The organism is Paenibacillus sp. alder61 (genome assembly GCF_020179875.1).
Taxonomy (GTDB): domain Bacteria; phylum Bacillota; class Bacilli; order Paenibacillales; family Paenibacillaceae; genus Fontibacillus; species Fontibacillus faecis.
Window position 1 is genome coordinate 1 of record NZ_JAIUDG010000007.1, and the last position, 57,671, is coordinate 57,671.

Here is a 57,671-nt window from a genome sequence, read left to right on the forward strand (position 1 = left end):
GCTTGCGATAGACCGGTTGAACCGTTCTCTTCGAACGACTGTAAAGACTATCTGATTTTTTAAAATTGACGATTTTGTTTTTGGTGTCATCTTGCCTATGGCGACAATTTAATTATGAAATTAACTTTATTTGCATCTTTTGGAGTTGGAGGCACACCAGGGCACCTTGATCGCAGTGGGCATAATACGGATTCGGATGTCTCATGGGGGTATGGGCAGCGGTGGAGAGCATTCTTTTCACATTCTTCACCGGCAGCTCATTGAATTAAAAGGAATTCCTCCCGTTAATTTGGTGCATATGCTCCTGGAGAGGCGAATTAGCTGGAGAACCTCCCGCTAATTCGCCCGAAATTTTGTATATTGGCAATAAGGCCGCGAAATAGATGGAGTTCTTCCAGCTAAATCCGATAGAATCGCCAAGATCGGTACATTAACGGGAAATTTTCCCGTTAATGATGTAAACTCCGATATATCTACAATTGTGGATGTCGGTGACGTATCTCCGAAACCATTTCACATCCTTCCCCAACACCAATTCTATAGTTCACCCTATATAGCGATAACGTATCTTTATGTTCCCGGAAAATTGTGCTAAACTTATAATCAAAGAGTTAGTTATCTGTATAACTTAAAAAAAAGGAGGCATTCGAACCTTGGCCAGACCCAATATGGTCACAAAACAGGACCTTATTCTTTCCGCCGAACGGGTCATTCAGGAAAAAGGGCTGGATAAACTCACTTTCAAAGCGGTCGCCGAAGGGGCTCATGTCACTCAAGGGACGGTGTATTATCACTTTAAAACGAAAGAACAGCTGCTGTTCGAGGTCGTTCAATCCCTTTGCGACCGCTCTTGGGAGAACACCAAGCAGCTGCAGTTAAAGCAGGAGCACCCCAAAGAATCGGTGGACCGGCTTTTGGAGGAGGCGCTTCAACGCTGCACGCCCGATTCCATGTACCACACTTTATTCTACTCTCTTGTTGTCCATAGCCTGCAAAACCCGCCGATGCGGGAGCGCTTGGGTGAACTTCTTCAAGCCGAGAACGCCCATGTCGCCGCATTGCTGGAGCTGCTTCTGCCGGCATCCGGCCTCCCGGGCAAATCCCTGGAGTACAGGGCGGTCATGATCAATGCGCTGATCGACGGTTTGGCGCTCCAAGCCTTGGTCGATCCGCAGTTTCCGGCTCGGGAGGTATATGGCGAGCTGTCTCAAGTTCTCCTCGCCATATTCCCCGAAGCTTCCGATAAAAACAAAACGAACGAGTAGGAGGTAGGCTTAATGCGCTTCTATCCTTTTTGCGGGTTTCTGCTGTGGCTGGCCGCCACGCTCCTGTTCCGGTACTGGGGAGGCGAACTCATTCAGCCCGGTACGATCCTGATTTGGTTGTCTTTTGGCCTCATTGTACCCGGCATTCCTTGGCTTATGCTGGCTCTTTTCCGGTTCCGGGGCACGGCTCCCCAGGACCGGCCCAAGGCCGCCCTGCTGGTCGCCGTACCGGGAATGCTGCTCGATTTGCTGACGCTCTCGTTCCACCGTTTCGTGTTTCCCGGCATCTCCGACGCGAATTTCCATCTCTTTTTTGTCTGGCTGATGTGGGCCTACGCCCTGATCCTGCTAGCCGGATTGTATTACTCCCGGCGGACGGCCAAACCGGTTTAGGTTAGCTGCCCCCAGTCAGAACGATATCTTTCCTCCGCCGCGGCATATCCCGGTTCGGCGATGACTTCATCCTCCAGCATCAAGCTTGCAATCGCCCGAAAGTCCGCGGCTTCAATTTCGAGATGACCGAAACGGAGCGCATACCCCCAACGCGGGTTTCCGGCCGTAAAACTTAACCGGTGCAGCAGCCCCGAAATCGGCACCTCCCGGCAAGGATAATAATGAATATCACGCCGGAAGGGAACGAACGAATCCGACATCGGATATTCGTATACCCGGTCGCCAACCACTCGCCCTATGGCGGTGAACGCCTGCAGCTTCTCCCCCTTCCCCAACTCCGTCCGCGGCGAGTAATAAATCAGCCAGTCGCCGGGACGCATGCGGCGCAGCGGGGCGGCCTTGCCGTGACAGAGCTGGGCGAAGCCGCCTTCAACGCCTATTTTGACGTGAGCGGCGGAAACAACTCCGATCCAGTAGCGGCAGTTCTCTTCCGGCTCGATCCTAAGCATGGAAGGCCATCTCCTGCTTTAAGCGGTCCAACTGCCGTAGATGGTGCCGGTAATGCATAGGGACAAGGAGAAACCACTCCTCGGCGTTCAAGACGCCAAACCGGGGATGCGCGATTCCCAGCCGCAAGGATGCGTTCGCGAGCGTCGGCTCCAATTCCTCCATGCGGGCGACCACCCGCTTCAGGCCCTGAATCAAAGCCTCCTTGCTCTCCGGCTCCGCCGGGGTATACTGCGGGGACGGCGGCACTTGGATGCGGATCGGCGGGAACTCGCCTTGTGCGTACACCGCGTTTCCCGCTTCCGTTTTGCCGGCGGGTGCCAGGGCGGGGTCCGAAGAATCCTGCAGACATTTTGCGGCATTGGCCAATTGCATATAGAGCGCCGATTGAATCAAATGCTGATACATCTGCCCGATTGACCACCCGCCATCCCCCGGCTTTTGATGCAATTGCTCCATCGTCAAACCGTCCAGTTCACGAATATAATCGTCGACCAAGGCTTCAAAACGCGGCAGGATTTCTTTTGTGGGTTTTCTATTCAAGTTCATGGGGAAAGCAGCTCCTTTTATTGAGATAGTCCCACTATACAAAAACGCTACTGACAGCAGTATGTCAGTAGCGTTTAAACAGATTTTCGGCCTCCTCGCGCATCCGCTTCCGCAGGGATTCCGGTTCCAGCACGACGATATCGGCTCCAAAGCCAAGCAGCCAATGCAGCATTTCTTCGGGTTGGCGGACCCGGAAGGTCACGTAAAGACCCTCCGGCCGTTCCTCTTCCGCTTCCCAGTAAAAATTCCGGAACTCCCTCACCCTGTCGGCCGCCTCGGGATTCACCCGGATTTCGATCCGTAAATTCCGGTCGTCGGGCGGAGCGTAGACCTGCAGATTAAAATCGGAAGGCTTCTGAAAAAAGTCCGGCAGCACGGTTAGCCCGCTCATCCGGGAAACCCGGAAATGGCGGATTTCCCGCCGCAGCTCACAGTAAGCGACCAACGTCCAGGCCCCTTGGACAAAAACAAGACCATACGGCAAGACCGTCCGCACACTTTGCCGTTCTCCGTCGGGGCCCGGGATTTTTTTCGAGTAGCCGAATCGAACCTTTCGTTCCTCCAAAACGGCCCCGCGCAGCACCTCCACATAGGCCTTTTCGGGATGAATCCCCGCATGCGCCCTGAGCTGCAGCAGCTTGATCGTATTGCCGACCCGGGCCGCTTCGTTTCGCACCCGTTCCGGCAAAATCGCCTCGATCTTCCGGCGCGACATCTCCGCCTTCGTCCCGTATTCGGCGTCAAAGATCCGCTGGACCAAATCCGTTCCGAGCAGCAGCGTCACAGCTTCTTCCGCCGTAAAACTGACCGGAGGGAGAAAATAGCCCTCCATCAAGGAATATCCCCGACCCGGAGCCCCGACCAGCGGCACCCCCGCTTCGCTCAGGGCCTGAATGTCCCGGTAGATCGTCCGCACGCTGGTCTCGAAAATAGCCGCCAGGTCCTCGGCGCGCGTAACCTCTCTTCTCTGCAGCTCCATCAGAATCGCGAGCATCCGGTCCGTTTTATTCATGGCCGCCCCTCCCATCATCAATAAACTAGTAAGTTCATTATAGCGGAAGCCGGGTAACCGGGCCGTCCCTATTTTTTGAAATCGACCACCTCAAGCGAGTACATCTCGGTGTTTGTCTTCTGGAGAAGCGCGCTCTCTCGCCCATTCAAATGCTGCTCAAAGAAAGCGAGCGCCAGCTCATTCACCGTGTCATGGAGCTCCCGGGTATTCCCGCTGCCCAGAAGTGGAGAATAGAGGGCCGCATCGGAAAAATCAAAATGTTCGGCTTTGGGGAAAAGCACGTTATAACCGCCGTTTTGCAGCAGCAAACGATGCCGTTCCGCCTGCTCGCGGGCCATGACGGCGTACTCCTCCGCAGAGGGAATCGCAAAGGTCTGTTTGCCGCCCCATTCGGCTTCCGTCAGGCCCATGTTCTCAAACCGGTCCGTCAGCCCGGTAAACATATACATAAAGGGCCGGTCCAGGCCGTCGTGCAGTTTTTTTCCGTAAAGAAAACCGTCCATGTTGATCCCCGCCCGGATTCTCGGGTCTGCATCCATCGTCTGGGCCGCCACGGTGCCGCCAAAGGAATGCCCCATCATGCCGAGCCGGGAAAAATCCATTCGGTTGGCAAAAGAGGGGGCCCCGTCCGGCCCGCCGACTTCATCGGCACCCTGATTCAGCCGTTCCAACCGGTCTATGGCGAACCGCACATCCTTTACCAATATGCCTTGGATCAGCTTTTCGGATTGAGTCCAATCCGCCGCGGCCCCGGCATCGAACATTCCTCCGGCAACCCGGCCGTCGGAAAGACGCGTCGGAAACAGCGTAAAATAAGGATGTTGAACGCCGGCTACGATGTACCCCCGGCTGGCCAACTCCTCCGCAAAGGCGGCGTACATAAAATTCGATCCCCCGTACCCCGGCGCAAACACCACGACCGGGTAGACCTCTTCCCTCGGAGAGAGGGGCGCGTCCGGGAAGGCTTGGGCCTTCGCGTTCCGGTTGGATTGGGCGATAATGTTCAACAGAAAAGGCGCCTCCTTCGGCTGGCCCCCGGGAACGGATAAGAAACCATAGTCGGCTTTGGCCGCGCCCTGCGAAACTTGAGCCGGATACCAAAGCCGGACCTGGATCTCCCGATGATCGTCCCTTTCCGCGGTATACGTCTCCTCCCGGGAAGCATCTATCCATTGGAACGAGGTAGTACCGACCGCGTAAAGTCCTCCTAGGGGATCCAATGAAATGGCGGGCAGCAAGGAAGCGCCGACGTAAATGCTTAACCCGGCATACCCCAGGCCCGCGATCCCCAGCACCGTCCGCAGCCCGGCGCGTTCCCGCTTTTTTTGCGGCTCGGGCTCCCCGCTGCGGTAAACTCCAAAACTTAGGCCGCAAACGAGGACCAGCAGCAAAACATAAAGCGGCGCCCATTTCCATTTCAGACCGTCCACTCCCCCATGGACGATGAGAAGCCCCAGCATAACCGATACGCCGATGATCCCGGCCGACACCCGCTTTCCCTTCCCCCGCATTCGCGCGAATCTCCAAAGAACCCCAATTCCTCCGACACTCGCCGCAAATAATCCCCACTCCGCCCAAGTCATGAACCGCTTCCTCCTCCATATTCCTCGAATACAAGAAGCTTAGCAGTCAAACTTGAACAAATCATGAACAATCCCCCGTTCCAATACTACCGGGAGATGGACAGCAACTGTTCTACCGCCTCCATCACAGCGCCCGGATGGTGATGGGGAATCATATGCGCCGCTTCCGAGAGCTCGACCAATCGGGCATGGGGCAAATCCCGATATAGTCTGTAGCTGTGATCCCGGGTCGAAAACGGATCTCTTCCGCCCACGACAAGCACGGCCGGAGTTGAGATCCGGGCGTAGTTCCCGCTCATTTGTTCCGCTGCGGGGGCAAACGCCAATACGTCCTCCCGATTGGCCAAAAACTGCGAAGGCCGCAGCCAGAGAGCGAGCGTTTCCTCGCGGTACCCCGCGGGAACCGGTTCGGGAGCAAATGTGGACGCGATCACCCGGTTGGCCAGCACCCGGCCTACGGTGGCCAGCAGCAGGTACATCACCAGCTTGCCCGCCACCGGCAAAGTAACCGCGGCGGAAATCGGGTCGCCCTTTTCGGCCGGATAGCCTTCCTTATACATGCCTCCGCCCAGAATTACCAGCCCTCCGGTATCCTCAGGATACATATAGGCATAAGCAAGCACCAGCAGACCGCTCCAAGAATGGCCGACCAATACGGGCTTTCCGATTCCGAGGGCTTTCAACGCCTGATGGATCAGGGCCGCTTGATCGGCAGGGGTTATCCGTTTTTTCTTGCCCCTCTCGCTGTAGCCGTACCCCGGGCGGTCGAAGGCCAATGCCCGGTACCCTTTGGCCGCCGCCCGCGTCAGGACCCGGTCGAAATCGTTAGCCCGGAGCACGCCGCCGTGCAGAAAAACGACCGGTTGGCCTCCTTCTTCCCCACGCTCCAAGTAGTGAAGCTTCACACCGTTCACACTGACAAACTTCCCCCCGGGAGGAAAAAGGCGCTCCGCCCGATGGACCCGAAGCCGGGTGAACACCGAGAGAGCAAGCAGAAACACGGGGACCAACCAAAGCAGCTCATACATCGAAATCCCTCCTATACAAAATACCAGCTAGTGCACTTATAAAATACTATAAAGTATGTGTATATAACAATAGTATTCGCCTCATTTCCACAATCGTCTGTGGGGATGCCGTTCCTCTCGCATGTCCCTCACATATGGTAACAAGACAAGAGATTCGACGATCATAGAGAAAGGGTGCGATGCTATGGGAACCGGTAAAACCAGCACCACGAAATCCGCGAAAACCCAAGGGGTTTCTGTAATTACCTGCACCAATCGGCGGAGCTACATGAATAACCTGATCAAAAACTATCTGCGGCAGTCCTATCCTTCCAAAGAGCTGATCATCATCATCAATAAAAATAACATCCCGCTTGCGCCCTATGAGAAATTGGCCCGCAAGCACCGGAATATATCCGTGTTCCGCTTGCCGGAGCACTCTACGCTCGGCGCCTGTCTGAACTTTGCCGTCAAAAAGGCCAAATTCCGCTATATCGCCAAGTTCGACGATGACGATTACTACGCCCCCTTTTATCTGACGGAAAGCCTGCAGGCTTTGCACAGAACCAAGGCGGATGTCATCGGCAAGCGGGCCCACTACATGTATTTGCGCGGTTCCCGAACGCTCCTGCTGCGCTTTCCGCAGGACGAGAACCGCCCCGTAACCCGGCTTCCCGGAGCTACGCTGCTTATCAAAAAGGACGTTTTGAACAAGGTGCCTTTTCCCGATCGGAGTGTCGGCGAGGACGACCTTTTTTGCCTGCGCAGCAAAAAACGCGGCTTCAAAGTCTACTCGGCCGGGAGATACAATTTCGTCGCGATCCGCCGGAAGAACTCGGCCAACCATACCTGGATCATCAGCGATAAAGAACTGCTCGCCCATCATCGAAAAATTCCGCACGTCCGCGATTACAAGAAATATGTACAAAAGCCGCCGAAGGGGAGACGGCCGTGAATAAAGCGAAATTACCCCTGACCTACCGCCGGAACGCCGTATCGATCATCACCTGCACCAAACGCCCGGAGTGCCTGAAGAACCTTTTTGCAAACTATGCCCGGCAAAAATACGCCAAAAAGGAGCTTATCGTCATCTTAAACAACGACAAGCTCCGAATCGACCGTTATATAGAGGCCGCGAAGGCCCACAAAAACGTGAGGGTCTACCGCAAACCGGAGCGCCTTCCGCTCGGCGTCTGCTTGAATTATGGCGTCAGCCTTGCCGGCTATGGCCTGATCGCCAAATTTGACGACGACGATTATTACGCGCCCGGATATTTGGCCGACAGCGTCCGTACCATGATAAACACCAAGGCCGATATCGTGGGCAAAAGAGCGCATTACATGTACCTGAGCGGAAAAAGGCGGCTGCTTCTGCGTTACCCGAACAAGGCCAATCAGCAGGTTCCCCTTGTCCAGGGCGCGACCCTTCTCGTCAAGCGAAGCGTGTTCGGCCGGGTGGCCTTTCCCCGCTTAAACCGGGGAGAATGCGTCCAATTTTGCGCGGACAGCCTTGCCAAAGGCTTTCGGATCTTCGCGGGGAGCCCCGCGTATTTTCTGGCCGTTCGCCGGGATCGCTCCAAGGGACACACCTGGAAGGTGAGCGACGAAGCGCTGATGAGCCGAAATGCCAAGGTGCTTAAAGAGAGCCGGCTTCTTCCGGACGCGCTGCGCGCGGTGTCGGCACGCCCCCGGCATCCGTAAGTCCCCAATCCCGGCAAGCTACTCCAACCAACTAATCTTATCTCAGCCGAGCAAATCCCCTCTTGGAGACGAATTCGGCTACTCCGAACTTGTATTTGCGCCAAGGGAGCGGGCGGGTCAAGGCCCATCGTGCGGCCGAGGAGGGACATTAACGGGAATTTTTCCCGTTAATGTTGAGCGTTTCTCCTCCATCGGCCCATTTAGCGGGATTTCCTCCCGCTATTTCCGTCCGAAGAGTGCGATTGGGCCTCTGCCCCTCAAATTAACGGGAGGAAATCCCGCTAATCGCTGCCCGCGAGCCGACTGCCCCGGATTAACGGGAGATTTTCCCTTTAAATACCCAAGCCCCTGCCCTCATAGATCCGCTCCGACTCAAAATGGTCTATCCTTCCGCCGGCAGCTTGACGGTCACCCGGACTTCCGTTCCCGGCTGCAATCCCCGCAGGATGCCGTCTTCCACTTTCATGCCCTCGCTGTAAACTTCCGGTTCCCGTACCCCGGCTTCCCGCTTCATTTCGATGCGCAGGCGGGCTCCCCGGAATTCGCGCGTGACCTTCGCCTCGCTCCATTCGGCGGGCAGCTGCGGGCGGATCCGAATGCCGTCCGCCGTCCCCTGCAAGCCGAACAGGCCGTCGATCAGGCAGCGGTACACCCAAGGCACCGTGCCGGTATTGAACAGATGGCTGGACCGCCCCGCCGTCCGAGGAAATTGCCGGTAAGCGCCCCGGTAGTAGTTCGGGATGAAGATCGGCAGCTGTCCGCGCTGAATCACGTCCTGCGGATCCGGCCCGGGCAGCATCTTCCGCAGCAGCCGGTAGGCGTTGTCCTTCTCGCCCACGCTATAGAGCGCGTAGATATAAAAAGCGACGGCATGGTTGTAGACCGCGCCGTTCTCTGCGGAGCCCGGGTGCTTCTGCGTCACCCGGCCCACATCTTCGCGCATGGCCGTATAGGAGGGCGCCAGCTTTTCCACGCCGTACGGCGTCTCCAGCTGCTCCCGCACAGCCCGCAGCAGCTTCTCGCGCTTATCCGCGTCCGCGGCGCCGCTCAGCAGCGACCAGCCCTGCGGATTGATGAAAATCCGCCCCTCTTGGTCCGTGCGGATGCCGAACACCACATTGTCATCGGTAATGCCCCGGGCGTACCACTCGCCGTCCCACAGATATCGATTGACGGTCTCGTTGGTCGCTTCGGCCGCGGTCCGGTATTCCCCGGCCTGGTCCGCCCGTCCGCTGCGCTCGCAAATGTCGGCCCATACCTTAAAAGCGTACGCCGTGGCGATGGTCAACCAACCCGAAACGCCCTTGCCTTTGTACCCGACCATATTCATCGGGTCGCACCAGTCGCCCTGGTTGATATAGTTCAGCCCCCGTTCATCGCGGTCGTTCATCAGCCAGCACATCGCCCGGTCGACATGCCGGTGAACCGGCTCGGCCTCCCCGCCGTCCGCATAAGGCACCACTTCATCGAGGATCGAGGCATCGCCCGTTTCATCCAGGTAAGTGCTCAGGCAAATCGGCAGCCAGACGCAGTGATCCGTGTGGGGAACCTGGTTAATATATTTGAGTTCGGCGTCCGCGTGCAAAATAATCCCGTCAGGCATCGCACCGCTCGCTTTTTGCTGACTCATGGCCGTCAAAAAAGCCTCCCGCGCCATTTTCGGTTTAATATAGCTCATGCCCATATGATCCTGAAGGTAGTTCCGGGTTTGCGGGTCGGTCGTTAACCGGTTCGTCTGCCCGTGATAGTAGATTTGCCGCGGGAGCCAGTGGTTCACGAAGTTGTCCAGATCGGGATCCGGCGTGCTGATTTCGATGCAGCCCCGCCCTTCCCGGATGTACTGGTCATACTCCCACTCGGCCGCAATAAAGCCGTCCGCGCCGCATTCGTCCGCATTCAGGAAATAACCGCCGCGGATGCGGGCGATTTCCTCCTCGTCCTTCGCGGGGCCGAACATAAACCGGTAGGCCTCCTCCTCCCCGGCCGCGAGCTCGAGCCGGTATTGCAGCACGGCGGCCGGGGTTTCGTACCGCGCGTCTCCCTTGGACAGTTCCTCTTCCAGGATCATCGACGGCATGACGATACCGCCTTCCCCCTCGAAGGCCTCCTGATTCACTTCCCAGGAGACGGGCGCCCGATCCGCAAGCAGGAAGGTTTTATCCCGGAAGTTTTTGATTTTATCGTAATCCTGATACTTCTGATAGGGCGTGACGGAGGAGCAGACGATGGCCTGCAAATCCTCCCGGTATTCCCCCGACCGGTTCATCCAGGACATATAACCGACGGTAAAGTAAGGATAAACGCTCAGCTTGCGCCGCCGACCCGACAGGTTGTTTACTTTGAGACGCCATAGCTCAATCGGCTCTTCTTTCGGCAGACTCAGGCTCATTTCAATCTCCACGTCCTTACAGACCACCGTCCACTTGATCCGGCTCTTTCCCACGGCAAAGACATACCGGTCCGCCGGGCACCGTACGGGCTCATAAGGCGCGGAAAACACTTCCCCGGTCTCCTCATCCTTCACGTAAACAAAACGGCCCGGATGATGCGCGTAATACGGCTGTTCGGGCTGCATGAACGTCTTCGCTTCCAGATTCGGCGCGTGGGAATATTTCGCCGGCTCCGGCTGCATGAACTGGGCCACCGCATAACCGCGGCAGTTCATATGAATCATCATGTTCTCATTCCACAGAAACCCCGAAGCCTTCGGAAGCAGCGTAGGGCTTAAAAGTTCATAGTATTCCTGGTCCTCTGTCGCTCTGAACATCGTCATACCTCTTTTCCATGTAATGTGGATGCGGGAGGCCCCTTTAGTTCATTACGTTTCTTCAAAAAGGCGTTCAGCCGTTCCGAAAACAACAGCATCGCCAGCGCGGAAAGCGCGACATAAAACGGAAACATGCCCATCGTCGTCCGGGAAGCCACGAAACCGAGCAGCGGCGGCATAAACGTACTGCCCGTGTAAGCCACGGCCATTTGATAGCCCATGATGGTTTGGGCGTGTTTTTTCCCGAACCGTACCGGGGTTTCGTGCAGCATGCAGGGGTAAATCGGCGCGAGCCCCAGGCCGATAATCAGAAAGCCCGCCAGGGAAGCGCCCGCCGGCAGAGGCAGAACGAGCAGCACGGCTCCCGCCAAGGCAATCGCCTGGCCTCCCCGGATCAAGGTCCGGTTGCTCACCTTGAACGTGATGAAGCCGGTAATAAACCGGCCGATCGTGATGCCCGCGTAGTAAATGGACACCCACTGGGCGGCGAGGGAAGCGGACAATCCCTTTTCGTTGACCAAATAGCTGCTCCCCCACAACCCTACCGTCGCTTCAACGCCGCAATAGAACAAGAAGGACACCAGCGCCAGCTTGACACCGCCGATGCGGAGAGGCCTCGCGGCCTTTCCGTCCCCGTCCGCCTCCAGCGGCGCGCTTTCCGCCTCCTCCGGCTGTTCAGCCGAGGGCCCTCCGCCGCTCCGGGCCACGCGGTCCCACAGGGGCAGCGTTAAAAGCAGGATGACGACCAACGCAAACTGAATGAGGGATACCGTCAAATAACCGTCTCTCCAGGTCGAGGTTCCGCCGGAGATGTACCCCGCCATAATGATCGGCCCCAGCGTGGCGCCAACGCCCCAAAAGCAGTGGAGCCAGCTCATATGGTGCGCCTTGTAGTGGGCCGCCACATAATTGTTGAGCCCGGCGTCCACGGAACCCGCGCCGAGACCCAACGGAATCGTGCAGAGAATCACCCAGAACAGCGACGGGGCGAGCGAGAATCCGAGCAAAGCCCCGGCCGTCATGATGCAACTGACCAGCGTCACCTGTCCGGTGCCGAACCGCTTCAGCACCGCCCCGCTCGCCAGACTGGACACGATCGTCCCCGCCGCGACAATCATGAACAGCATTCCCGCCGTATCCAACGGGGCGCCGAAATCCGGCCGCATGACCGGCCAGGCGGCCCCCAACAAAGAGTCCGGCAGCCCCAGGCTGATAAATGCCAAATAAATAATAATCAAGAAAAACGTAGCCATAGTTATTCTCCTATACTCCTATCCTAAGGATTCATCGATGCCCACCGTCGAAATCATCAAGCTCAGCCCCAAATGCTGCAGTCCGTTCAAATAGTCCCGCTTCCATTCACTCATTACCAGGCTGGGGAGATGTTCTTCGGGAATATAGCCTGCGCTGCGGGCCTCGATTTTTGTAAGCAGGGCCTCGTCGACCTCGTTATCGCAAAACACAACGGCATGCGGATTCACGATCGCCGCGCAGGTGGCGATCAGCCGTCCCACCGCATCCACGCCGGATTCCCCCAGTCTGGAGCGGTCCGGCCCTTTGGCCTGGCGCAGAGCCTGTTCGAAGTTCAGATCCTCGTATTGAGGGATGAAGGAAACTTCGCCGGAAAAAAACGTGCTCCCCCGCACCACTTCTCCATTGATGAGAATCCCCGCGCCGGGGCCGTTTTGGCCGAAGTAAATATAAACGAGCGACACCGGACTCTCCCGGCCGTCCCCGCTAAGTTTGCTGTGATAGCCCAAGGCCGCGGCGTTCATGTCGTTCTCCACCACCGCGGGCAGCGCGAAGCGGGACTCCAGATACGCCTTCAGTTCGAACTGCTGGAGCCGGTCATAGTCCGGCATGTAAATAATCCGGCCGTTGTTGACCGAGCCCGGCACGCCGACCGACATCGAGCGGATTCGCGGATAGGCGTTCAAAATGTCGTCCACCCGCTCCGCAAAGGCGGACATATCTTCCGTCAATGCGCTCGGGAGCCGCCCCTGATCCTTCACTTCGCCTTGGCAGTTATAGACGGTGTAGAACGTATCCTCTTTTTCCAAAATCACCGCCAGGCCCAGCATATACTCGGGATTATAGGCAAACCGTTTGGCCCGCCGCCCGCCGCTGGATTCGTCGATACCGACAAAAAGAAGCTCTCCCTCCTTTTCCATGGCATCCAAAAATTTGCCGATCGTCGGAAAACTGATGCCCAGCTTCCCGCTCAGCTCCTTCTTCGTTGCGCTCCCCATCGTCAAAAGAGAACCGCGGATCGCGCCGAGAATCACCTTTTTCATCTCTTTGGGGGTGGCGGGCATATCCTTCACAACATCCAACCTCCCGTTTTACGACTGTATAAGTTGAGACTTATTAAACTAGTTTAATAAGTCTGGTTCGATCGTATCATAATCCCGTGATCCGGAAAAGACCCTTTCCAAAAAAAGAAACCCGCGTCCTGGTGACGGGGTTTTCTTGTGCAAAAAACATAACTCATTCTAAGTTTGTTCAGTATAATATCCATGGTCTGTGATATATGGAAGGATAAGTAACCGCCTCTCTTTGAAGCTGGGCGGGTGGATAAGGGCTTTTTGAGGCGTTATTTTGTCGAATTCGTCCCTTCTGTGAGAAATAGCGGTCCTTTGGGGCCTTATTTTAAGGAAAGCGGGCCGAAAACCGATTTTTGGACTCGCTCCAGAGAAATAAGGCCCTTTTTAGCCGCTATTTTCCCCGAAAAAGCGAATTTGGGCGAAATAGCAGCCCAAAACGCCGCTATTATAACGGGCGGCAAGTGAGATGGCGGGATCGGCAACACCACGTCAGGTTTAATGCAACACCAGTGCCTGCGGAGCCAACTCGAGGCGAAATACCGGCCCTAAAGGCCGTTATTCGGCGGGCGGCTAGAGAAGCTGCTGGCTCCAAAGGGGGCTCTATTGCACTGTGTAGCCTAGCCATAGCACTTCTCAGCAACAAAAGAAAGTAACTTTGAAATGTTATACTCCCCATACAGTAGGCAGGTGAATTAAAACCCTGTGGCTGTATGGGGAGTTTTTCGTAGTAAGGGAAATATCGTATTTAACCCACGAAGATCAAGGGGCCTGGCGCACTTTCCGACCCTCCAACTCCAAAAAGATGCAAATCTGCAGGTATTTCAGGCCGGTTCCCGCAGGAATTCGAAAAAAGATGCAAATCTACAGGTATTTCCGGCGATTTTTGAGAAACGAGCCGATTTCGTCGAAAATTCCTGCAGAATCGCAGGAATTTTGAAATCTTTGTTCCAAACAGAGAAAAAACATGCACTTATGCAGGAATTCTAAGTTATCCCGGTTTTCTGATGGGGGACTAGGTGCTGCTGAGTGGTTAGCTTTCCGCCAAAAAGTCCTCCTTTCCTCTATGACCGGTCACACCGCCGCAGACTCCTCCTTCACCTGCTCCTTCGACTGTTCCACGGTATGTTCCTCGGTCTGTTTCCTTGGTGTGTTCCTTTGCTTACTCCTTCACCTGTTCCTTCGACTCCTCCTTCACCCGCTCCTTCGTCTGTTCCTTCGTCAGGAACCAGCCGGCCAGGCCGATCGCGATCAATACGATGTAGAAGATCAGCTTCCACAGGGTCGAATGAGCGAATTCATGGGAGATGATTCCCACGTCCTCATGCCCCAGCGTCAAGACCGCCAGCTTCACGCCGACCCAGCCCACGATGGCGAACGCGGCGATTTCGAGGCCCGGCCGGGAGTGCAGCAGCTTCACGAACAGATTGGCGGCAAACCGCATGATGACGAGCCCGATAAAGCCCCCTAAGAACACGACGATGAATTTGCCCCCGTCCATGCCGCCGATCGAGGGAAGCTGTGTGTTGGGAAGCGTCATGGCCAGCGCCACGGCCGCCAAAATGGAATCGATCGCAAACGCGATATCCGCCAGCTCCACTTTAAGAACGGTGGCCCAGAATCCGGATTGCTTTTTCTCCCCCTCGACCTTGTCGTCTTTCCTGTTTTTAAACGCCAATTTCCTTACGATATGGTTGATGCTGATAAACAACAAGTACAGCGCGCCGATGGCCTGAATCTGCCACACGTCCACCAGAAACGAGATGACGAACAAAGAAGCCAAACGAAACACGAACGCGCCCAGCAACCCGTAAAACAGAGCCTTTTTGCGCTCCGCTTCGGGAAGATGCTTGACCATAATCGCCAGCACCAGCGCGTTATCCGCCGCAAGCAATCCCTCCAGCACGACCAGAAGCAGCAGTACCCAGCCGTATTCCAACAACATCGACAAATCCATATATCAGTTCCCTCTCTCCCTATTAAGTATCTAATGAAATAGCTGATTCGTATCTTTCCTTAAATGCTTAAATGCTTAAATACTCTAACTCCAATCCCTTGATTTGGAATCCCCTCCTCCCGTTCGCACCGTAAAAAAACAAAAACCTTTGCCTAGAACGGCAAAGGTCCATAAAACAAGAAAAGACCTTCACCAATAACAGGCAAAGGTCTTGCTAACAACGTTATCCTTCCTCGTTGCCAACATAGCCGGGAGATGAAGACCTCCGAAATGACGGCAATGTTGTAAAAGCTACTCCCCTTTAGGAGAACTATTCGATTTAATTTTAATATAAGTGATTTACTGGGGATTTGTCAAAGGGCTTGCGGATCATATTCGCTTAATTTCCCCTCATAGATCAATTGAAGGGAATCGCTCTGCCGGAAATCATCCGGTGTTACCAGGGCGGGCAGCTTATTCCAGAGCTTGATCCCCGACCGTTCCAAAATTTCCGCGACAAACTGCGAGCAAAAATAAGAATTGCTGAATTCGACGGGCTCTTGAAGCGCAATGCCGATGACTCCGAGAATATTGTATAAATACTTTTGCCGCTTCCGGATGAAAAGTTGCAGCACCCGCTTCATTTTCTCGACTTCCCGGTCCGATACTTTAAGCTCATAGATGACACAGGTCGTGTTCGGATATTTGCTGAAGGTGCCCGTTCTGATATCTTCTTTGACGAACCCGCCGTTCAGCGGATTGTTCGGGTTCTTTCTCCCGAAACTGTAAAGCTCCGACAGTTCCCGGTTAAAGGAAATCGACGCATGATTATAGGGTGCCCGGGTGTAGCCTTTGATCATCTTGGTGAACAGCGTCCCCGTATTCGTGAGCAAAATGTAAACCGACCGATTCCGTTCCTCTGCCATTTACGAAATTTCCCCTTATCAAGTTTGAACTATTCCTTCATAATAACATAGGATCCCTCATAAGGAATCCCGAGCCCCCACAGGGCAAGGAGGAATGGATTTGATGAACAGCTCGCTGATTACGCTAATAGTGATTTTTACGGTATTAACCGCCATACATGTCATTTACTACGTGCAGTCCAAGCGCCGCCCGGGGCAGGCGGATTATGAGGCCATCGGCCTCCGCCTCCGGGACTGGTGGGGCATATTCCTGGTGCTGTGCCTGGCCACCCAGTTCAATGCGGTCGTTTCGCTGCTGTCGCTGATGGTGCTGGCCTTTTTTGCGCTAAAAGAATACTTCTCCATGATCCGGTCCAGAAAAGCCGACCGCCGGATTTTTCTGTGGGCGTATCTGTCGATTCCGGTGCAATTCTACTGGATCTTCATCGGTTGGTACGGAATGTTTATCGTGTTTATACCGGTATACGTCTTCCTCTTCCTTCCGCTCCCGCGCCTGATCAACAAGGGGACCGTCGGTTTCGTGCGCAGCGTCAGCCGCGTGCAATGGGGCCTCATGCTGATGGTGTTCGGCCTCAGCCACCTGGCCTACTTCCGGTACGCCACACCCGAGTATGGAGCGGGTTTGGTACTGTTCCTTGTCGTTTTGACCCAACTCAACGATATTATTCATTACCTGGCCTCCATGTATTTCGGCAAAAGAAAGGTCGTCCCGACCGCGAACCCCAATCTGACCTGGGAGGGCTTCGCCTGCGCGTTTGTCGTCACCACTGCGGTTTCCTTTTTGATCCACCCTTACCTGACGCCGTTGACTTTGAAGACCAGTCTCTTTTTCGGGATGCTGATTAGTCTGAGCGGCTTCTTCGGCAGCCTGACCATCTCCGTGCTCAAACGGGATCTGCTGATCGGCGACGACGATAAATCCCATGCTCTTAGAAAAAGCTACCTCAGCCTGGTAGACAGCCTCACCTACACCTCGCCGGTATTTCTGCATGTGATGCGGTACTTTTTCGAGTTTATGTAAATTGGGGTGTAATTGGGATAACTTGATGTTGAGCGGCCAAAACGGAGTAGAATCGTCGTCCCCTCTTTATGCTAGATAATATAACATTAATTTGCAGTAACATCGACTGAACAAACCCGTTTCGATATAATTCAAAATTTATATGTCATAATTATTGACATTTAATCCGTTTGAACTTATATTGACCTTATCAGACTTCCAGGTCTACCCGCCACAGTGACTGTGCTTGGGTAGACCCCCTTCATCCTTACAATTAAATATGCAAAGTCAGTCACAATGGCGTGGCTGCACATGGCAATGGGGCCGATAAACGATATTCGCATCTTTCTGAAGATGCGGGTTTCGGGTGTCGGTCCCTTTTTGCCTTTGAATACCTGGTCCGAGGAGGAGATGTGAATTAACTTGACAATTTGAGTAAAAACATACCAAGTCACATGTATCGTATCGGTTTCCAAGCTCGATAAAGGAGGATATTCGCCATGGATGCAAAAAGCTTTCGCAAGGCCGGGCATTTCCCGAGTTTACTTTCTTCATTTTTGTACTTTGATGTCAGCTTCATGATTTGGGTGCTGTGCGGCGCGCTGGCGCTTTTCATCACCAAAGATTTTGGCCTATCGGATACGCAAAAGGCGGCGATGGTCGCCATCCCCATCCTGGGCGGCTCGATCTTCCGCATTCCAATGGGCATCCTGGCGGACCGCATCGGCAGCAAAAAGGCCGGCCTGATCGGCATGTCCCTGACCCTGATTCCCCTGGTCTGGGGCTGGCTCGGCGGCGGCAGCCTGCTGGAGATGCAGATGATCGGCTTTCTGCTCGGCTTCGCCGGAGCCAGCTTCGCCGTATCGCTGTCCTTGGCCAGCCGCTGGTATCCGCCGCAATACCAGGGGCTCGCGATGGGCATCGCGGGCGCCGGTAACAGCGGCACGGCGCTCGCGACCTTTTTCGGGCCGCAGATCGCCGAGGCTTACGGCTGGCACAGCGTATTCGGCTTCGCGTTGATCCCGCTGGTGGCCGTGATGATCGCCTACACCCTTATGGCGAAAGACGCGCCGGGCCGCCCGGCCCCCAAGCCGCTCAAGAGTTATCTCGGCGTCTTTAAATATCCCGACACCTGGTGGTTCTCGATCTTCTACGCGATTACCTTCGGCGGGTTCGTCGGCTTCGCCAATTACGCGAGCATTTTCTTTTACGACGTTTATGGCGACAACGTCCATTCCGGCGGCCTGACCAAAATCCAGGTCGGCTACCTCGTTACCATCACCGTGATCGCCGGCAGCTTCTTCCGGCCCTTGGGCGGATGGATCGCCGACAAAATCGGCGGCATGCGGCTTCTGCTCGTACTCTACAGCGTCATTGCCGCCAGCGCCTTTGCCATCGCCACCATGCCGGATTCTTTTGTGGTCATGCTGATCTACACCAGCATTATGATGGCCTGCCTCGGCATGGGGAACGGCTCGGTATTTCAGATTATTCCGCAGCGGTTCTCCGGCGAAATCGGGGTGATCACCGGCATCGTCGGCGCCGCCGGGGGACTGGGCGGCTATCTGCTCCCGACGTACGTCCTCGGTCCGCTGAAGCAGTCGACGGGCTCCCAGGTAGCCGGGTTTTTGGTCGTCGGCTCGATCGTGCTGCTCACGACGCTCGTTTTTTACGCGGTAACCCGGTCCTGGAAAAAGACCTGGGCCAAGACGGAGTCCGGCGTCCAGTTCTAGGCTTGCCAGGCGGGCACAGAAGTCATTCCAAGTCAAGGCCGGCGTCCTGCAATTTCCTTTCCGCCGCCCGCTGAACATAGTCGCCTTTTGGGCCGTTATTTCGGCCCGATTTGGCCCAACGGGGATAATAGCGGTCAAAAAAGGCCCTATTTCCCTGTTGCGGGCACCGAAATTAGGGTTTGGGCCGTTTTTTCCAAAAATAAAGCCTCAAACAGCCGCTATTTCGCCTCACCAAGCCAAATTCGACAAAATAGCGGCGTAAAAGGCCCTTATCCCCCGTCCGAAAAGCTTATCTGCCGGGGCACAAGTCGCTTATCTCAATCCAACCCACGATCCACGGGAGGTGAAATCGGATGAACGTGAAGCAAGTCAAAAGCGTGTGCCCCTACTGCGGGGTCGGATGCGGCATGGTGCTGGAAGTATCCGGCGGCCGTGTCGTCAAAGTCACCGGCGACCGGGAGCATCCCGCCAACTTCGGCCGACTCTGCACCAAAGGCGCCACCTCCGCGGGGGCGCTGACGGAATCCGGCCGGATGGAGCGGGCCTACCTGCGCCCTTCCCGGGACGCCGCCCCCGTAAAGACGGGGATGGATGCGGCCATCCGCGAGACCGCCCGGCGGCTCCGCGGCCTGCTGGAACGGCACGGCCCCGATGCCCTCTCCTTCTACGTGTCGGGGCAAATGTCGCTGGAGGCACAGTATTTGATCAACAAACTGGCCAAAGGCTTCGTCCGGACCCGGCACATCGAATCGAACTCCCGCCTTTGCATGGCGAGCGCGGGGAGCGGCTACAAGCTCTCGCTGGGGGCGGACGGACCGCCGGGATCTTACCAAGATATCGATCAGGCGGATCTGTTCTTCGTCATCGGGGCCAATATGGCCGACTGCCACCCGATCCTGTTCCTGCGCCTGATAGACCGGGTCAAAGCGGGCGCCCGTTTGATCGTCGTCGATCCCCGGCGGACGGCGACCGCGGACAAGGCGCAGCTTTATTTGCCGATTCGCCCCGGGACCGACCTGGCTCTGCTGAACGGGTTGCTGCATCTGCTCGTCAGAAACGGTCACACGGACCCGGACTTTATATCCAGGTATACGACCGGTTTTGAGCAGATCCCGGAATTCCTGGAGGATTATTCGCCCGCCAGGGTGGCGGAAATCACGGGCATTCCCGAAGCGGATATCCGCACCGCGGCGGACTGGATCGGCGAATCGCGCGAGTGGATGACCTGCTGGACCATGGGCCTCAACCAAAGCACGCACGGCACCTGGCATACGAACGCGATCTGCAATCTGCATCTCGCTACCGGCGCCATCTGCCGACCGGGAGGCGGCCCCTTCTCCCTCACCGGCCAGCCCAATGCCATGGGCGGCCGGGAGATGGGCTATATGGGGCCGGGATTGCCCGGCCAACGTTCCTTGCTGGACGAGGCGGACCGCCGGTTTATGGAGGATCTGTGGAAGATCCCTCCCGGAACGCTTCGCACCGAAGCCGGCGGCGGCACGGTGTCCATGTTCGAAAGCATGGCATCGGGCGAGATCAAAGCCTGCTGGATCATTTGCACCAATCCGGTCGCCTCCGTCCCCAACCGCAAAATCGTAATCGCCGGCCTTGAAGCGGCCGAACTGGTCATTGCGCAGGACGCTTTTTGGGAGACCGAAACCAACCGGTACGCGGACATCCTGCTGCCCGGGGCGCTGTGGGCCGAAGGCGAAGGGGTGATGGTCAACTCCGAGCGGAATCTGACCTTGATGCAAAAGGCGGTCGACCCGCCCGGAGAAGCTCTCCCGGACTGGCAAATCATCGCCAGGGTCGCTTGCGAGATGGGTTACGCCGACGCCTTCACCTACGCCTCCTCGGAGGAGGTATACCGGGAAATCCAGCGGGCGTGGAACCCGAAAACGGGCTACGACCTGCGGGGGGCCACCTACGATCGGCTGCGGGAAGCGCCCGTGCAGTGGCCAAGCGCGCCGGGCGAGGACAGCCGCCGGAGCCCGATCCGCTACCTGAACGGGCGGACGGAATTGGGGGCGGCTGGGTCGGCGGGGACAGCCAAGTCGGCTGACGGCCCCGGCCCGCATCAGCGCCAGTCCCCCGGCGAACCGCGGATCCTTTTTCCCACCGCGGATGGAAAGGCCGTGTTTTGGGCGCGGCCCTATCTGCCCCCAGCGGAACTTCCCGATGAGGAATACCCGTATGTGCTGAATTCGGGCCGGGTGCAGCATCAATGGCACACGTTGACCAAGACGGGGAAAATCCCCAAGCTGGTGAAGCTGAACCCCGGGCCGTTCCTTGAGGTTCACCCCGCCGACGCGGCGCGGCTGGACATCCGGGATGGGGACCGGGTGAACCTGAGATCCCGGCGGGGACACGCGGTCCTGCCTGCCGTCGTGACCGACCGGGTGCGTGAGGGAACCTGCTTCGCCCCGTTTCACTGGAACGACCTGTTCGGCCCCGATCTTGCCGTTAACGAGCTCACCATCGATGCGGTGGATCCCCTCTCCCTGCAGCCCGAGCTGAAATACTGCGCCGTCGCGCTGGAGAAGGCTGCCGAATCATGCCAGGCAGTTAAGGCGGCGCCTGCAAATCATCAACCCTATCGGAAGGAGGCCGAGCCGATGACACAGCAATTGCAACCGGAGCAGTTGAATACGCTCACCCAGGTGCTGGGCCTGTCCCAGCCAATGACCTCGCTGACGCTCGACCCGTACGAGCAGGCTTATTTGGCCGGCTTTCTGACCAGCCTGCGGAGCGAGGAGCCCCGGGCGGGGACCGCCGTACCCGTGCTCCCGCCAACCGCGCCGCTTCCGCCGGCCAAGCGTTACTGGGTCGACGGGCTGCTGGCGGGCATGTTCTCCCGCGCGTCTCTGCCTGCACCCGCGCCGGAGGCGGGTGTGCAGGCGGGGACGGCGACGACAGGGGCGACGACGACAGGGGCGGAGACGACGGCGGCAATGGCGACGGTCCAACTCCCGCCCGTCACCATACTCTGGGCGTCCCAGACCGGGAACGCGGAGAGCGCCGCCCTGCGCTGCGCCCAGCGGCTAAAAAAGGCCGGCCATCCCGTCAGGCTCGCCGGCATGGACGAGTATCCGGCGGCCGAATTAACCGGCGAACGGTTTGTCCTGTTCATTGCCAGCACGTTTGGGGATGGGGAGCCGCCGGACAATGGGGAGGGCTTTTTTCGCGCCTTGAAGGGCGAGAATGCCCCCTCCATGCCTGATCTGCAGTACGCCGTGCTCGCGTTCGGGGATTCCAGCTTTGCGCGGTTCTGCGGCTTTGGGCAGTTCCTGGACGACCGCCTGGCGCAATTGGGGGGCCGACGGCTGCTCGGCTGTACGCGCTGCGACACCGATTACCATGAACAGGTCGAGGCCTGGGCCGATGCGGTCGCGGAACGGTTAAGCCATGAAGGCGGGACTCTTGGCCATGCCGCAGCCTCGGACGCTCATGTCTCAGCAGAGGTATCCGCCCCTGCTGAGGCTCCTGTCGGGGCTCCTGGCGAAGCTTCTGCCGCCGCGCCTACCATCGCCCCTCCCGCTTCCCCTGCCGTCGCCTCCCCCGCCCGATCCGGCCTCGGCCCCGCGGCGGCCACGGCCGTCGCTCCCCGACCGGAGGGGCGGGAGGCGGGCAAATCCGGGCGGGATCGGCCGGTGCCTGCGCGGCTTCTTTTTAACCGGCTCCTGAACCGGCCCGGCTCCGAAAAAGAAACCCGCCACTACGCCTTCGATCTCCGCGGTACCGGGCTGGCGTACGAGGCCGGCGACGCGCTGGGCGTTTGGCCCGCCAATGACCCCGAGCTGGTCGAACGGCTCCTCGGTACATTGAAGCTCGATCCTTTGGCCCCGGTGCACGTCAAGGGTCAAGGCACGCTCCCGCTAGCCGAGGCATTGCGGCGCCACTATGAGATTGCCCGGATCCACAAGGAAATGATCCGGTTTATTCAGGAGCGCACACGGGCTGAAGTCTTGCGGGATCTGCTGCAAGAGAGCCGCCGGGAGGAATTCCAGGCCTGGCAGTGGGGCCGCCGGTTAATCGATGTGCTGGAGGAGTTCCCCGTCTCTCTTACCCCGGCGGAGCTAGCCGGACTGCTCAAGCCTTTGCAGCCCCGGCTTTATTCCATCGCCTCCAGCCCGAAGCCGCATCCGGAAGAGGTGCATATTACGGTCTCCACACTGCGGTATGAGCATCGGGGGCAGGTTCGCAAAGGGGTCTGCTCCACCTTTTTGGCCGACCTCGTTAAGCCCGGCATGGATATCCCGGTTTTTATCCACAAAAACCGCCACTTTCATCTCCCGGAGGACCCCCGTACCCCGATGATCATGGTCGGCTCGGGTACCGGTATCGCGCCTTTCCGCGGCTTCCTGCAGGAAAGGCGGGCGGCCGGAGCACCGGGCCGGAACTGGCTGATCTTCGGAGAACAGCGGGAGGCGTGCGATTTCTACTTCCGGGAGGAGCTTGAAGCTTTTAAGCAAGACGGGTTGCTGCAGCGCCTCGATACGGCGTTTTCCCGCGATCAGGCCGACAAAATCTATGTCCAGCACCGCCTGCTTGAGCAAGGCGCCGAGCTCTGGGGCTGGCTGCAGGAAGGCGCCCGCTTCTATGTCTGCGGAGACGCCGGCAGCATGGCCAAGGAGGTCGATGCCGCCCTCCGGACCGTGATCCGGGTCCATGGCGGACTGGATGACGCCGCCGCGGACGCCTATATAACGGATATGAGACGAAACAAACGCTATGCCAAAGATGTGTACTGAATCTTTCCCGGACCGTTCCCGCGAACGGTCCTTTTTTCCGGCTTATCCTCATCCGGGAGAAATTGACTCCCCTGGAGCGAAATGAGAATAGGAGATACACGAGAATACGTCGGAAAGGCGGATATCCATGATTCAATCGAGGATCCTGAGCGAAGGGATAGTTCTTCAGCGGGGCGCCAAAGTTAACATCTGGGGAAAAATGGACCATCCGCAAACGGTGCCCGGTTCCTGGGCGGAGCTCGGCCACGAATCGATGCGGGGCCGATGGCGTTTATGTCCCGGCGCAGGCGGAGATATCCGCCAGCACCGTTGTAGTGAGGCACGAGGCGATTCCGGTGCCGGTTCATGCCCGGTACGCCTGGTGCAATAATCCGGCGGACGCCAATTTGGTGAACCGGGAAGGGCTCCCGGCCTCCCACTTCACCACGGAGGAATAAGCCAATTCCGACGAAGGCAGAACCACCCGACTTCACAAATAAAGCCGGGGCTCCTCCAATTTCGGGAAGGGGGCTCAAAAGAAAGGCTCCTTTTTCGACGGGCTCGATTCGGGCGGCCCGCAATTCCTTGGCCGTCCGCTGCATTAGCGGCCTTTTGGGCCGTTATTCCGGCCCGATTTGCGTTTTAGTGAAAATTAGCGGCTAAAAAAGGCCTTATTTCACTGGTTCGGGTCCAAAAATCAGATTTCGGCCCACCTTTCCCTAAAATAAGGTCCCAAATGACCGCTATTTCTCACCGAAGGGACGAATTCGACAAAATAGCGCCGCAAAAGGCCCTTATTCACCCGCCCGATGCTTATTAAAGAGAGGACGGGCACGAGGCCACGAAAGGCGATTGATCCAAATGCAGCCGACAAAAACCACTTCTGAAAGAAGAAGTGGTTTTCCCGGTCCGGCTCATTCATAATTTGGATTCATACGCCGTCCAAATCGACCGTCTTATTCAGCTCCATCTCGGACTCGGTTCCGGTCAGTTTGGAAAACAGGCGCTTTACCATTTTGATTTTGCTGCCAGTTTCCCAATATTCGGCGGTTTCGGCCCGGATCTTGATCAAAACAAGATTCGGATCGTCGCTGGTCGTATCCAGCAATTCGCCGTAAGCGGCGTTCCAGAACTCCTTGATTTTCCCGCGATCGTCCACCAATTCGGCCCGCCCCCGAATCGATACGTAGGATTGCCCCACGTAAGCCACATTTACCATGGAATCTTGAAGCAATTCGCGATATTTGTTCGTATCCCTCATAGTCAAAAACCACAGATCGCCGTCAAACTCGACCTCCTGGGTCTTCATCGGGCGGGAGACCAGGCCTTCCTCCGTCCTGGTGGTTAGCATTGCCGTATCGATCCCTTTGATCAGGTCTCTAACCGTTTCAATCGCTTCTTGTTGTGCTGAGGCTGCTTGCGGATTCGACATGTCTTTTCACTCCATCTAATTATTTGGGATGACCGTCTTCTCTGCTTATATTAAACAAAAGTTGGCAATAGTACTCTTCGCCAATTGGGTGAGCCCAACCCGGTAATCGTCGCATTCGTCCACTCGATTCTGGACGCCGAGGCATACAATGACTGTATGTATGTAAGGAGGTCAGCGACATGCCCATTACCGATAAATATATTTTGCAACCCAGCCCCCCGTTTACATTGAATGGCAATGAAGATGAGAGCGTAAACCTGGCGCTTCAGGCCGCTCCCAATGCATCCGTAGGTGTGGTTCAAGGTTCGGTACGACTCGCCAACGGCACTCCCGTCCCCTCGGCTACCGTCCAGTTGTTTACCTCGCAAAGCGTTCCGGTCCAGCATGTGAGCACCAATCCGCAGGGGTTGTTTGTCATTCCGAATGTTCCCGTCGGCGCTTATTTAATTACCGCCGCAGAGACGGGGTTTCTTACGCCTCCGCGGATTCCGCTTAGCGTCACCCAAGGTCAGCCCACCCAGGTCACCATCACGCTGCAGGTTGATCCGGCAGCCACAACCGGAGCCGTGTTTGGTATTGTCAGAAATGCCACGAACAATCAGCCCGTGAATAATGCCGCCATCAACCTGTTCAGGGTCGATGGAGCCACAAATACCCTGATCGGAACGGTCGCTTCCAATTCAACCGGGCAATATTTATTCGCCAACCTGCCAAGCGCCACCTATTTCGTTCAAGCTACCGTCCTGGGATATCTGTCCAATCAGAGTGCCCCGGTTACCATTACAGGCAATCAATTCGCCCCCTTGGACATCAACCTGACCGTCGATCCGAATGCCAACACGGGAACCTTGTCCGGCATCATCACCGATCAAGCGACCGGTTCCCCCGTATCCGGCGCGCTGGTGGCCCTGTACGCGCTGAACGGCGGTGTGGAGACCATTGTCCAAATCACGCAAACGAACGCGGCAGGACTATATCTTTTTGGCGATTTACAGCCAGGGACTTACCGGGTCAAGGCCACGGCTCAGATTGAAGTATGACGAGGAGACATGAAGCGCTCACGGACAGCTCCGTTATTGTGTTAAGGCCCTCGGAGGGTCTTTGGGTTCCCCTCGAACTCCATCGGCGGAAGAAAGGGAACGAAGCCGACGTTCCACATCGAAGCCCCTCCCGATCCGAACCTAAGCGCAGCACTGCCCCCAAACATTTCCGTGCCCTCTGCCGGGCCCCTTTGCAAGTAGGCTTCTGCCTCATCATCAAAAACAAAGGGCGAATTTACAAGCAGCGAATCCGGCTAAGAATCTTCAGCCAAAAAAACTACCGGAACCTGGTAACTTGGAGCAATACAAGAAGGCTCCGCTCCCTTGGCGGGGATCCTCGGCTTTCTCCTATCGACGCCCTGCTCTCCGTTACCGTAAGCCGGGGAAAGAGGAAGAGCCGGGGGAAGCGTTACTATGTTCGCTTTTAAGGATGTACGCCGAGTTCCCACGGAAATCTGAAAGCCTGCTCCCATTATGGCGGAAGCAGGCTTTCGGTTGTTGCATTATTTCGATTCACCAAGGAAACCCTTCTTGAAAATATCCAGCAGATAATCCAGCGTTATCGGATCGCTGTACGTCGAGGCGTTCATATCGATTTCGATGACTTGCTTGTTTTTCACGGCCGGAATGTTCTTCCACATCTCCGTCTTCATAAACGAATTGTCGTCCGCGGCTCTGCGGCTCAAAACGACAAAATCGCCGGCATATTCCGGAATCACCTCTTGAGACAGCGTGTAGTAGCCGGGCCCCAAGGCATCCTTTTTCACTTTTTCCGGCATGCTCAAGCCCATAGCCTGGTACAAAATTTCGGTCCCGCGCGCCCAATTGTTCCCGAACACATAGAAGTTCTTCGCGTCCGTTTCAAATACCGTCACCGTAACATTTTCCCCATGCTTGGCTTTGATTTCCCGTCCGGCTTCTTCGGCCCGCTTCTTGAAGTCGTCGACCCAGGCCTGCGCTTCCTTCTCCTTGTTCAAGAGCTTCCCGATCTCCACCTGCTGTGCCAAATAGTCCAGCTTGCCCCAAGTATAAGCTACCGTCGGCGCGATCTTCTCCAACTGGTCCAGATTCTTCATATGCGTACCGGTGATGATCAAGTCCGGATTCAGGGCCATGATCTGTTCCAGGTCATCGTCCGACACCACGTCGACCCCCGCCAGTTTCTCCGTAAATAGCGGGTTCTTCATCGTCCATTCATCGACGCCGACCAAGGTTCCCCCAAGCGAAAGAACGTTCGGCGCATTCGTCAACGCCACGATTCGGGTCGGGTTCGCGGGAACTTCCACAGGTCCTTTTTCCGAGGCGTAAGTGACCGTTCCGGTTCCGGACGGCTCCGCCGCCTCAGCCTTTGGCGCCGAAGTGCTTCCGTTCTCCGGGGACGCGCCCTGTCCCGAATTGGCCGAGTTGCCGCCGCAAGCGCTGAGGGCCAGCAGCAGGATGAGTGAGATTAAGGGTAGTAGCTTGTTTTTCATATTCGTCTCCTTCGGTGTCGATTGATTTTCTAATGTCTGTGACCGCCTAAATGATAATGATTATCGATCTCATATGTACCTAATATATTTTCTATGCCGCCTAGTTGTCAATCCTATTTTTTTGGAAATACCCGCCTTACCGCGAAAAAAGCGAAGCCTTGGCATTCGCTAAGGCTTCGCTTCCGTTTCATACTTGCTTATACTCTTGGGAATCCGCTCAAATACTGCTTCGGCACCTGGGTTTCTTTGCCGAGCCGCACCGCCGCTTCCAGTGTCCAATAAGGGTTGCGCAGCATGCCTCTTCCGACAGCCACCAGATCCGCATCGCCTTGGCCAATGACGGCATTGGCCAAGGCTGGCTCATCCAGCCGGCCCACCGCGATCACCGGGATGTCCAGCGTATGCTTGATTTCTCTGGCCAAAGGAACCTGATAGGCCGCGTGGGTCCCCGGTCTGCCCCAAGCCGCAATCGGCCCCTCTCCCCCGGCGCTGATATGGAACATATCAACACCGGCTTCACGATAGACTTTGGAGAACTCAAGGCTTTCTTTAATGCCGTATCCGCCCTCCACATACTCCTGAGCCGAAATCCGCATAATCAGCGGCATGTCCGCAGGCATCTCGCTCTTGGCGGCTTCAATGACCTCGCGGCCGAATCGGGTCAAGTCCTTGCCATATTCATCCGTTCTTTGATTCGTGAGCGGGGAATGAAATTGATGAATCAGGTAACCGTGTGCGCCGTGCAGCTCGATCGTATCGAAGCCAGCCTGAACGGCCCGGCGTACGGCCAGGCGGAATTTTTCCACCATGTCCTTCACTTCTTCGGTAGTCAAGGCTCTTGGCGTCTTGGACTTCTCGTCAAAAGGAATCGCCGAAGGCGCCACAGGAACCTGAGCATCTTCCGCCTTCCGCCCCGCGTGGGCGATTTGAATGCCCACCTTCGCGCCGTGCTGATGGCAAGCTTCCACGATGCGCGCCAAGGCCGGGATCTGATCGTCCGACCACAAACCCAAATCATAGTCGGAAATGCGGCCGTCCGGCTCCACGTCCGTCATCTCAATGATCACTAATCCGGTTCCGCCGACGGCTCTGTTGACATAATGCGTGTAATGCCAGTCGTTCGCGACACCGTCTTTTTTCTCGACGGAATATTGACACATCGGCGGCATGACGACGCGGTTTTTTAACTCCAGGGATTTAAGCTTGTAGGGACTGAACAGATGGTCCATCGTAAGTACCACTCCTTTTTGATCTATATCCAGAATATCCATGAAACGAACGAATGATGCAAATCAATAAATTGCATGCGCATGCATATAAATTACCACGTTGAAAAGTATTCCGTCAAGCTCGCACCTAGGCTAATCCTTCCGCACAGCCCGGAGTTGGCGCTAGTGCCTCATCAGACACCGCAGGAGGAGAAAACGAGAATTCGCTGTTTTAGAGCGGAGTACCCGATAAGATAGCTAGTTAAGCACGCAGTCCCACGTCCACAGACATCCAATCGGATTTAGCCCACGGCCACGGCATTCCAGGCGCCTAACGCATTTTCCACCCCTTCCAACTCCAAAAAGATGCAAATCTGCAGGTATTTCAAGCGATTTTTGGGCTAGGAGCCGGTTTCGTTAAAAATTCCTGCAGATTTGCAGGAATTCACTATTTTTTGTTCCGAACAAGAAAAAAACATGCAGATTTGCAGGAATTCTATGTTATCAAGATTGCCTTTGAAGGGGAACTAGTTTTCCGGGAGAAAGCAAAGGATCATCCTTTGAAATTCCTCACCCGCGAAAGCTTCCGCCAGGGCAGCCTTAAAAGTGGGCATGGCCTTCTCCAGCTTCTCGGCGCCGATCGGCGTTAAACAGGTGTACACGGCTCTGCGATCGTCTTCACAGATGTTTCTTCTCAGCGCTCCGCAGCCTTTGGCTTCAAACCGGCTGACCAGCCTGGAAATGGCGCTCTGACTCAAACCAACGAGCTCTTCCAGTTGCTGCAGCTTTAATTTTTGCTCCTTGGCTTCGGACAAGAACATCAGCAAGTAAAATTCCTTAAGGGACAGCTGATGCTTCTCCTGCAAAGCCGACTCCAAACGGTTGGCGATACTCGCCTGGATCTGTGTTAACCTCAGCCAATTATCGATCAAACGATCCCGGTATACGGGGTCTTTTTCCATAATGCGTTCACCTGTCTTCATGTTAGCTTGTATTCTCCAACTCCAGGAGATGATGTTTCTTATTCTATCATCTTTTGCAAGGCGGTGACCAAGACGGATTATTAATTCTTCCCGGTCTAATTCTGCTCGTTCCGGTTGAATTTATGTAATTTCTCCAAGCTGGTCCTCCGCCCACCGGTTGCCCACATCCCACCCGTATCATTTTCAATGCGTAAACCGTCACTTTTATCGCGCCGAGCGTAAAAAGTTATTAGCACAACTGACCACCCTTTGCCCTCGCAAAAAGATATGTTCAGCGGGAAGTCTGCCGGACATAGATAGTCGGAGGCATCCCGAGCCCGAGCGCTCTTTCGTTCAAAACAACGTCCCCACTGTCGTTCAGTTTAAGCCGTTCCGTCTAACCCCAATCTCGGACCATCCTCTTTGGATCGAAAAACAAGAAAAGGATCGGCATGATCCGATCCTCCGATCCTTGTTTTCCTTTTGTCCCCGTTTACGTGCCGCAATAGGTCCGATATGGCCTACCGGAAGGGTCCGGCAGGCTGCAGTACTCCTCCTGCTCGGACTCGTAGTCGTAAGGCTTCGCGAGAACAGCCAGCAGCCGCTGCATCACGCTCGTATCCCCGCGTTCCACGGCCGCTTCCAGCGCTTCCTCCACCCGGTGATTGCGGGGAATCACAGACGGATTGCTGCGGCGCATGAGTTCTTGGGAGGCCTCGATGCTCTCCTCCTGCCGGCCTCGTCTCGCTTGCCAGCCCTCCCGCCAAGCCGCAAATTCATCGGCGTTCTCAAGGTCGGCCTCCACCGGCCGGTCCAGGCTCAGCGCGCGGAAGGTGTTGGTATAATCGGCACGTGCCTTGTACATCAGACTCAGCAGCCGCTTTATTAAAGGCACATCCTCCGGCTCTTCGTTAAACAGCCCCAGCTTGGCTCTCATGCCGCCGACCCAATGGTGATGGAACCGCTCGGCAAACGCACCCAATGCGGTTTCCGCCAGTTTGAGCGCCTGCTCTTCGTCCTCGTGCAGCAGCGGCAACAGGGCCTCGGCAAGCCGCGTTAGGTTCCAGGCGCCGATTTCCGGCTGATTCCCGTAGGCGTAGCGGCCGTGCGTATCAATGGAGCTGAACACGGTGGCGGGGTCATAAATGTCCATGAACGCGCAGGGCCCGTAGTCGATCGTCTCGCCGCTAAGCGCCATATTGTCCGTGTTCATGACGCCGTGGATAAAGCCGACGAGCTGCCACTTGGCAATGAGAGACGCCTGCCGCTCGATTACCTCCCGGAGCAGGGAGAGATAGCGGTTATCGCCCGGATCCGCTTCCGAAAAATGCCGGTCCCAAGTATAATCGGCCAGCGCCCGAAGCTCTTCCGTCTCGCCCCAGTGGGCCGCGTATTGAAAGGTACCCACCCGAAGATGGCTTGCGGCCACGCGGGTCAAGACCGCCCCGGGCAGTCCGGTTTCCCGGTGCACGGTTTGGCCCGTTGTCACGACCGCCAGGCTGCGGGTCGTCGGGATGCCCAGCGCGTGCATGGCTTCGCTGATGATGTACTCGCGCAGCATCGGTCCGAGCGCCGCCCGCCCGTCTCCTTGCCGGGAATAGGGAGTTCTTCCCGGCCCCTTCAACTGGATATCGAACCGCTTGCCCTGCGGCGTGATCTGTTCGCCCAGCAGAATCGCCCGCCCGTCCCCCAGCTTGGTGAAATACCCGAACTGGTGCCCCGCATAGGCTTGAGCCAGCGGTTCCGAACCCTCGGGCAACCGGTTGCCCGCCATGGCCGCGACCTCCCGCTCGCTTTGCAGAGCTTCGCTGTCCAGGCCCAGGGAGGATGCCAGCGATTCATTCAGAATGACCAGCTTCGGCGAGGGAACCGGCGTGGGATCCACCTTGGAATAAAAAACCTCGGGCAGCCGAGCGTAACTATTATCGAAATTCCAACCGGTTTCTTGATTCGATTTATGTTCGTTCATCGTGTCTCCTTTGCGTGGTTATCGCATTACATGACTGCGAAACGTTTTTACTATTGTTCGCTTGTGACCGTTATTTATCCGATGCCGGGCATCGGGTTCTTATGGTGTTATACCCTTTGACGAATCACGATGAACCGTTCTGATCATTTCTAAAAGCTTCGATCAATCTTTTGTTATTCTCGTCGATCCGAAGCGGAATCCCTTGGCAGTTAATCACAATGCCGCTCATGGTTTCCGACAGTGCCAGCAGGTCCTCATAGCCCGCGACATTGCTGCTCCAAACCTCTTTATCGTACACCTTTTCGAACTCGGCCCAATCCGTAAAGGCCGGCAGCCAGGTCGTATCGCCTTCGCCCCCAAGTACCCCAAACTGAAGGGTCGCACCGGCGCCAATTGTCTTTTGGCCGTATTCATCCGGCGGTGACGGGTTTGGCTCGATCAACTGCATGGGCAGCAAATACCTGGCCTGAATCAGTTGCTCCAGCATTTCGGCCTCCAGGGCCTGAAGGTGCGATCTTTTTCTATCGTGGTCAGGGTCCGGGGTGGACATCGCTTGAAAAAATCGGATCATCGCCCGCTGCAGCCCGGGATTACTCACGGGGATATTGATCTCCGGCACCCCGCTCCAATCCGGCGGCGGCAGCAAAGCGTCGCGTTCCAACTCGACATGGTACTGTCCGTTGTCCATTAGAATTTTGGGAAGACCGAGCGTGTGCAATTCCGCTAACTTGGGCAAAATATCCCCATGGTTCAGTTTCCGCATATCCAGCATCAGCAGTTGCTGCATAAAATAATCCTGCGCATTCGCCGCATACGCTTCCTGGGAGAACATCCAAACCCGGTCATCGGCGTCGAGATAGGGGGAGTTGGTGTTTTTTTCGTAAGCTATGTATAACGTTTCGGCTTCCTTGATCTTCTTCAGAAGCGCGTTGTGAAACTCCTTAATCCGCTCATCCAGATAAACGTTGGGAAAAACCTCCTCCACCTTAAAATACTTGGCGGAATGAATCAAAAAAATCAGCTCCTGGATCTCCAGGGCTTCATATTCCTCCTCGGCTACCTGCGGACTGAAAATAAATTTGCGGCCGATTTCGTCTTTGCGCTGCTCGTTCAAACTACCCCGCTCCTCTCGTAGGCTTTGCCTTACTATAGCGATCTTGAAAAATTGACCAGCAATTAAAAATGTCAATTTGCGAAACAGACGGGCGTTAATGTCGGACCCCTTAGTTACATTTTAAACGGAAACCGAACCTTGAGTATAGAGCAGCTAGACCTTATTACGGAAGCTATGGGGTTAGCCAAAGGGTATTTTTATGACCAATATTTTAAAGAAGTCTGGTGGAGTCCGTTCCGAACTGGCGTAAAATCAAACCCATTCTCTACGGGTGAACGGAGCCATCCGGTTCGAATTATTTGTAGATCAGTTCGATGAATATGATCGGTCGGATTCGCTAAATGAGCTGGTCAATGTCTATCGTTCGTTGCATCGATGGGATAGGTGAGGGAAAAGCCGGGAAGCTGAGGGAAAGTGTACTTTCAGGCTACATAGCCCTTTGAAGAAAATTGTGTGGAGGGGGCTGCCAACTCCCTCCTGCTTTATTAAGGATCTCTATCAAGCGCTACAAACGGCAAAATGGGGATATTATGCTTGCCTCATTTATTTTTACCTACTTTAATGCCCAGAAGCATTACTGAACGGTTTTGTCTGCATATAGTGCCGTATATTCATCTCCTGTGATCCTCTTATACTCTTCTGGCGTGATCTCCCCAAATGGATTTAGTTCAGTCTTAACCGCACCTTTTAGCGCCTCTGCCGTAATCCAATTATTTTCAAAAGCGAGTGTCCAAAATTTCAAGCTTGTTCAACTCCCCTCAATTTAATAACGTCGAGTTTCACCGCAGCCAATTCCGCGCCCAAAGCGCTGATTGTTTGTTGCTGCTGGATATTTTGCAGCTTCATTGACGTTAACTCTGCCCCCAGCAAATCGGTCGAGCTTGGGTTCTGTGGATTTGATCTGGTCAACTCCTCGATCTTCTCCGGCGTCAATCCTTCGCCCCATAACTGCGGCTGCTCTGGCGCCACATATACCGGGGGCTCTCCGCGCTCGTCCTCCGACTGCACGGACCATTCGTTATAGGCTACCTTATATGCTTCCTCCGCTGCGGACAATTCGTCCTGGTACGCCTCCCACGCTTCCAAGTTGAAACGGGGATTGTACAGGCCCGGAGTTACCGGGATCCCAACCGTGTATCCGGCGAGGATGGGTTCCGGTGTTTTATCTGTGTCTTCCGTGTCCGGAATGATATAAAAAGGGACAACGCCCGTAAAGGCATCGTCCACAAGCGTGTCCTCTATAAAGAGTCCATCGGTATTTACTTTAGGTACTGCTTTCAAATTGATCACTCCTTTTCTACTTCGCTAGAAACGAAACTCCGTCGAAAGACACGGCGGACAATCCTCCAGAAAGGATTGTAACTTCCCCAGTTTCCGTAACTATAATTTCCCCAGGCACTACTTGGTTACTGAACGAGTATCCTATAAAACGTGGGCGTCGATCCGGTCGGTACCCTTCCGGCAACCTAAATACGGGAACACTTAAAGCTGTGAGGACGGCTTCGCCCCGTAGGTACACCCAACCGTCTTTTTTCATATATTGTGGGGTGTACGGTCCATAAGGGGTCGCGCCATTAAGCAAAGTCGGCGTAATCCAGCCCGTAGCATCCTCGTCCGCCTTCTTCTGCTCGACCACGGAAACGCGCTGCAAAGCCTCGGTCACGCCTGCGGTTAGGTCGCTGATCTGCGCCTTTTCATTCACAGCCAATGTGCCGCTGATCGGCTGGATCGGCGATTTGTCAAGTTTGAAATATGTCGAGGAGTACGATGATGCTGGATTAAAAAGCGTGTCCGGTAGGTCTAAAGTTGTCCCGTTGTTACTCGTCCTAACTACCGTTGTGTATCCGTTCTTCCGGGCTTCATTCTCGTAAAGAGCATAAAAAGTTAAAACCTTATACTTAGCCTGTTGCGCTCCACTCACCATAGAGTTGAAGGTTTGGAATCCCGAACCATTGCTTACAAATTTAAAACCTTCTCGCAGCACAATCCCCGTACCGATTTCAACCAAGTTGTCGCCTTCGGTCAGCGTCAGGCATCCTTCAGAAACGATGGGCTCGACGGTATCTTTGGCGAGACGGTAGAGGAGTTGGTACGGCGTAAACCCTGAAAAAGTGTCAGTGGGTACGGACGTCTTATAATCCTGAGTTTGGATATTTGTATCCGTTAATTTAGCCCACCCTTTAGGCTCTGCACCTACATACGGTACATTTGTGGGCTTTCCAAGCCAAAACATCTTCCAGCCCATAAAATACGCCTTAATCTCGTCCGTCGTCGGCACATACGCTGAGTTGTAAGTTATAACGACGTTATCCGTTCCGGCTACTGGTGCCGTGGTAAACGTCAGGACGTGACTGGTGTACGTATAAGCTGTTGTCGGCGATCCGTTGACTGATACGGAAAAAGTAGACGGCATAAGCGCCAACCCGTTTGGCGGCGTAAGCGTGAATGCCTTCTTCGCCCCGTCACCGCTAAAGGTTTCCGTTTTCGATAGTTCGCCCCATCCGCTATCTTTATTAAGAACGGCGACTAGGAAAGACCCTCCATTAAAATTCAAGTCATTCCAGAAAGCTCCTTCGTCCCCGCTTTCGCTTATCCATGGCAACCTAGCCCCGTTATATTTGGTTACGAATTTATTATTAGGGGAACTGTCGGTAAATCCCGATATCCTCCCCCCGGAAATCCTGACTACCTTATACCCGGAATCGGCGGTATGGTACTCCCACGGAAGCAACCCGTCCAATACGACTTTTTTCCATTTCGCCAGCTTGAAATATTGCCCATCTTTCTTAAACAATACGTCAGGATTACTGCCATCGATCGGGTTCGCGTTTAACTCCGTTTGCAGGGCGAGCATCGTGTCCCGGCGCGCTTTAAACGGTTCTGGTGTGGTTCCCAAAACCAGCATCGGGTTTTCTACAGTTCCTGCGATATCTCCGGCAATAACAATTCTGATACGAGAGTTATTTCCAGAGTTAAACGAGAAGGGGTCGGACGAGTGCCAGGCAATAACTGTTCCAGAATCCCCCGCTTGAAATACACCGATTTTTACTCCGTTGGGGCTATTAAATGATAAGTAATAATCGGTGTTTGGAACGACCTCTATCTCCCCATAACTCCAATTACCGTCTGTGTAAACTTGCTTGTATACATATGGGGACACCACCGAAGCATGGGAAAAAATTGTCCACTCATAAAACGGCGGCAGCAGATTATCCGACGTACCGATCACATATGGATTCTCTACACCAACGATACCGGATGGAACGAACGGATATTTTTCGGCGACTTGTTCGGAAGTCATATTGTCAAGAGCAGCATATTCGGCCGCTGAAATCTCATAGACGCGCACTTCATCAGCATAGGCATATGTCCCTGCCAATCCATTAACTAACACTGTAGGTCCGGAGTATATATCAGATGTCGGGGAAAATTTTCTCCACACAGTCGTGAATTTAGTCGTGTCTGTATATTCAAGGGAAACAATGCCGCCAATTCCTGGCATTTGAAGTTGGACGCTTGTCGCATTCCCATTTTTCACATCTCCGACTATCACATAATAACGACCCGCAAAAACTGGGATGTCGGGGCATCGCGCTCCGCCAACTGTAAATCCAGTTCCAACTGTCACTTTTATTCCATACGAACCTCTGGTTTTATTCGCGGAATCCAAAGTGAGGGTCGATTGCCAAGCCGTGACACCGCTTAAAAATTCAAAATCTCCTGAGTTTCCGCTTAAGTTAATCAACGTCCGCCCTTTAATCTCCCCCAGCCGGAAACGCGCATCCTTAGCTGCGTGGACCATCTGAACGCCTGGCTGGAGCGTAACCGGATCGGTATCGGCGGTGTCCAGGCGATCCTTCCATTCGGTGTGCAGTTGATTGATTTCCTGTCCGATCTGGTTCATATCCTCGGCTTTGACTACATCACTATTCTTCCAATCCATTTTAGCCATCGTTTAGTTTCCCTCCTTTACCTCAATGGTTTGGAGCATCAAATGGTCGGCCGCAATCGGTATGTTGACGGCATTGCTGCTCAAAACGGTATCCGCTGCGTCCTTGAGTTCAATTAAGGTGACCAAGGGGATTTCTGCAACCGGAATGATGTAATTCAATACCAGTATTTTATCCGTCACCGATTTAACCTCAAAATCCGTAATCGTATAGGTCCCGTTGAGGACCACTTTGGCCACCCGGCCGTTGACATACTCGGCAACGTCATGCAGGATGCCTTCGGCTATCATTTTACTGGCACCTCCGTCCCATAATGGAGAAACGGCTTTTCTCCCAGCTTCCAGGAGCCGTCCAATGCATAATTCCATTTCATTTCCCGCGTACTGATGTGCTCTTCGAGTTCGATTGCACCCGTTAGGGCTGTGTTTTGCTGGTACATCAGGTTAGCGGGCTTGACCGTCTCGATCGTCCGGTGTACCTCTTTAAAGACATTGGCATTGTCAATGCCGGCCGTCACAGTCAGCACGCGGTCGGCATAATTCACCGACGCGATCGTCATCCCCTGACCAACCAGCATGTCGAGCTGCCGCTGCAAATACCTGATCGTAAATGGAGGCTTGGTCTGGTAACGGTTCAGCAGGCGGCGACGCCGGAAATCCATCGTCTCCGCCGCCGGGTCCGCCTGGATCCCGAGCATCTGCTCCCGTCGCTTGACGGCTTGCAGGCCGGACGTCTCGATAAACTGGTCATCGAAGAGCTGATCGACTGCCCCCTGCATCAGGTGGAGCTCAACGGTCTCGGTGTCGGCCAACTCGGTAAAATCCTCGATCCCCAAGTAAAAAGCCGGCAGATGGATCAAAGTCCGATCCTCAGGCATGGATCTTCACCGTCCCCGGCAGCGGCACTTCGTCGGAACCCAACGAAAGGTTGGTCGGGAATCCGTCAATCGTCGTTCCTGTAACATCCTCGATCCCCGACACAGTCAAGATGCGGGCATCGATCTGCGCCGTCCGAATGATTAATTGGTTCTGACCGGCCCAGTCCTTTCGGAGTTCCAAAAGATAGGATGCCACCACAGACTCCACATCGGCCTGCACCTGCCCAGGCGTCACCCCGGGGGCAAGCGTCAACGTCGTCTCGATGTTAACCGTATGGCCACTCACACCTGTAATGGTGACTTTATGGTCGATCGGCGCCTGACCATACCCTTGGCCGGTGTTGCCCGCCGGATCTATGATCGTTTGTACCTCACCGACCAGGGTTGGCGAGGGCGGCGTCCAGTCCGCGGCGATGATCGTACACTTGACCGTCCCCCCTCCCTGCCACACCGGATATACCTTGGTGGCGCCCACGCCAGGGATGGCATTGATCCGCTGCTTGTAATCGGCGACGTTGCCGCCAAAAGCGGGCTCGTTGACGGCAACGTAAAAACGCCGCCGCAGCTCTTCGTCCGGTTCTTCATCCTCGCCCGGAACAAGCACCTCGCTCAGCTCGGCACGGGAAAGATTCGCCACGTAGTCGATCGGCAGCAGTGCGCCAAACTGTCCATTGCCGACGGTCCCCGGCGTCTCGCAAACCATTTTATACACGCCGGTGCCGATTTTCTCTTCGGCGACAAAGGTTAACTCTCCGATCGCATATCGGCCACCCAGCGGCACATCCACCGGCGCATTGCTCTCGCCGTAGAACAGCCCCTTGCGCTCGGCCGGCGTCGCCCCCGCCCGATTGACGCCGAATTCGGCGGTCCTCCGGGTCAAATATTCACCGGAGGCGGTGTCCACGAAGGACAGATTATAGTTAATGTCCAGCTCAATATACATTTGCGCCAGCTCGGCCGCCGCCGGTGCGCAGGCGTCATAAATGACGCTGCCCTCCCTTTTGTCGATCGTATCCGGCACCCGGGAGAGCATCCGCTGTAATATGAAATCAAATGTCATATGCTCATACATTTCGGTTCACCTCCTGCTCAAAACTCCCGTAAACCGTCACCACCGTAAACCGGATGGTAATTTGGTCTTCTTTCATTTCGGCCCGCACATTCTCAATCGAGTCAATCCGGTCATCCGTTAAAAGCGTCTCCGTAATCATTCGGGTCGCTTCGGATTGAACAAATTCCGGACTGCTGCCGAGCAGCAGCGTGAGCTCGTGGCCGTAGTCGGAAGAGTAAATGTCATACGCAAACCGGTCTGTCTGAAAAACCTTATAAATCGCCTGTTTGATGGCATCCAGGCCGTCCGTTTTACCAACGACGCGTCCTTTAGCCAGGTCAAATTTCCAGGTCAGGGAGGGCAGCGGCCCCTCGTCCAGCCTTTCGTCCAACAGACTCTGGTCCGTTTCCGGAATCACGACGCGCTCACCACCCTATCCAAAATTACATACTGCTGTCCGCCCTGCACCCGAAGCAGGAGCAGCTTGTCCCCCGCCTCAAGACCCCGGCGGATAACGATCGGCTTTGCCGGCAGCGCCGGCTTGGTCTGTTTCGCAGCGCTGCCCGAGCCGCTGTCGTCGGTATACTCGTGGCTGTGGTTCAAATGGATTTCAAAATGAACCAGCGACTCCGGGAGAAGCAAAAAATCCGCCGGAAGCGTGAATCGTTGATCCACGAGCACTTCCAGCGGATTTGTTTTGGTAACTTCCCCGAACATCACCGCGGCGGGATTGCCGGCATTTACGGCGTCCGTCGCGGCTTTTTTCAATGTTCCCAGTAAATTCGCCATTCACACCACCCTCAAATCCAGTGTCATTGTGTGCGCCGCGCCGTCAAAATCGTGAGTACACTCGTCCACTATCAGAGCCTGATCTACCCCGTATTCGGAGATGACGATCCGGACGCGAATGCCGGCCCGGACCCGGATATCCCCCAAGGCGCTTACCTTAAGCGACTTGGTCTCACGGTTCTTCATCAGGGACAAGTTGTTTAGAAGCTCCTGGATTTGCGCCGCGTTCTTTTTTTCATCCACCGACTGGTAAAGCTGCAGCAGCCCCCACCGCTTGATATTGACGCTGTCCTTGGCCAGGTATATCTCGCGTTTGCCGGTCTCTTTATTATCCTTGTACAGCTTAATCTGGTTGTACGTGTCGCTGTCGATGGAGCGCTTGACCTCATAGTCATACATCAGTTGGCCGTCACCGACAGTCAGATCCAGACCGGTATCGGTCACCTCACGCAAACACAACGCACCGAAATCGTCGTACAGGCAGTAATCGCGGCCGGTGTTTTCGTAAGTGAGCGTAATCGCCTTGCAGATGATATCCAGCAGCTTTTGTCCGTCTTCGCTCAACTGAATCTTATGTCGGGTATCGGCTACATCGCCAAGCTTGAGGTTAAAATCTTTCGCAATCCGCCGGAGCACCTCGGTAGCGGTTACCCCCGTAAACACGTAGGTGTCGGTATTCATCAGATACCGGATCTGGTCATACGCCGTAATCTGAACGGCTTCATCCCGGCCCTCGTCAATGCTGAAAATGTATCCATGAAATACATTCGTGTCATCGACCCGGACCCGCACGATATCCCCGTTATTGTACGTAAAATGGGACGCTTGAAAAGGAGAGCCCTTGATCAAGTTAAACGAGACACTGCCCGCCTTGCCGATCCGGGATGTCTTCCAGGACAGCCCCTCCACGATTTCACTAATGTCCCATTCGGCGTCCGCACCGCCCCCCTGGCGATTGATGATTTTCACAGCCAAGCTCATGGCAGCTTCAACACCTTTCCGACCGGCAGCCGCTTGAGGTCCGCATCCTTGATGCCGTTAAGCTTCTGGATCTCTTTCCACCGCGCTCCGTTCCCCAGCTTCATTTGCGCCACCTTCCAAAGGCTGTCGCCCGGAGCCATCTTATAGGTTTTCGGCTGCTGCTTCTCGTTTGGCCGGGCCGCGGTTGTCTTTTTCTGGACTTTAGCGCCGCCGTTTTTGGTCTCGCGCTCGATTTTCCGTGCGGCATAAAACACATATTTTTTTAGCTTGATGTCGTATTCAATGTCGCCAGCGCTGCCCGCCACCTCTTTCCAAGTGAAGGACTCGATGCTGGCGGCGGTATTAATGTCATAAGTGTCACTGGTGAAAATAAACCGGATCGGCAGCTTGGTGACCATCCACTTTTCGATCATCTTAATATACTCAACCGGGTGCAATAGTTTCTCCGTCTTCACAAACCGGTACCGTCGGGCCGGAAATAAGCCGCTGAAGCTGTATTCCGTCAACTCCCGGTCCTTGATCACATTGATCTGGCCCAGCCCTACCACATCAAACGTTTTGCCTTGACCCGACTCACTGACGTTGATTTCGGAAGGGTTGACGGGCAGCATTAGTACCTCTGCCCTGTTGTTGAAACTTAACTCAACGCCATATACTGGCACCATTCATCCCTCCTATCAACCATACACAGCGTCCACCGACGAGGCGATATCCCGCTCCAGCTTTTCGGAGATATGCGCGATGATCGTATTGATATCACTTTGCTGGCGAACATGGGTATCGCCGAAACTGATCGACGGCTGCAGGGTAACGAAATTTTGGATATTCTTCATTTCCGCGAGCTCCCGCATCATCTTTAAATCCTCCGAGGAAATATCCACGGTTTCATTAATGCGGTCCACACTGCCGACGTTTCCGACATTGCCGATATTGGCGGCGCTCCCGCCTCCTAGTCCAGAACCAGGAACCATCCCGCCGGTGCCCAGGGGGTTCTTGTCCTTGGACGGATCTTTGCCGAAACCGGGTTTGCCGAAGTTGTTCAGTTTATTGGCGAACTTATCATAAGACTCCGCCCCCAGCTTACGGCCTTCAGCAACAGCCCCGGAGGTGTCCTTAAGCTGCATACGGTCGAAGCTGACGACATTATCCGGCATTTCCGGAGCTTTATAACTGTCCAATGCGGTTTTTAGTCCGTCGCTAAGGATATGAAGGTTAAGGTCATCTTCAGTAATGAGTTCTTTCCTCTTGAAATCAGTCCCGAACAAGTTATTAATGCCGTCGATCAGCCAATTGATATGTTCTAATGCGCCATTGACCACTTTAAGAATCATGCCTGCAAAACCGCTGGCAAAGTCCTCCGCGGACCGAAGCATATCGTACATATACCCGCCGAACGTCATCACCAGGTCATAAAACAGCTTTTTGATCGCATACACCGGATTGATGAACAAGTTGATCATAAACTCCGCAAAACTGATGAACAAATTGTAAGCCGTGGCGACCAAGTTATACAAAGTCGTGAACAACCCGTAAAGCAGCCCGACGACAAACCCCACGATCTCTTGGCCGGAAACGCCAAAGCTCATCAGTAAACCGATGAGCAGCCCGATCCCCGCGGCAATAAGCAGCAGCGGCCAGTAAACCCCGATCCAGGCTATGGCCTGGGCCACAACAGGAGCGATCATGCCCCAGAGCAGCGCGGTCGCTAGCACCAGGGCCGCTCCGATGCCGAACAGCATCGAGCTTGCTTGGCCCCCTCCGGAATTCAGCAGATCAAGGAAAGACCAAACCGCCCCGACAACTCCGCTTAAAAAGGTTCCAACCATATTCAAACCGGATCCAAAGCCGCTGATAAAATTCTTGAACGCCTCGCTGTTTAAAGCTTCAAGGAGTGTGTCAAACAGCGGACCGAGCGCGTTGATTCCCTCCCTGCCCAACGATCCGAGCTGGAAGTTAAAGGTGTCCACCACCCGCTTCCACTTCACGGCCGGCGTATCCATCATCGTTTCAAAAGCCGACTTCGTCATGTTCTGCTTATTCAGCAATTGGTCCATGCTGGCGATGATTGTGTTGAAGTCGCCCTGCTTGGCCGCCGATTTAATGGCGTCTTGATTCACCGCGGTTTCGGGAATCTTGTAATCCGAGCTCAGGGCTTTTGTGTCGCCGGACATCATTTGAGAAATCGCGCCTGCCGCCCCTTCGAGCCCCTTTCCTGGATTGAGCTGTGAGAGACGCATGGCCAGCATATTCAGCTTCTCCAGTTGCGCCGGATCGGTCGTTTTGGCCATAAACTGCTGCGTGCCCGCCAAGGCGGCGTTGACATCCTGCCCATAATTCAACGCTTGCGCGGCCGTCTGATCGAAAATTTGCTTCCCCGCCGCCGAGCCCCCCGCACGAGTCGAAATTTGGTCCAGGGCAGTTTGCTGCTGTGCGCCGATATTTAAGAAACGCGCCAGATGCGGCTTGCCGGCATCCGCGATTTGTTTTACGTCAATCTTCTTGAGGGCCGTGACAAAGGTACTCGCCTTCTTGGCCGATTTGTCAGTCGATTGGTTGAGCTTATCCTGGGCTTTCGTCAACTCCCCGACTTCTTTCCGGACCTGGGTTACGACAGTCATCGTTCTTTGGACGGTCTCAGTATAGAACAGCATGGCCATTGCATTGTTTTGTGCTGCTCTTTCCGAGGCATTCAGAACGGTCACCGACTGGTCAAGCGGCTGTATGACCTGAGGAAGCATCCGGCCCGCGTTATCATAAGCTTTCAGCATTAAGGTCGCATCTGCCAAGTCTTCACCTTCTTTCCGGACAGGAGGTTCATTTCTTCTTCACCGCTTTCTTCTCCGACTTGATGATCTCCTGAATCATCGCGATGAGCGCGGCTTTTTGTCTGACGTTCAGCGCGGCGAATTCCCAAGGCATCAAGTGGAACCGGTTTAGAGCGAAGAGGGCGCAGACCGATTCGCCGTCGCCCTCATCGATTAGTTTTTTACCTCATCCGCCAATTCGTTGATACTTTTATCGAAGCCGTTGATCTCCTGCACCTTTTGCACGAGCGTGGCGTATTCGCCCGGGAGCAGCATCTTCCGCAGGCATTGGTCCGCCCCCATCACTTGATAGGACTGCTGGAGCTCGGCGTTTTTCAAATCCGGGAACACGACGCTGGCGACCGCCAGCTTGGCCAAATACTCGTCGGTATTGGTCTCGAAGCTGACCATCCCCTTGTCTTTCACCTTGCGCTGGCAGGATTTGCGAATCGCCTCGTTCTCATCCTCGGTCATGCTGCGCAGCTGCCACGGCACCGGCTTCCCGTGCTCGTCCTTAAACCGGTTGGATACGACGACTTCCTCCACCAGTCCGGCGGCGGCATTTTGGGCAAAAAAAGCAGATAAAGAGCTCATTCGTGAATTCCTCCTGAATCGTTTTTATTTTTTCGTTGAAAAGATCGTTAGTTGGTCGGTTGAATCGCGTTAAAGGACTCCGTCACATCGTAATCCTCGAAGGTAAACGGAATTTCTTCTTCGAGCATATCCTCGCTGGACGCGTCGAATTTGGCGGCGATGATGCTGTCGAGGTTGCAGCCCCGCAGGAATACGGTCTGTTTGCCCGCACCGCTCCCCGGCTGCTCGTTCGTAATCATCAGGTCAAACCAGAAGTCGGTCCCGTTCTTCACGTAATCCTCCATCAGCTTGCGGAATAAAGAGGAGACATAATAAATCGTCAGCGTGCCCGTGCCTTTCCAGCCCGCCGAGCGCTGCGGCGTCCCCGTTCTGCCCAGGGTGGGAACATCCACTTTTGTTTTTTCAATCGTCGATTCCAACGTTTTGGCGTAGAACAGTTCCTCCGTCCGATCGCCGATTTTAACGAACGCCTTGGCCTGCTTACCGCTAACCGCATCTCTCACATTAAAAAAAGAACCTGCCATCGTTTCGTCCTCCTTAGTTGACCGTGACGGTCATGTAGATTTTTTCGATACTGTCCACCGGCTGTACGCTCAGATTAACGATAACGGCGTCCCCGTCGATGCCCGGCAGCACTTCCAGATCGGTCTCCGCGTTGAAATTCTGAATCGCTCCAATCCCCTGCAGGCTTCCCAGATAGCTGAGCACCTCGCCCTTCAGCAGGTTGCGGCCGTCCGCGTTGTTGCCGATTTTTCCGATATAGCTTGCGGTGAACGTCCGCTGGATGTCCCGGGCGATCGTGTCCAGCACGCGCACCACGCGGTTTTTGCTGAAATGCTTGGCCTTGTCGGCCGTAAACGTCGTCAGCGTATTGATGTCCTGCTGGATTTGCACTTTCCCGTTCGACGCCGACAAGACCAGCTCGCCGTTTTGCAACGCCTGGATCATCTCGCTGTACGTGTACTTCGGCGTTACGTCGACCGCATTCGGAATTTCCGTATAGGTGAGCGATTCATTGACCCCTGCCGCCGCTTCCATCGCGGTGATTTCCCATAGCAGGTAGATCGGCTCCACGGTTAAACCGTCCGCGGTCACGACGCTGTTCTTCAAGCTGATGACCCCTTCGTAGTCCGCTTGCGGGTAGTTGTAGAGGACGGTGACGATTTTTTTGCCTTCCTGCTCCCGCAGACGCTTCGTATAGGCCACGGCGAGCTGCTTCAACGCCGAATCGTCGGTCGGCAGGCCGAGCACGTCGAACTCCTCCGCCTCCAAGGCCGCCAGCGCGTCGGTCCAGTCCCCGTTGCCTCCGGTGCCTGCTTTGCCGTCGGTCAGCGGCGTCCCTGCCGTTTCGGTCAACTCGCCGCTGCCCGCAAACGTAACGAAGTCGTTGTCCTTAAGCGCCTCCGCCGTGGCGACGACTTGCGCGTCCACTTCTTCGCCCTCCAGCAGCGTGCGTACCTCGTAAACATCCGGCTGATCCACGCTGGCTTGAACAACGATTTGCAGATCGTTACCGCGGGTGCCGCCGTATTTGGCCGTAACCTTCAAATTGCCGATCACCGCGGCAGCCTGAACCGCGTTCTTCGCGCCGAGCCGGTAGATCAGCACTTTGCTGGCATGCGTCATCGCCGACGCAATATGGCGGATTCTCGCGTCAGCCGCATGGAAGCCCAACAGCTTCAGGGCGTTCTGCAGAAAAGACTCCGCCTCCAGCTTGATCACGCCGCTTGGTCCCCAAGGCAGCGGTGCCGGAAATGCCGCCACCCCGCGCTCGCCTACCGTTCCGACCGGCCGCGCCGCCGATTTGAAATTGATGTACGTCCCCGGAGATACTTTGTTTTGCGTTGTCCATGTGCCATTAGCCATGTTCCTTCACTCCTCTTTGGATAAATGATTGTACCGCCTGTCGGGCCACGGCTTCCGTATAGGCAGCCCCGTCCGCCAGCACCACTTGCAGAATGTCCTTTTCCACGCCGCTAAAGCGTTTGGATGCCAAAAACTGCGCTTTGGAAAAGGTGCGCTCCGCAGGCGTTCCCTGATGGTCCACTTTCTTTTTAATCCCCATGTTTGACCTTCTCCTCCTGCCGGAGTGTTCTCATCTTCACCGCTTCGCCGGCCGGCGCCCAAACGAAGTGCGTGAACGTCAGGTACAGATGCAGGGTCCCGTCGTCCTTCCATTCGGTGCGCATTTCCGCGCCCGGCGACGGTCCGTCGTCCGCCGAAGCGACCGCAAACAGCTCGTAGAGCTGCTCCGCCACCTCATTAGCGGCTTGCCGGCCGCGTTCCGCGGGAGGGTAGAACTGAACGTCGAGCGAATACGTTCGCTTGAACCGGCGGTTCAACTCCCGGGCCTGTTCCGACTTCAGCAGCTGCACAAAAAAGCACGGCGCCGGTAAACCTTCCGGCCCGCGCTCCGTGTGAACGGTCAGCTCAGGGAACCTCGCCGTGAGCCTATCGGCCACGCTTTGCACCACTTCATTTAAAGTAGACTGCGACAACTCCTCACCTGCCTTCGTGTAACGCTTGATTTTTCCCGTCATGGTCCTGGGCGACTCGCGCCTTGCCCTCATCTTGGCCCCTCAACCCGCACCATCGTTCGAACGCCCTTCCTCTTATAGCGCCTACCCGGTCTCATCACCCGCCGCAATGAGGCTCGTCCCAAATGAGAGCCCGCCCACACCCTAACACGGCCAGACGGGAAAAAACAGGGCCGTGAAAGTCTCATTCACGGCCCTGCGTTACGAATGAAATATGCAATTTCTATTTCTTCGACAATATCATTTTATCCCGGATTTACGGTCATCATTGGCCCTAAAAAGGACATGGAGAGGACAGGAAGCGGAAGCAATTTGCTTATTGACGTATTTTGGGAATGGTGCTAATATCAATTCGAAGTTAAAACCTTTAAACTTATTTTTGAGACTCAATTTTCTTACCTGCTCGCAAAAGGACTTATACATGACCATTCATACCAAGGAAGGATGGCCGTATCCGTTATAGGAGCTTTTTTATTTACCTCAAAAGTTAAAACCTTTAAACTTTTTTACAATGGAGGCAATCCCTAGATGAACATCCATGATGTAGCCAAGAAATCAGGGCTCTCGGTAGTGACGGTTTCCAGAGTCCTGAACAATTCGCCGTCGGTCCGGGAAGTAAATAGACAGAAAGTTCTCAAAGCCATCGAGGAGTTGAACTATCAGCCCAATTCGGCGGCACGCAGTCTGGTACGCGGTAAAACGGGAGTCATCGGGATGTCAATTACGAACTTCAACGACTCTTTCTATGATCGCGTGATTCGGGTGGTGAATCGCAAGCTGGCGGAGCAAGGATACTTTCTGGCCTTATCCATCGCTGAAAACGAGGTGGAGGATAACTTTTTGTTTCAGAGGGACCGGGTAGACGGCATTATTTTGTTGTCCCCACTTCGAGAAAACGAATATGTAGTTGAACTGAAGCGAAAAAACATTCCGTTCGTTTTGCTCGACAATCAATTCCAGCATGAGGATGTCCCCAGTGTGGTTGTCGATAACTATCAAGGCGGGTATGAGGCTACGAAGCATCTGATCGATCTGGGACACACCCAAATCGCGCATATCGGCGGCCCCTCGGTGTTCCTGAGCGTAGAGGAGCGCAAGAGAGGATATGTTCAAGCGCTGAATGAAGCCGGTTTAACGCCGTTCGGTATGGAATTTTGCGGTTTTACGGTAAGCAGCGGATATGAAGTGGCCAAAAGATGGATTCGAGAAGATAAGCTGCCGACCGCGATTTTTTCCGGAGACGACTTTATCGCCCTGGGGGTTGTTCAGGCCCTCCGCGAAGAAGGGATTCTGGTACCGCACGACATCTCGGTTGTCGGCTTTGACGATCAGCAGTTTGTAGGTGAATTCTTCCCCCGGTTGACCACCGTCCGACAGCCGGAGGCGCAAATGGGAAGCATCGGCGTCGATTTGCTGCTCCAGCTGATCAATGGGGAGGTGATGCCGGCCGCTGTAACCAAGCTCGCCCCTCAGTTTCTTGTACGCGAGTCCACGGCACCTGTTAGGCAAACCTAAATATATAGGAGTGAAACGAGTTGTGAGGTACTTTTTGGGCGTTGATGCAGGCGGAAGTAAAACCTACGCGGTTATTGCGGATGAACAAGGCAACGTCATCGGTGTAGGTCAAGGGGGAAACGGAAATCATCAAAAAAATCGGGAGCAGGCGGAGGCCAATCTTCGTCGGGCCGTCACGGAAGCGCTCGAAGCTTCGGGACTTACGCAGGAACAGATTGAGTTCGCCTGGTTCGGCCTCGCGGGAGCGGATAGGGAGTCCGACTTCCGGATTTTGCGGCCGATGATCCGGCGGCTCGGGCTGCCGCGAACCGATATTTCCTGCGATACGTGGATCGCACTGCGGGCAGGCACGGAAAAGAGCTATGGCGTGGTCCTGATTTGCGGATCGGGCGTAAACTGTGCCGGTAAAAATCCGCAAGGAGAGACTTACCAATGCGGCGGGTTTGGCTACCGGTTTGGCGACTTCGGCGGAGGGTACGATTTGAGCGCCGAGGTGTTCCGCAGTGTGATGCGAGCGGATGATGGAAGAGAGAAGCCCACGGTTTTATCGGAACGCTTAACGAGTTTGCTGGGCTATTCCCATGTTTCGGAGCTTAGGGAGGACTACTTGGACGATTTCAGAGACTTGCCCCCCCATATTGCGGAACTTCTGTTTCAAGCCGCGGAGGAAGGGGATGAGGTGGCTGCCGGTCTGTTGATCAAGCAGGGAGACGAACTCGGCCTTGCCGCCTCGGCGACGATCCGTCAACTGGGGATGGAAACCGGTACCGGTACGTTTGACATTGTTCTTGCAGGCAGCCTGCTGACAAAAGGGGATCGCTCCGGGATCATCCGGGGAGCCATTGAACGAAACGTGAAACGGACGGCTCCAAATTGCACTTTACGAGTTTTAACCCGGGAGCCGGTCATCGGTTCGGTCGTTCTGGCCATGGAAAACAGCGGGATGCAAGTAAACCGCGAGATACTTGATCGCCTATCGCTGGCGGCAATGCCGCAAACCATAAAATGCTAGTCTTCATGAACCACAAATCGAATGAGTGAAGGAAGGGGCTATTTTGAAGGAAACACTGAAACTGGTTGTCGTCGGAGCGGGGTCTTCTTATACTCCGGAGCTTATTGAAGGCGTTATCATGCATCACAAAGAGCTGCCCGTCAGCGAAATATGGCTGGTGGATATCGAAGAGGGAATGGAAAAGCTGCACACGATTGCGGAGCTGAGCAAGCGGATGATTGCCCAATCCGGACTTCCGATTACCGTATGCGAGACGCTTGATCGCAGAAAGGCCATCGCCGGAGCGGACTTTGTCTGCACGCAAATCCGGGTAGGTATGCTGGAAGCGCGAAAATGGGACGAATTGATTCCGCTGAAGTACAATGTCATCGGTCAGGAGACGACCGGACCCGGAGGCATGATGAAGGGCCTGAGAACAATTCCGGTGATCCTGGACATCTGCAGAGATATCGAGGAGCTTGCTCCGGATGCCTGGTTGTTGAACTTTACCAATCCGGCCGGCATGGTGACCGAGGCCGTCCACAAATATTCTTCGGTAAAGAGCGTAGGCCTGTGCAACTCACCGATCGGTTTTCAAAAGTGGCTCTCCGAGTTTTTTGAGCTTCCGATCGAAAAGATCTATGCGGAATTTGTAGGAATTAATCATTTGCACTGGGTATCCGATGTGGTGATCGACGGGGTAAGCAGGCTGCAAGAGCTTATTGATTATCCAAAAAGCTACAAGGCGAGCAATGTGCCGTTCGATGCCTGGGATCATCGATTTTTGAACTCTTTGAAAGCGATACCATCCTATTATTTGAGCTATTACTACATGACGGACGCGATGCTTGACGAACAGAAGGAAGCTGCGGCAACGACCGGATCGCGTGCTGAAGTGGTGAAGCAGGTGGAAGAAGAGCTGTTCGAGCTGTACCGGAATGTTGAGCTAAAGGAGAAACCGAAGCAGTTGGAGCAGCGCGGCGGCGCCTATTACTCCGAAGCGGCGGTGCTGCTGATGCGCTCCATCTATAATGACTCGCGCGATATTCAGACGCTGAACGTAAGGAACGGCCGAACCATCGACTTTTTGCCCGAAGATGCCTCCATTGAAGTCAACTGTATCGTAACCAAACAAGGCCCGCTGCCGATCCCTCTGCAGAAAATTCCGGAACCCGTCAAAGGGCTGCTGGCGGCGGTGAAGCAATATGAGAGCTTGACGATCGAGTCGGCGGTGCATGGGGACCGGGACACTGCGCTGCAGGCGATGGTCCACCATCCGCTGGTGCCTTCCGTGACCGTAGCCGAACAACTCTTGGATGAAATGCTGGAGAAAAATAAACCGTATTTGCCCAAGTTTCATTAGACTGTCCCAGAGGAGGGGAAACCGATGAAGGCGGCTGCGAAGTCAAGTAAATGGAAGCAGTTAGGCAAACAGTGGGATTTACAGTCCATGGTTTGGCCGGGCATCATCTTTGTCTTTATTTTCAGCTATATTCCGATGTATGGCGTGGTTATGGCGTTCCAGCAGTACGATATTTTTGCCGGAATCCTGAAGAGCCCTTGGGTTCAATTCATGAACTTCAAAATGTTCTTCCAAGCGCCGGAGTTTTGGAATGTGATGAGAAATACGCTGGTGATTAGCCTGTTAAAGCTGATCATCTCCTTCCCGGCGCCGATTCTGCTTGCGCTGATGCTGAATGAAGTCGGGAACATGGCCTTTAAGCGTTTTATCCAGACCGTCAGCTATTTGCCTTATTTCCTGTCCTGGGTCATTGTATCCGGTTTTGTATTCTCGCTTCTGTCCGTGGATAACGGAACGGTGAATTACTTGCTGGAGCGCTTCAACCTGATTCAGGAGCCGGTAAACTTTCTGGCGGTTCCGGAATACTTCTGGTCGATCCTGGTCAGCGTGAACGTGTGGAAGGAAGTCGGCTTTGCGAGCATCGTTTATCTTGCCGCCATCGCCGGCGTTGACCCGACCATGTATGAAGCCGCCTCCATAGACGGCGCAAGCCGATTCAAACAAATCTACTTAATCACGCTCCCCAGTATAGCGCCCATCATTATTATTTTCATGATTCTCGCCATCGGCAATCTCCTCAGCGCGGGCTTTGAAGACATTCTACTGCTGGGCACCAATCCGATCCTGCGGGAATACTCCGATGTCATCGATACCTATGTATATCGCGTCGGGATTTTGAATGCCCGATTCTCCTACGCGACAGCGGTGGGCCTATTTAAAGCCGTGATAAGTGTGATCTTGCTGGTGACAGCCAATAAGATCGCCCGCCGGGCCGATGTTAGTCTCTGGTAAGGGCTTCAACTTAAAGGGGGAATGAAAAATGAGACTAAGTCCGGGCGACAAAATCCTGCAGCGGACCATTTACATCCTGTTGACGTTGCTCGCGGTTATTATGCTTTATCCGTTCTGGAACTCGCTTGTGATTTCCTTCAACCAAGGGAGCGACACGGCGCTTGGCGGCGTAACCCTGTGGCCAAGGGTCTTTACGCTCGAGAACTATTACATCGTGTTCCAGGATAAGCGATTATTGAACTCCTTTTGGGTCACCATCCTTCGAACCTTGTGCGGCACGGTGTTGTCGGTCTTTTTCACGGCTCTCTTGGCCTATGGGATGTCCAAAAAAGCGTTGCTGTTCCGGAAGCACTACATGGTGTTCTTTATCGTAACCATGTTCTTTAGCGGCGGGTTGATTCCAACCTATATGCTTATCCGTTCTCTCGGCATGCTCGACACTTTCTGGGTTCTGGTGATCCCCGGCATCATCAGCGTTTATAACATGATCGTCATTCGCACCTTTTTCGCGGCTCTACCTGAAGGCCTGGAGGAATCGGCTAAAATCGACGGTTGCAGCAACTACGGCATTTTCTTTAAAATCGTCATTCCCGTCTCTGGCCCGGTACTGGCTACGATCGCTTTGTTTACGGCCGTGGGGCATTGGAACGACTGGTTTACGGGCGCGATCTACATCACCACGGATCACTTGCTTCCCATTCAGACGCTGCTACGCCAAATTATGAACTCCAACATCATGACCGACATCGCCTCATCCAATGCCATCGCGCTGGATCATATGAACCGGAATCGTACGATTACGACGAAGTCGCTGACCATGGCCACGATGATGATCGCCACGATCCCGATTATTTTAACGTATCCCTTTCTTCAGAAGTATTTCGTCAAGGGGGTATTGATTGGCTCGTTGAAGGAATAGCAAGCTCCATATTCTATAGAAAGAAGGGGAACAAATGCGCAAACGCATGAGATGGATATCGCTTCTGATGGTCTCTTTATTTGTTGTGCTGACAGCTTGCGGCGGGGGCGGGGAAAAAGACGGGGGAACACCGGATACCCAGGCCGTCGATGACGGCAGCGGAATCAAGCCGGTAACCTTCAGCTTCTATGGGCATTACGACTGGCTTACGACAGCGCCTTGGGCCGAGAACGAAGCGACGAAGTGGATCCAGGAAAACCGCAAGGTGACCGTTGAGCCGATACAATCCGGAGGGGCCGCCGCGGAAAAGTTTAACACGATGATCGTCAGCAACGATCTGCCGGATGTTATTTTTACCGATCGGGGGGCAACGGTGGAACGACTTGCGAAAGCGGGAAAGCTCGTGGCGCTGGATGATTACTATGAGAAGTATCCGAATTTCAAGAAGTATGTCAAAGAATCCACCCTGAATCTGCTTCGTTCCGAGGACGGAAAAATATATCAAATTCCAAACTGGTATACCTCGGGGCAATTCGGCAACGGCGGCTGGATGGTCAATAAAGATATATATAACGCGCTTGGCAGACCGGCGTTGGAAACCTTCGATGACTTATATCAATATTTATTGCAGGTCCGGGACAAATACCCGGATGTCGTGCCTCTCGAAGTCGGGGAGAAAGGGGCCGGACTTGAAATGATGTATGGCGGCTTCCGGGAGAATGCCACCAGCAAGTTCATTTCCCTCAAGGGATATCCGGAAGGCGACAAGCTGGTCTCCATCTATGATGATCCCGCTTTTAGCGAGATGATGCTATATATCAACAAACTGTTCCGCGAACGCCTGATTACGCAGGATGCGCTGCAGCAAACCCAGGACGCCGTCAAAGAAAAGGTGAACACCGGCCGGGTCGCGGTCATGATTGAATCCAACATCACCACCTATGGTGCGGAGGGGCACCGCGCGCTGACGGCGAGTAATCCAGATAGCGGTTATGAAATCATATGGCCGATTCATAAAGCCGGATTGGATAAAAACAAGGTATTTGTAAGCGGTTTCGAAACGTTGGGTTGGAACGTAAGTGTGATTACGACCAGCGCCAAAGACCCGGAAGCCATCTTCGCTTACTATGACTGGATCACCGGCCCGGAGGGGCAAAAGGTTCTGTTCTTCGGACCGAAAGGCTTATACTGGGATGAAGAAGATGCGGACGGAGCGCCGATTCCGAACGAGAAGTACAAGTCGACGCCGGCCAACGAGCGTACGGAAACCATGAGAAAATTCGAGGACTTTAACTGGGCGGGAAATACGACATTTATCGATACGGCCAAAATGAGTCTGGAGGCTTCGCTTTCCGCGAATCAAAAATCCTGGGAGACGATAGCGCAGTCCACCGTAACCTGGAAAACCGCAATGGATATTACGGAATTTGTGAATACCGACCCGGTGCCGGACACGGAAATCGGCATCATTGCCCAAAATATTCATGATATCCATACCGTTGCTTTTGCCCAGATGGTCCATGCGAAATCGGATGCCGAAATGCTGTCGGCCCTGGAGACGGCCAAAAAGAACACCGCCAAAGCCGGGCTGGATAAGCTGCTCCAATTCAAGACCGAAAGATGGCAGGAGAACGTCAACAAAATTAAGGCGACTAAGTAAATTCTTGTTGGATGGAAAAAACACTATTTTATAGGGAGGCAAGAATATGAGGGTTGCGCTAAGGGCGAGGTTCATGGCGGTGCTAAGTTTGGTATTGTCTTTTTCGGTAACAGGTACTTCGGGTTCGGTGTTGGCGGCGGCGGAGAGCCATCCGCCCTTTGAAACGGAAGTCATTGTAAGAACGGTGAACCAGTTTAAGAACAAGGCGGATGTGCTGAACTTCGTCGCGATGTCCAAACGCTACGGCGTCGATGTCATCAGTATGAACGTCAAGCAGGATGAAGATGACGAGGTGCCTTCCGGACGGGTATTCTATCGAAGCGACATCGCGCCCATAGCGCAGGGATACGAGAATTTCGACGCACTCCGGGAGGTCTTGACGGCGGCTCATGACGCCGGAATCCAGGTTCATGCCTGGATTCCGCAATTCCACGACCAGGAGGCCTTCCGGAAGCATGCGGAATGGCAGATGCAATCATTGGTGAACGGAGTCCAAACCCCATTTAAGGGCGCTAACGGCAACGAATACTTCGTGAACCCGCTTCATCATGAAGTACAGCAGTATGAGCGGTCCATTATCCGGGAAGTGATTGAGAATTATCCCGTTGACGGCGTAGTATTGGACTGGATCCGTTTCGACAATTACAACATGGACGTCAGCGATTACACGGTGGCGAAATATCAGGCGCAATTCGGCTATTCCCCGCTTGACATCGACTTCGAGACGGATTCGCCTCAGCGAGAGCAGTGGAACGCATGGCGAACCGAACAAATCGGACAGTATGTAGGCGATATCCGTCAGGATATTTCCCAATCCTCGAATCCGGATTTGCGGCTCGGCGTGTATATTTTGCCGCCGGAATTTAGGGAGGTCGGGCAAGACGTATCCAAGTTCAAGCAACATATCGATTTTGTCGCCCCTATGGCGTATTTTGACGACTGGGGTTTCAACAGCGATTGGGTCTACAGCACGGAATACGGCATACTCAAGGACACGAGTGACCGGATCAGCGGACATCCCGTGGACATTGTGGCCACGCTGGATAATGACTGGACCGATGATGAATATCAGGAGGTCTATAAAGGCATCCGCGATAATTATCCGGGCGTGAAGCGCCTCTCCTTTTTTGCCTACGGGACTTGGCCCGAAGCCGAGCTGGCGAAAATCAACGAACGTACAACGTGGCCGACGCCCGACTGGACGCCTCCGGTCGAGCAGGATTATCCGGCTCAACTGCCGGCAGGTTGGAAGGCAAGAAATATCGGCTCGATGCCGGGGAATGCGGCATACCACTCCTCCAAAAAGCAATTTACAATGAGCAGCCGCTCCACGGATATTTGGGGGAGAGCCGATCAACTGAACTTTGTGTATCAACCCGTTAAGGGCGACGCCGAGATGACCCTTCAGGTCCGGTCGATGGACCTTATGAGCGGTTGGGCCAAGGCCGGCATTATGATCCGGGAGTCGCTGGATGCCGATTCGAAGCACGCGGACATGATGCTTACCTCCGAGAACGGCGCAGCCTTCCAGTATCGCGTAGACACCAAGGGAAATACAGCCGACCGGACTGCGGATGCCTCCGCCCCAAGCTGGCTGAAGTTGAGCCGAAAAGGCAACACCTTTACCGGTTCGATTTCAACCGACGGGAAGAAGTGGCAAACGGTCGGAACCGTTAATATCTCTATGAGCCGCCAGGTTTATATCGGCATGGCGCTAAGCAACCCTGGAGATGATCCGGGAAGCAAAGCCGTGTTCGGAAATGTGAAGATCACTGCCCGATAGAATTAGGATAGATGCGTTAAAAAGCCGCCCTCCGGTGGGTCATATAGACCCCTGGAGGGTGGCTTTAGTCAATCGGGGCAAATATGAAGCTCTTCGCTTACCGGCTTACGGTGTAATTTTGGCCGTAGTTGTTATCCCAGTAAGTTTGTCCATTGACGGTGTAGGAAATCGCGTACTTGATTTGCGATACACTGGGAGCAATATGATCGACCGTAAAATGCCAAGCCTCGACACTGTCGTCGGAGTTTGCCGGCATTGAAAAGGAGGCGTCGGCTTCTTTCGTGGTTGCCCAGTTATCGGTGGTATATTTGATTTTGACCTGTTTGCTGAAGCCTAAATTTTTGACATAAACGCCACCCAGAAAGGTGTCCTGGCTTATTTCATCGTAGGAGCGAAGGACGTTCGGTTTCCCGAGAATGGTGGAGCTTTCCGTGTAGCGGCTGACGGAGTAATTTTGTCCGTTGTTATTGTCCCAATACGTTTGCCCGTTGACCTCATACTTGATGGCGAACTGGATCGTTTCGGCATTGGCGAGCTCGGGATGCGTATTGTTCATGCTGTTCGTGGATATGGCAAAATTCCACTTTTCATGCCCTGCCTCGGCTGGCCCTTCATAGGAGGCGTCCGTATCGTACCATGTTCCGTCTCCGGGAGTATAGTGAATCGTTACGTTTTTTTGAGGACTCAGATTGCTGACGTCCACTTTGCCGCTGAATCCTACATAGCCAAACTTGTAAATATAGAGATTGGCCGAAATCAGTTGAACCGGCTGGTCACTTGCAAAAGTAGTCTGCGCAAACGTTAGCGCAAACATCGCAAATAAACACAACCCCGACACCAACTTCTTCACCTTACCGTACATTTTCTACCATCTCCTATTTTTTGGATATGTTACATTAATAAAATAGCACAGAAAATTCCAAAAATAAATACGTTTTTCAGAAATTTTCTGATTTTTCAGAAAGAGTAAAATTTTAAATATACTTTACCGCGCAAACGTTTGTTTTTATTTAATTCTGTACGCTCTGCATGAGTATAAACAGATAAACAGGTTTTTGGTAGAGCAAGAACGAACTAAGTGGTAGGCGGGATAGAATCATTTTTTTCTAGGAAAAGGAGTGCTCGAAATGCTGAAACATAAAAAGGTCATCGTAACGGGGGCGGCCTCGGGAATCGGAAAGGAAATCGTCAAGCAATGCTTGCAGGAAGGGGCAGTGGTCCTCGCTTGCGACATTAACGAGTCATCCCTGCAGCATTTAAAAGAGGCGGTCGATGAGCATGCACGAAATCGTCTGTATACCCATCAGCTGGATGTAAGCAAGTATGAAGAAGTCGCTAGATTCTTCGCCTATGTGGAAGAGGAGCACAGCGACGTAGATAGCCTGGTCAACAATGCGGGGATCTACTTGGCGAAAAGTATACTGGACTATCAGGAACATGAAATTGACAAAGTCCTCGATATCAATGTGAAGGGGTACATTTATTTTTCCCAACGGTTCGGCAAAAAAATGATCCAAAGCCAGCGCAAAGGCGCCATCGTTAATATGTCTTCCGTATCCGGTATGGAAGGCAGTTCGGATGCGATCTACGGATTATCCAAAGCCGCCATTCTCGGCTTAACGAAAAGCTGCGCCATGAACTTCGCCCCCTACCTTCGAGTGAACGCGGTCGCTCCTACAATGGTTAGCACCCCCATGATGGAGACGATCCCCGATTGGAGAAAAAAAGAGTACCTAAGCCACCAGCTTATCGACACGCCCGTATTGCCGGAGGATGTGGCCGATACTGTCGTTTTCTTGTTGTCCGATAAATCCAAGCACTATACGGGGGCGACCTTCGACATCAACAATGGAGGATATTTAAGATAGGGGTAAAAAACAGGGCACGAAGTAGTAAGCTGCTTGAAACAGCTTTGCAATGATGTTGGTCCATCGCATCATCCTCCTCATATTCTTGTTTTTCTTCAACATAGTTGATTGGATGACAAGAACTTGAGCCGATAATTAAAAAAGCCCGCGGTTTACGCGGACTGCATTCGGACAATGTTCATGACAACCGACAGTTTTTGTCGGATGTCATGAACTTGATCCCTTAAATGACAAAACATTGTCTCATTCCCCGACAACCTATAATAGCAAGGATCCCGTTTTATTTCATAGTGGTATATCTTCCGAACTAAATTTGTGCAGCTCCGCCATCCACGAACAATTCGGTCCCTGTGATATAACTACTTTCGTTGGAAGCTAGGAACATAACTGCTTTTGCAATTTCTTCAGATG

General features: G+C 54.4%; 51 protein-coding genes (1 of these 51 running past the window's edge). 17 read left to right on the plus strand and 34 right to left on the minus strand.

The window, feature by feature from the left end; genetic code table 11:
* Nucleotides 1–653 precede the first annotated feature (653 nt).
* Together LBW89_RS08660 and LBW89_RS08665 are read left to right on the plus strand one after the other, a co-directional pair.
* Nucleotides 654–1,265: a TetR/AcrR family transcriptional regulator gene (locus tag LBW89_RS08660; protein WP_148453618.1), complete on the plus strand. Its 612-nt coding sequence runs from the start codon at nt 654–656 to the stop codon at nt 1,263–1,265.
* A gap of 12 nt (nt 1,266–1,277) precedes the next feature.
* Nucleotides 1,278–1,658, plus strand: coding sequence for a DUF5367 family protein (locus tag LBW89_RS08665; RefSeq protein ID WP_148453620.1), 381 nt, complete (start codon nt 1,278–1,280; stop codon nt 1,656–1,658).
* Here LBW89_RS08665 and LBW89_RS08670 read toward each other — a convergent pair.
* The 5 genes from LBW89_RS08670 to LBW89_RS08690 form a co-directional block, all read right to left on the minus strand.
* Nucleotides 1,655–2,167: an EVE domain-containing protein gene (locus LBW89_RS08670; protein ID WP_148453622.1), complete on the minus strand. Its 513-nt coding sequence runs from the start codon at nt 2,165–2,167 to the stop codon at nt 1,655–1,657. The genes LBW89_RS08665 and LBW89_RS08670 overlap by 4 nt on opposite strands.
* Nucleotides 2,160–2,714, minus strand: a complete 555-nt coding sequence (locus tag LBW89_RS08675; RefSeq protein ID WP_148453624.1) for a DinB family protein — start codon at nt 2,712–2,714, stop codon at nt 2,160–2,162. The genes LBW89_RS08670 and LBW89_RS08675 overlap by 8 nt, the downstream gene beginning before the upstream one ends.
* 64 nt (nt 2,715–2,778) lie before the next feature.
* Entirely contained in the window at nt 2,779–3,726 is a 948-nt protein-coding gene (locus tag LBW89_RS08680; RefSeq protein WP_148453626.1) for a helix-turn-helix transcriptional regulator, read from the minus strand.
* Between the two features lie 68 nt (nt 3,727–3,794).
* Nucleotides 3,795–5,309: an alpha/beta hydrolase family protein gene (locus LBW89_RS08685; protein ID WP_225038974.1), complete on the minus strand. Its 1,515-nt coding sequence runs from the start codon at nt 5,307–5,309 to the stop codon at nt 3,795–3,797.
* Between the two features lie 86 nt (nt 5,310–5,395).
* The gene (locus LBW89_RS08690) at nt 5,396–6,337 is read right to left on the minus strand and encodes an alpha/beta fold hydrolase (RefSeq protein ID WP_225038975.1); all 942 of its coding nucleotides are present in this window, start codon (nt 6,335–6,337) and stop codon (nt 5,396–5,398) included.
* 184 nt (nt 6,338–6,521) lie between these two features.
* On the opposite strand from LBW89_RS08690, the gene LBW89_RS08695 reads away from it, so the two are divergent.
* Nucleotides 6,522–7,271, plus strand: a complete 750-nt coding sequence (locus LBW89_RS08695) for a glycosyltransferase (protein ID WP_225038976.1) — start codon at nt 6,522–6,524, stop codon at nt 7,269–7,271.
* Nucleotides 7,268–8,017 (plus strand): glycosyltransferase family 2 protein, encoded by a 750-nt coding sequence (locus LBW89_RS08700; RefSeq protein ID WP_225038977.1) that lies wholly within the window; start codon nt 7,268–7,270, stop codon nt 8,015–8,017. The genes LBW89_RS08695 and LBW89_RS08700 overlap by 4 nt, the downstream gene beginning before the upstream one ends.
* A 382-nt stretch (nt 8,018–8,399) precedes the next feature.
* On the opposite strand, the gene LBW89_RS08705 is transcribed toward LBW89_RS08700, so the two are convergent.
* The 5 genes from LBW89_RS08705 to LBW89_RS08725 form a co-directional block, all read right to left on the minus strand.
* Nucleotides 8,400–10,784: a GH36-type glycosyl hydrolase domain-containing protein gene (locus LBW89_RS08705; protein WP_225038978.1), complete on the minus strand. Its 2,385-nt coding sequence runs from the start codon at nt 10,782–10,784 to the stop codon at nt 8,400–8,402.
* 2 nt (nt 10,785–10,786) lie between these two features.
* Nucleotides 10,787–12,037 carry an MFS transporter gene (locus LBW89_RS08710; protein ID WP_225038979.1) on the minus strand — a complete coding sequence of 417 codons (1,251 nt, stop codon included), beginning with the start codon at nt 12,035–12,037 and terminating at the stop codon, nt 10,787–10,789.
* An 18-nt stretch (nt 12,038–12,055) separates the two neighbouring features.
* The gene (locus LBW89_RS08715; protein ID WP_412066995.1) at nt 12,056–13,108 is read right to left on the minus strand and encodes an ROK family protein; all 1,053 of its coding nucleotides are present in this window, start codon (nt 13,106–13,108) and stop codon (nt 12,056–12,058) included.
* Between the two features lie 1,159 nt (nt 13,109–14,267).
* A complete protein-coding gene (locus tag LBW89_RS08720; protein WP_225038980.1) occupies nt 14,268–15,062 on the minus strand; it encodes a TerC family protein in 795 nt (264 codons plus the stop codon).
* 353 nt (nt 15,063–15,415) lie between these two features.
* The gene (locus LBW89_RS08725) at nt 15,416–15,967 is read right to left on the minus strand and encodes a hypothetical protein (protein ID WP_148453640.1); all 552 of its coding nucleotides are present in this window, start codon (nt 15,965–15,967) and stop codon (nt 15,416–15,418) included.
* Between the two features lie 103 nt (nt 15,968–16,070).
* On the opposite strand from LBW89_RS08725, the gene LBW89_RS08730 reads away from it, so the two are divergent.
* The 4 genes from LBW89_RS08730 (at nt 16,071) to LBW89_RS08745 (ending at nt 23,821) form a co-directional block, all read left to right on the plus strand.
* Entirely contained in the window at nt 16,071–16,988 is a 918-nt protein-coding gene (locus tag LBW89_RS08730; RefSeq protein ID WP_148453642.1) for a phosphatidate cytidylyltransferase, read from the plus strand.
* A 479-nt stretch (nt 16,989–17,467) separates the two neighbouring features.
* Nucleotides 17,468–18,700: an MFS transporter gene (locus LBW89_RS08735; protein WP_148453644.1), complete on the plus strand. Its 1,233-nt coding sequence runs from the start codon at nt 17,468–17,470 to the stop codon at nt 18,698–18,700.
* 353 nt (nt 18,701–19,053) lie between these two features.
* The gene (locus LBW89_RS08740) at nt 19,054–23,451 is read left to right on the plus strand and encodes a bifunctional nitrate reductase/sulfite reductase flavoprotein subunit alpha (protein ID WP_225038981.1); all 4,398 of its coding nucleotides are present in this window, start codon (nt 19,054–19,056) and stop codon (nt 23,449–23,451) included.
* 127 nt (nt 23,452–23,578) lie between these two features.
* Nucleotides 23,579–23,821, plus strand: a complete 243-nt coding sequence (locus LBW89_RS08745) for a hypothetical protein (protein ID WP_170287104.1) — start codon at nt 23,579–23,581, stop codon at nt 23,819–23,821.
* A gap of 540 nt (nt 23,822–24,361) precedes the next feature.
* Here LBW89_RS08745 and LBW89_RS08750 read toward each other — a convergent pair.
* The gene (locus LBW89_RS08750) at nt 24,362–24,862 is read right to left on the minus strand and encodes a pyridoxamine 5'-phosphate oxidase family protein (protein WP_225038982.1); all 501 of its coding nucleotides are present in this window, start codon (nt 24,860–24,862) and stop codon (nt 24,362–24,364) included.
* A gap of 179 nt (nt 24,863–25,041) precedes the next feature.
* Between LBW89_RS08750 and LBW89_RS08755 the strand changes: the two genes are divergently transcribed.
* Complete coding sequence (locus tag LBW89_RS08755; protein ID WP_225038983.1) at nt 25,042–25,902, plus strand: collagen binding domain-containing protein; 861 nt, start codon at nt 25,042–25,044, stop codon at nt 25,900–25,902.
* A gap of 503 nt (nt 25,903–26,405) precedes the next feature.
* Here the strand turns inward: LBW89_RS08755 and LBW89_RS08760 are convergent.
* The 21 genes from LBW89_RS08760 to LBW89_RS08860 form a co-directional block, all read right to left on the minus strand.
* Nucleotides 26,406–27,374 (minus strand): iron-hydroxamate ABC transporter substrate-binding protein, encoded by a 969-nt coding sequence (locus LBW89_RS08760; RefSeq protein WP_148453653.1) that lies wholly within the window; start codon nt 27,372–27,374, stop codon nt 26,406–26,408.
* Between the two features lie 197 nt (nt 27,375–27,571).
* Nucleotides 27,572–28,603 carry an NADH:flavin oxidoreductase/NADH oxidase gene (locus tag LBW89_RS08765; RefSeq protein ID WP_148453655.1) on the minus strand — a complete coding sequence of 344 codons (1,032 nt, stop codon included), beginning with the start codon at nt 28,601–28,603 and terminating at the stop codon, nt 27,572–27,574.
* 506 nt (nt 28,604–29,109) lie between these two features.
* Nucleotides 29,110–29,565 carry a MarR family winged helix-turn-helix transcriptional regulator gene (locus tag LBW89_RS08770; RefSeq protein WP_225038984.1) on the minus strand — a complete coding sequence of 152 codons (456 nt, stop codon included), beginning with the start codon at nt 29,563–29,565 and terminating at the stop codon, nt 29,110–29,112.
* A gap of 472 nt (nt 29,566–30,037) precedes the next feature.
* Nucleotides 30,038–31,513 carry a protein adenylyltransferase SelO gene (locus LBW89_RS08775; RefSeq protein ID WP_225038985.1) on the minus strand — a complete coding sequence of 492 codons (1,476 nt, stop codon included), beginning with the start codon at nt 31,511–31,513 and terminating at the stop codon, nt 30,038–30,040.
* A 124-nt stretch (nt 31,514–31,637) separates the two neighbouring features.
* Complete coding sequence (locus LBW89_RS08780; RefSeq protein ID WP_225038986.1) at nt 31,638–32,627, minus strand: SseB family protein; 990 nt, start codon at nt 32,625–32,627, stop codon at nt 31,638–31,640.
* Between the two features lie 574 nt (nt 32,628–33,201).
* The gene (locus LBW89_RS08785; protein WP_225038987.1) at nt 33,202–33,369 is read right to left on the minus strand and encodes an XkdX family protein; all 168 of its coding nucleotides are present in this window, start codon (nt 33,367–33,369) and stop codon (nt 33,202–33,204) included.
* Nucleotides 33,366–33,908 (minus strand): hypothetical protein, encoded by a 543-nt coding sequence (locus LBW89_RS08790; protein WP_225038988.1) that lies wholly within the window; start codon nt 33,906–33,908, stop codon nt 33,366–33,368. The genes LBW89_RS08785 and LBW89_RS08790 overlap by 4 nt, the downstream gene beginning before the upstream one ends.
* A 16-nt stretch (nt 33,909–33,924) precedes the next feature.
* Complete coding sequence (locus LBW89_RS08795) at nt 33,925–36,579, minus strand: hypothetical protein (protein ID WP_225038989.1); 2,655 nt, start codon at nt 36,577–36,579, stop codon at nt 33,925–33,927.
* Nucleotides 36,580–36,582: 3 nt separating this feature from the next.
* The gene (locus tag LBW89_RS08800) at nt 36,583–36,867 is read right to left on the minus strand and encodes a ketopantoate hydroxymethyltransferase (RefSeq protein WP_225038990.1); all 285 of its coding nucleotides are present in this window, start codon (nt 36,865–36,867) and stop codon (nt 36,583–36,585) included.
* Nucleotides 36,864–37,454: a putative phage tail protein gene (locus LBW89_RS08805; RefSeq protein ID WP_225038991.1), complete on the minus strand. Its 591-nt coding sequence runs from the start codon at nt 37,452–37,454 to the stop codon at nt 36,864–36,866. Before LBW89_RS08805 ends, LBW89_RS08800 begins: the two co-directional genes overlap by 4 nt.
* Nucleotides 37,447–38,526, minus strand: a complete 1,080-nt coding sequence (locus LBW89_RS08810; protein ID WP_225038992.1) for a baseplate J/gp47 family protein — start codon at nt 38,524–38,526, stop codon at nt 37,447–37,449. Before LBW89_RS08810 ends, LBW89_RS08805 begins: the two co-directional genes overlap by 8 nt.
* Nucleotides 38,519–38,923 (minus strand): DUF2634 domain-containing protein, encoded by a 405-nt coding sequence (locus LBW89_RS08815; protein ID WP_225038993.1) that lies wholly within the window; start codon nt 38,921–38,923, stop codon nt 38,519–38,521. Before LBW89_RS08815 ends, LBW89_RS08810 begins: the two co-directional genes overlap by 8 nt.
* Nucleotides 38,920–39,294, minus strand: a complete 375-nt coding sequence (locus tag LBW89_RS08820; RefSeq protein ID WP_148453683.1) for a DUF2577 domain-containing protein — start codon at nt 39,292–39,294, stop codon at nt 38,920–38,922. The genes LBW89_RS08815 and LBW89_RS08820 overlap by 4 nt, the downstream gene beginning before the upstream one ends.
* Nucleotides 39,295–40,275 (minus strand): hypothetical protein, encoded by a 981-nt coding sequence (locus tag LBW89_RS08825; RefSeq protein WP_148453685.1) that lies wholly within the window; start codon nt 40,273–40,275, stop codon nt 39,295–39,297. It lies immediately after the preceding gene.
* On the minus strand, nt 40,272–40,940 hold the full coding sequence (locus LBW89_RS08830; protein ID WP_148453687.1) for a LysM peptidoglycan-binding domain-containing protein: 669 nt from the start codon (nt 40,938–40,940) through the stop codon (nt 40,272–40,274). Before LBW89_RS08830 ends, LBW89_RS08825 begins: the two co-directional genes overlap by 4 nt.
* Nucleotides 40,941–40,952: 12 nt before the next feature.
* Nucleotides 40,953–43,061 (minus strand): hypothetical protein, encoded by a 2,109-nt coding sequence (locus LBW89_RS08835; RefSeq protein ID WP_148453689.1) that lies wholly within the window; start codon nt 43,059–43,061, stop codon nt 40,953–40,955.
* Between the two features lie 192 nt (nt 43,062–43,253).
* A complete protein-coding gene (locus tag LBW89_RS08840) occupies nt 43,254–43,673 on the minus strand; it encodes a phage tail assembly chaperone (RefSeq protein WP_225038994.1) in 420 nt (139 codons plus the stop codon).
* Nucleotides 43,674–43,720: 47 nt separating this feature from the next.
* On the minus strand, nt 43,721–44,197 hold the full coding sequence (locus LBW89_RS08845; protein WP_148453693.1) for a phage tail tube protein: 477 nt from the start codon (nt 44,195–44,197) through the stop codon (nt 43,721–43,723).
* A 13-nt stretch (nt 44,198–44,210) separates the two neighbouring features.
* On the minus strand, nt 44,211–45,539 hold the full coding sequence (locus LBW89_RS08850; RefSeq protein WP_225038995.1) for a phage tail sheath family protein: 1,329 nt from the start codon (nt 45,537–45,539) through the stop codon (nt 44,211–44,213).
* Nucleotides 45,532–45,738, minus strand: a complete 207-nt coding sequence (locus LBW89_RS08855; RefSeq protein ID WP_225038996.1) for a hypothetical protein — start codon at nt 45,736–45,738, stop codon at nt 45,532–45,534. The genes LBW89_RS08850 and LBW89_RS08855 overlap by 8 nt, the downstream gene beginning before the upstream one ends.
* Nucleotides 45,728–46,213, minus strand: coding sequence for a DUF6838 family protein (locus tag LBW89_RS08860; protein WP_225038997.1), 486 nt, complete (start codon nt 46,211–46,213; stop codon nt 45,728–45,730). The genes LBW89_RS08855 and LBW89_RS08860 overlap by 11 nt, the downstream gene beginning before the upstream one ends.
* Before the next feature lie 525 nt (nt 46,214–46,738).
* On the opposite strand from LBW89_RS08860, the gene LBW89_RS08865 reads away from it, so the two are divergent.
* Genes LBW89_RS08865 through LBW89_RS08895 form a run of 7 tightly spaced genes read left to right on the plus strand, consistent with a single transcriptional unit; the run spans nt 46,739 to nt 55,392 of the window.
* Nucleotides 46,739–47,725: a LacI family DNA-binding transcriptional regulator gene (locus LBW89_RS08865; protein WP_225038998.1), complete on the plus strand. Its 987-nt coding sequence runs from the start codon at nt 46,739–46,741 to the stop codon at nt 47,723–47,725.
* 22 nt (nt 47,726–47,747) lie between these two features.
* Complete coding sequence (locus tag LBW89_RS08870) at nt 47,748–48,737, plus strand: N-acetylglucosamine kinase (protein WP_225038999.1); 990 nt, start codon at nt 47,748–47,750, stop codon at nt 48,735–48,737.
* Between the two features lie 43 nt (nt 48,738–48,780).
* Nucleotides 48,781–50,079, plus strand: a complete 1,299-nt coding sequence (locus LBW89_RS08875) for a 6-phospho-beta-glucosidase (RefSeq protein WP_225039000.1) — start codon at nt 48,781–48,783, stop codon at nt 50,077–50,079.
* A 24-nt stretch (nt 50,080–50,103) separates the two neighbouring features.
* Entirely contained in the window at nt 50,104–51,030 is a 927-nt protein-coding gene (locus LBW89_RS08880) for an ABC transporter permease (protein WP_148453708.1), read from the plus strand.
* 28 nt (nt 51,031–51,058) lie between these two features.
* A complete protein-coding gene (locus tag LBW89_RS08885; RefSeq protein ID WP_225039001.1) occupies nt 51,059–51,949 on the plus strand; it encodes a carbohydrate ABC transporter permease in 891 nt (296 codons plus the stop codon).
* Between the two features lie 34 nt (nt 51,950–51,983).
* A complete protein-coding gene (locus tag LBW89_RS08890; RefSeq protein WP_225039002.1) occupies nt 51,984–53,609 on the plus strand; it encodes an extracellular solute-binding protein in 1,626 nt (541 codons plus the stop codon).
* A 46-nt stretch (nt 53,610–53,655) separates the two neighbouring features.
* Nucleotides 53,656–55,392: a family 10 glycosylhydrolase gene (locus tag LBW89_RS08895; RefSeq protein WP_225039003.1), complete on the plus strand. Its 1,737-nt coding sequence runs from the start codon at nt 53,656–53,658 to the stop codon at nt 55,390–55,392.
* 97 nt (nt 55,393–55,489) lie between these two features.
* Here the strand turns inward: LBW89_RS08895 and LBW89_RS08900 are convergent, their stop codons facing one another.
* Complete coding sequence (locus LBW89_RS08900) at nt 55,490–56,254, minus strand: carbohydrate-binding protein (protein ID WP_225039004.1); 765 nt, start codon at nt 56,252–56,254, stop codon at nt 55,490–55,492.
* A 265-nt stretch (nt 56,255–56,519) separates the two neighbouring features.
* Here LBW89_RS08900 and LBW89_RS08905 point away from each other — a divergent pair, with 265 nt between their 5' ends.
* Nucleotides 56,520–57,260 carry an SDR family NAD(P)-dependent oxidoreductase gene (locus LBW89_RS08905; protein ID WP_225039005.1) on the plus strand — a complete coding sequence of 247 codons (741 nt, stop codon included), beginning with the start codon at nt 56,520–56,522 and terminating at the stop codon, nt 57,258–57,260.
* Between the two features lie 307 nt (nt 57,261–57,567).
* Here the strand turns inward: LBW89_RS08905 and LBW89_RS08910 are convergent, their stop codons facing one another.
* A protein-coding gene (locus LBW89_RS08910) for an SDR family NAD(P)-dependent oxidoreductase (RefSeq protein WP_225039006.1) crosses the window boundary here: on the minus strand, nt 57,568–57,671 show its 3' end. Its footprint extends 643 nt past the window's final position; the window shows 104 of its 747 coding nt (coding positions 644–747); the start codon falls outside the window, past its right edge; its stop codon occupies nt 57,568–57,570.

Bases quoted from the DNA above. Each gene is read 5' to 3' on its own strand.
- LBW89_RS08770 (WP_225038984.1), bottom strand. From the start codon at position 29,565: ATGAAGACAGGTGAACGCATTATGGAAAAAGACCCCGTATACCGGGAT.
- LBW89_RS08695 (WP_225038976.1), top strand. From the start codon at position 6,522: ATGGGAACCGGTAAAACCAGCACCACGAAATCCGCGAAAACCCAAGGG.
- LBW89_RS08800 (WP_225038990.1), bottom strand. From the start codon at position 36,867: ATGATAGCCGAAGGCATCCTGCATGACGTTGCCGAGTATGTCAACGGC.
- LBW89_RS08900 (WP_225039004.1), bottom strand. From the start codon at position 56,254: ATGTACGGTAAGGTGAAGAAGTTGGTGTCGGGGTTGTGTTTATTTGCG.
- LBW89_RS08750 (WP_225038982.1), bottom strand. From the start codon at position 24,862: ATGTCGAATCCGCAAGCAGCCTCAGCACAACAAGAAGCGATTGAAACG.
- LBW89_RS08680 (WP_148453626.1), bottom strand. From the start codon at position 3,726: ATGAATAAAACGGACCGGATGCTCGCGATTCTGATGGAGCTGCAGAGA.
- LBW89_RS08830 (WP_148453687.1), bottom strand. From the start codon at position 40,940: ATGGTGCCAGTATATGGCGTTGAGTTAAGTTTCAACAACAGGGCAGAG.
- LBW89_RS08840 (WP_225038994.1), bottom strand. From the start codon at position 43,673: ATGAGCTCTTTATCTGCTTTTTTTGCCCAAAATGCCGCCGCCGGACTG.
- LBW89_RS08775 (WP_225038985.1), bottom strand. From the start codon at position 31,513: ATGAACGAACATAAATCGAATCAAGAAACCGGTTGGAATTTCGATAAT.
- LBW89_RS08860 (WP_225038997.1), bottom strand. From the start codon at position 46,213: ATGACGGGAAAAATCAAGCGTTACACGAAGGCAGGTGAGGAGTTGTCG.
- LBW89_RS08865 (WP_225038998.1), top strand. From the start codon at position 46,739: ATGAACATCCATGATGTAGCCAAGAAATCAGGGCTCTCGGTAGTGACG.
- LBW89_RS08670 (WP_148453622.1), bottom strand. From the start codon at position 2,167: ATGCTTAGGATCGAGCCGGAAGAGAACTGCCGCTACTGGATCGGAGTT.
- LBW89_RS08850 (WP_225038995.1), bottom strand. From the start codon at position 45,539: ATGGCTAATGGCACATGGACAACGCAAAACAAAGTATCTCCGGGGACG.
- LBW89_RS08740 (WP_225038981.1), top strand. From the start codon at position 19,054: ATGAACGTGAAGCAAGTCAAAAGCGTGTGCCCCTACTGCGGGGTCGGA.
- LBW89_RS08690 (WP_225038975.1), bottom strand. From the start codon at position 6,337: ATGTATGAGCTGCTTTGGTTGGTCCCCGTGTTTCTGCTTGCTCTCTCG.
- LBW89_RS08885 (WP_225039001.1), top strand. From the start codon at position 51,059: ATGAGACTAAGTCCGGGCGACAAAATCCTGCAGCGGACCATTTACATC.
- LBW89_RS08795 (WP_225038989.1), bottom strand. From the start codon at position 36,579: ATGGCTAAAATGGATTGGAAGAATAGTGATGTAGTCAAAGCCGAGGAT.
- LBW89_RS08805 (WP_225038991.1), bottom strand. From the start codon at position 37,454: ATGCCTGAGGATCGGACTTTGATCCATCTGCCGGCTTTTTACTTGGGG.
- LBW89_RS08720 (WP_225038980.1), bottom strand. From the start codon at position 15,062: ATGGATTTGTCGATGTTGTTGGAATACGGCTGGGTACTGCTGCTTCTG.
- LBW89_RS08685 (WP_225038974.1), bottom strand. From the start codon at position 5,309: ATGACTTGGGCGGAGTGGGGATTATTTGCGGCGAGTGTCGGAGGAATT.
- LBW89_RS08820 (WP_148453683.1), bottom strand. From the start codon at position 39,294: ATGGCGAATTTACTGGGAACATTGAAAAAAGCCGCGACGGACGCCGTA.
- LBW89_RS08810 (WP_225038992.1), bottom strand. From the start codon at position 38,526: ATGTATGAGCATATGACATTTGATTTCATATTACAGCGGATGCTCTCC.
- LBW89_RS08675 (WP_148453624.1), bottom strand. From the start codon at position 2,714: ATGAACTTGAATAGAAAACCCACAAAAGAAATCCTGCCGCGTTTTGAA.
- LBW89_RS08905 (WP_225039005.1), top strand. From the start codon at position 56,520: ATGCTGAAACATAAAAAGGTCATCGTAACGGGGGCGGCCTCGGGAATC.
- LBW89_RS08880 (WP_148453708.1), top strand. From the start codon at position 50,104: ATGAAGGCGGCTGCGAAGTCAAGTAAATGGAAGCAGTTAGGCAAACAG.
- LBW89_RS08895 (WP_225039003.1), top strand. From the start codon at position 53,656: ATGAGGGTTGCGCTAAGGGCGAGGTTCATGGCGGTGCTAAGTTTGGTA.
- LBW89_RS08825 (WP_148453685.1), bottom strand. From the start codon at position 40,275: ATGAGCTTGGCTGTGAAAATCATCAATCGCCAGGGGGGCGGTGCGGAC.
- LBW89_RS08730 (WP_148453642.1), top strand. From the start codon at position 16,071: ATGAACAGCTCGCTGATTACGCTAATAGTGATTTTTACGGTATTAACC.
- LBW89_RS08760 (WP_148453653.1), bottom strand. From the start codon at position 27,374: ATGAAAAACAAGCTACTACCCTTAATCTCACTCATCCTGCTGCTGGCC.
- LBW89_RS08890 (WP_225039002.1), top strand. From the start codon at position 51,984: ATGCGCAAACGCATGAGATGGATATCGCTTCTGATGGTCTCTTTATTT.
- LBW89_RS08845 (WP_148453693.1), bottom strand. From the start codon at position 44,197: ATGGCAGGTTCTTTTTTTAATGTGAGAGATGCGGTTAGCGGTAAGCAG.
- LBW89_RS08705 (WP_225038978.1), bottom strand. From the start codon at position 10,784: ATGTTCAGAGCGACAGAGGACCAGGAATACTATGAACTTTTAAGCCCT.
- LBW89_RS08855 (WP_225038996.1), bottom strand. From the start codon at position 45,738: ATGGGGATTAAAAAGAAAGTGGACCATCAGGGAACGCCTGCGGAGCGC.
- LBW89_RS08745 (WP_170287104.1), top strand. From the start codon at position 23,579: ATGATTCAATCGAGGATCCTGAGCGAAGGGATAGTTCTTCAGCGGGGC.
- LBW89_RS08755 (WP_225038983.1), top strand. From the start codon at position 25,042: ATGCCCATTACCGATAAATATATTTTGCAACCCAGCCCCCCGTTTACA.
- LBW89_RS08735 (WP_148453644.1), top strand. From the start codon at position 17,468: ATGGATGCAAAAAGCTTTCGCAAGGCCGGGCATTTCCCGAGTTTACTT.
- LBW89_RS08710 (WP_225038979.1), bottom strand. From the start codon at position 12,037: ATGGCTACGTTTTTCTTGATTATTATTTATTTGGCATTTATCAGCCTG.
- LBW89_RS08765 (WP_148453655.1), bottom strand. From the start codon at position 28,603: ATGGACCATCTGTTCAGTCCCTACAAGCTTAAATCCCTGGAGTTAAAA.
- LBW89_RS08665 (WP_148453620.1), top strand. From the start codon at position 1,278: ATGCGCTTCTATCCTTTTTGCGGGTTTCTGCTGTGGCTGGCCGCCACG.
- LBW89_RS08725 (WP_148453640.1), bottom strand. From the start codon at position 15,967: ATGGCAGAGGAACGGAATCGGTCGGTTTACATTTTGCTCACGAATACG.